We start from the raw sequence: 56,540 nt of genomic DNA, 5'->3' as shown, positions 1-56,540 counted from the left end.
AGCGGTTTTCACCATAATGCGCTGCATATCGACTTCCCGATCTGCCTCTTTTTCCCAGGTATGCTTGGTGTCACACCAACTACAGCCTACCGGGCAACCCTGCAAGCGTACAAAAATCGCCGGAACGCCGGTGAAGTAACCCTCGCCCTGCAAGGTCTGGAACATCTCATTAATCGGGTACAGCATCAGTATCTCTATATCGTGATTAGGCCAATGGGCAATTATTGCAGATTCCCTCGCCTTCACCAAACCGGCAGCCTCCAGACTGCCAGTTTGTTTGTATCAGAGCGTTACTCAATAACACCACAGGCCATGCGAGCACCACCACCACCCAGTGGCATTGGGTGGTCAGTATAGTTATCACCACCGGCATGGATCATCAGCGCATGTTGTTTCAGCTCGGATAACGATTTTAGGCGCGGAGCCAAGAGCTGGTAAGTGGCAGTGCCATCAGCATTGACCACCAGCCCCGGTAAATCCCCCAGGTGCCCTTTATCATTATAAGGACCAAGGTGAGTGTCGGTTTTTTGCGGGTCAAGGTGGCCACCAGCGGCAAGGGCAGGCACGGCTTTACCCTCTTTCTGGCCCGGCGCACAACTTGGCTTTTCATGCAGATGGAACCCATGGATACCTGCTGCCAGCCCAGTCAGATTGGGGGTAAACAATAAACCATAAGCGGTTTCTGTTACTGTAACAGTACCCAGCACCTTGCCATTACCTTCGGGCAGGGATTCATTCATGGTCACGGTAAGCTCCGTGGCCAGTAAGCTGCCAGAGAATAGTAGGGCCGGAAATAGTAAGTATTTCAGTTTCATCAGTTATCTTCCTTTATGCATGATAGTCGAATCATTCGGGTGATTAATAAGGATAACGGTTGATGAATTATCTGCACGATAGCAGTGTTATAGATGTGAGTCAGATGAGGGTTATTTGCCAGATTCAGATGAATCTGGCAAAGGGCAATCAATGACAACAAAAAGTAGAGTGCAGTCATGACTGACTTTTAACGTTTGTCAGAGCGTTGCTCCGTGGCCTAGCACATTAGCTTTGGGTAAAGAAGATATGGCGGTTGTTACCTGGCTTAATTGCTTCTCAGAAGGAAAAGATAATAACTCATCACGAGTTTCCAACATTGCCGCTGTCGCGTCACTAAGAATAGCGCTATCAACTGCATGGCCATTATGATAATAAATATTTTCATTTATTCCATTAGTGAAGGCATCTATTGCCTCCGGTAACTCTTCCTTTCTTTTATTGTAGTCAAACTTGATCTGATCTATTGTTAACTTTCCAATAATAACATCAATAAATTCTTTTTCAGCAATAGGGACATCACCTAAATCGATTAATGATTTACTTATTTTTTCATTATTTCTCACAGACTTAATTGCGGCGACAAATTTATCATTTCCAATATTTTTCCCTTAGCCAAGGTTAACAGTCCGTCAGGTAGTTTATGAGAACCCAATACAATCAATGATGCTAATTCTTGTATTCTCACTTCCCCTTTACTAGAGACTGCATCAATCAGATTGCGATATTGAGGATATTTTTTTATGAGATAAGATTGTTCATCCTTATAAGAAAAATCATTCTTCGGTTCAAGAAGCTTGACCATCCATTTATTTACCGCCTTTTTATACAATAAAATTTCTTTATAAAAATAATAGGTTTCTATATCCTTAACGCCACACTTCACCATTTTAATGAAATCAGACATATCAAATTCATTATTTTCTTTAGCAACATACTCCAGTGAGTGGTCGTCAACTCTGAGCTTCTCAAGTATGCATAATGCTGCCACAGCGCTTTTGCCATAAACATTATGGCGATGCATTAAATTAGCGATCTTATCGCTTACCTTATAAGACTTAGAGATATAATCCGGACTATAGTCAGCTTGGTGTGCTCCAGCAATATAAGTATCTTTACCAATTAATTCAATCTCTTCAGCTACCTCTTGGTCTAAAGAGGTATTATTGTATTCATTTTCAAAATGATAATCCATGTGCACTCCAATTAGTTGTTTTATTAAAATTAGTATAATTACTAATTGATAGTATATAAATTAAATTATACGTCTAATGAAATTATATTTATAATATTTATTTTCTTTATAAAAATTAGGATATAAAACTCTCATTGAGAAAGGAACAATACACCTAAGTTATAGTTAGCAATCGGATGACTATATTAATCGATAATATTAAACTGTAAATCTATGGTTGCCCCCGTTTTTGCAGCACTGATTATAATTTATATTGGGTTTTCCTAAACAGACAGTCTTCAGATAACACATTGAAGTTGACAGTAGATTGGCAGCCAACTCTGCTATTTTTTAGATGATGCAAAAAAATAAAACACCCTGTCAGCTTATCGCTCACAGGGTGGGGGTGATCATCTGATTAATCCACCGAAGTGGATTTTTCAATCAACTTTCAGAAGATAAGGCGCAGTAAAATTACTGACCTTTTACTTCTTTCAGGCCGTTGAATGGTGCGCGGTCGCCCAGCGCCTCTTCAATACGGATCAGTTGGTTGTATTTAGCAACACGGTCAGAACGGCTCATAGAACCGGTTTTGATTTGGCCTGCTGCAGTACCTACTGCCAGATCGGCAATGGTAGCATCTTCGGTTTCGCCTGAACGGTGAGAGATAACCGCGGTGTAACCTGCATCTTTCGCCATCTTGATAGCAGCCAGAGTTTCGGTCAAAGAACCGATCTGGTTGAATTTAATCAGGATAGAGTTAGCAACACCTTTCTCGATACCTTCTTTCAGGATCTTGGTGTTGGTTACAAACAGATCATCACCAACCAGCTGGATTTTGTCACCCAGAACTTCGGTCTGGTATTTGAAGCCAGCCCAGTCAGATTCGTCCAGGCCATCTTCGATGGAGACAATTGGATACTGTTTAGTCAGGTCTTCCAGGAAGTGAGTGAACTCTTCAGAAGTGAACGCTTTGTTGCCTTCGCCGGCCAGAACATATTTGCCGTCTTTGTAGAATTCAGACGCAGCACAGTCCATCGCCAGAGTCACATCTTTGCCTAACTCGTAGCCTGCTTGTTTTACCGCTTCAGCGATAACAGCCAGTGCTTCAGCGTTAGAACCCAGGTTTGGTGCATAACCGCCTTCGTCGCCAACTGCGGTGCTCATGCCTTTGGATTTCAAAACCTTAGCCAAGGTATGGAACACTTCAGAACCGATGCGAACAGCTTCTTTCAGAGTTTTAGCGCCGACTGGCTGAATCATAAACTCTTGAATATCAACGTTGTTATCAGCATGTTCGCCGCCGTTGATGATGTTCATCATAGGCAGTGGCATAGAGAATTTGCCTGGAGTACCGTTCAATTCAGCAATGTGCTCGTACAAAGGCATGCCTTTAGACGCTGCGGCTGCTTTCGCTGCTGCCAGAGAAACAGCCAGGATGGCGTTAGCACCAAACTGGGATTTGTTCTCAGTACCGTCCAAATCGATCATGATTTTATCGATGTTAGCCTGGTCTTTGGCATCTTTACCCAAAACTGCCTGAGCAATTGGACCATTTACTGCAGCAACGGCTTTCAGAACGCCTTTGCCCAGGAAACGGGATTTGTCACCGTCACGCAGTTCCAGTGCTTCACGGGAACCAGTAGAAGCACCTGATGGTGCCGCAGCCAAACCAACAAAACCGCCTTCCAGATGAACTTCGGCTTCTACAGTTGGGTTACCACGGGAGTCGATGATTTCGCGACCGATGACTTTAACGATTTTGGACATTAGATTTTCCTCAGTACAAGTTAAACTAAAACTCCAGACAGAGGGGGCGACATCGCTGCCGCCCCTTCTACCAAATATTTTATTTCACCTGGCGCTTCTGATAATCACCAGCCGCTTTCACAAAGCCGGCGAACAACGGGTGACCATCACGTGGCGTCGAAGTAAATTCTGGATGGAACTGACAAGCCACAAACCATGGATGGTTTGGCAACTCGATAATTTCCACCAGTTTGTTATCCGCAGAACGCCCGGCAACACGCAACCCGGCAGCTTCAATCTGCTTCAACAGCATATTGTTGACTTCATAACGATGACGGTGGCGCTCAACGATGGTAGGTTCGCCATACATCTGACGTACCAGGCTACCCTCAGTCAGGTTGCAAGGTTGCCCACCCACACGCATAGTACCGCCCAAATCGCTCTCTTCCGAACGCACTTCAACGTTGCCGTTTTCATCACGCCATTCGGTGATTAATGCAACCACCGGATACTTACAGTCTGGCACAAATTCTGTGGAGTTCGCGTTTTCCATTCCCACAACATTGCGGGCAAACTCCATCAGTGCAACTTGCATCCCCAGACAGATGCCCAGGTAAGGAATATTGTGTTCACGGGCATAGCGTGCCGCCAGCACCTTGCCTTCCACACCACGGTAGCCGAAACCACCAGGAATAAGGATAGCATCCAGCCCTTTTAGCATCTCTTCGCCACGTGTCTCAACATCCTGCGAATCAATCAGCTTGATGTTCACCGTCAGGCGATTTTTCAACCCACCGTGCTTCAAGGCTTCAATTACAGATTTATAGGCATCCGGCAGTTCTACGTATTTACCAATCATCCCGATGGTCACTTCGCCACCTGGATTTGATTCTTCGTATAATACCTGTTCCCACTCAGCGAGATTTGCTTCAGGACAAGTTAAGCTGAATCGTTTACAAATATAATCGTCAAGGCCCTGTGATTTCAATAGCCCTGGGATTTTATAAATGGAATCAACGTCTTTTAGGGAGATAACCGCTTTTTCTGGCACATTACAGAACAGAGCGATTTTGGCACGTTCATTAGCAGGAACTGCGCGATCAGAACGGCAAATCAGCACATCTGGCTGAATACCAATTGAAAGTAGCTCTTTTACCGAATGTTGCGTTGGCTTGGTTTTCACTTCACCAGCCGCAGCCAGATAAGGAACCAATGTCAGGTGCATGTAAAGCGTGTGCTCGCGGCCAACATCAACCGCCATCTGACGAATAGCTTCCAGGAATGGCAGGGATTCAATATCCCCTACGGTGCCGCCAATCTCAACCAACACCACATCGTGGCCTTCGCCGCCTTCGATGATGCGCTCTTTGATAGCATTGGTGATATGAGGAATAACCTGAATAGTTGCACCCAGATAGTCGCCACGACGCTCTTTACGCAGGACTTCAGAATAGATGCGGCCCGTAGTGAAGTTGTTACGACGGGTCATTTTGGTGCGAATGAAGCGCTCATAGTGCCCTAAGTCCAGATCGGTCTCAGCACCATCTTCGGTGACAAAAACTTCCCCGTGTTGTGTCGGGCTCATGGTGCCCGGATCCACGTTGATATACGGGTCCAGTTTCATGATGGTAACGTTGAGGCCACGGGCTTCAAGTATAGCCGCCAGAGAGGCTGCGGCAATGCCTTTACCCAGAGAGGATACGACCCCGCCGGTCACAAAAATATAATTAGTTGTCATGCTGAACCTGAGAGTTTAGGTTTAAAGACGATGGAAGTACCAGGACGGGAAAGTAGTATACCGGAACCTTGGTTTCGCTACAAATGATCTCCACGACCATGGCGGTTTTCGCTGCCAAAACCGCGCGGAACACCGTCTTACTATCCGTTATAATTCAATATATTAACGTAATTAGAATTCAACAACCATTCGTAAAATGAATTAAAACACCTTACATTTCAGTTTCTTGCTTTTTAACTTGCTGCCAGGCGGCTTCCATCTCAGCGAGTGTGGCACTCTCCATGGTCCGACCTGATGCTGTAACTATTTGTTCTACCTGACGAAAGCGCCGCTCAAATTTACGATTAGCCGCCTGTAGAGCATTTTCCGCTTTATGACCTAAATGGCGGGATAAATTCACCGTGGCAAACAACAAATCGCCGATCTCTTCACCCAGTTTCTCCTCATCGACCACCGCCTGACGCGCCTCGAACATCACCTCATCAATCTCTTCGTAGACTTTATCCAGCACTGGCCCCAGAGTATCCCAATCAAAGCCCACCGACGCACAGCGTTTCTGGATTTTATGGGCTTTCATCAACGCGGGAAGTGCATCAGGGATATCATCCAAAGCCGAATACAGTGCCTTTTCGGCCCGCTCCTCGGCTTTACGGGACTCCCAACCTGCCAGCGCGGCTTCACTGCCAATAGTCGCCTCAGCGGCGTGCTGAGCTTCATTTGGGAACACATGCGGATGGCGGCGTACCAGTTTGTCACAGATGGCGTGACACACATCATCAAACACAAATAGCCCCTGCTCCTGCCCCATTTGGGCATAAAACACCACCTGAAACAGCAGATCACCCAGTTCATCGCGCAGATCGTCGAAATCCTTGCGCTGAATCGCGTCAAGCACCTCGTAAGTCTCTTCCAGCGTATAAGGGGCGATAGTGTCAAACGTCTGCTTACGATCCCACGGACAGCCGTGCTCCGGGTCACGCAAGGTGCGCATAATATCCAACAAACGTTGCAGAGCTAAGGCGGTGGTGTCAGGGGAAGTTACTGGCTGAGTCATTTGAATTTATTCACTTTTTTTGGTTTTTAACATTCGAGAGGCAGCGGCAGCAGGCAGATTGATTGCGGCCAGCGCACAGCCCCCGGAGCGTACACGCAGTACGTGAGGAGGACGAGCACTGCCCAATATCAATATGCCAGAGCGGCTGAGGCCGCTTATACCCTTCGTCCTTGAAGCCGCAGGGTTGTTAGCTGCGCTCACTCACCCGAATCACTTACCTGAGTAAGTTCATCGGGATTTGTTTGCTTGCCGCCTACCTGCAACTCCAATGGCTTTGGGTATAGATAGTTTTAATTGCCGTGGAGGCGACGGGCATCTATCACATCCGGCAACTGATTCAGCTTGGCTAACACCCTACCCAACACCTGCAAGTTATAGATCTCGATATCCATATCGATGGTTGCCATCATCTTTTTGGTATCGCTACGGCTGGCAACCCCCAGTACATTGACTTTTTCATTCGCCAAAATGGTGGTGATATCGCGCAGCAGACCACTGCGATCGTTGGCGGTGACCCGCACCACCAGCGAATAGCCGCTGGAGTAGCTTTCACCCCAGACGGCATCAACAATCCGCTCTGGCGCATGAGACTGCAACTCAGCCAACTGCTCGCAATCGGCACGGTGGATCGATATCCCCCGCCCCTGCGTGATAAAACCAATAATTTCATCACCGGGGATCGGCTGGCAGCAGCGAGCAATGTGGTGCATCAGATTACCGACGCCCTCGACCACGATGCGCCCGCTGTCTTTGCTGGCATTACGCGGTGGTTGCTGCGTTTTATTATTCAGGTGGCGTAATGCTTCTAAATCAGCCTCTTCCGGCGTCGGCTTGTTTAGTTTCCCCTGCAGGAAGTTTACCATCTGATTCAGACGGATATCACCACCACCAATGGCCGCCAACACTTCATCCATAGAATTCATGTTATAGCGTGGAACCAGTAGCTTCTCAGCCTCTTTCAGGCTGATATCCATATGCTCTAGCTCGTCATCCAACATCTGCCGACCAGCAAGAATATTCTTGTCTCTATCTTGTTTTCGGAACCAGTTATGTATCTTGGATCGCCCACGGCTAGTGGTGACGTAACCGAGGTTAGGATTCAGCCAGTCGCGACTTGGATTTGGCTGTTTCTGAGTGATGATTTCAATCTGATCACCCATCTGCAATTGATAGGTAAAGGGCACAATACGCCCACTGATTTTTGCACCGATACAGCGGTGCCCGACATCACTGTGGATATGGTAAGCAAAGTCCAGTGGCGTAGAACCGGCAGGGAGATCAATAACATCACCTTTCGGGGTAAACACATACACCCGATCGTCAAATACCTGACTGCGCACTTCATCCAGCATCTCGCCGGAATCAGCCATCTCTTCCTGCCAGGCAATCAGTTTGCGTAACCAGGCAATGCGCCCTTCATAACCCGAGCGGCCTGCGGCCACCGCCCCCTCTTTGTACTTCCAGTGCGCAGCAACCCCCAGCTCGGCATCTTCATGCATCTGGCGGGTACGGATCTGAATTTCCAGGGTTTTTCCGCGCGGGCCTAGTACCACGGTATGGATCGACTGATAACCATTGGGTTTAGGGTTAGCGACGTAATCATCGAACTCATCAGGTAAATGACGAAAGTGGGTATGCACAATCCCCAGCGCGGCATAGCAATCCTGCAAGCGCTCCACCACCACCCGCACAGCGCGCACATCAAATAGCTCATCGAAAGCGAGCGATTTCTTCTGCATTTTGCGCCAGATACTGTAGATGTGCTTGGGACGGCCATAAATCTCAGCTTTGATACCTTCATCCGCCATCGCTTTGCGCAATGAAGCAACGAAGTCATCAATGAATTGCTCACGATCGATACGTCGTTCGTGGAGTAATTTGGCAATTTGCTTATATTCGTCAGGGTGCAGATAACGGAAGCAGAAGTCTTCCAGCTCCCATTTTATCTGGCCGATCCCAAGGCGGTTAGCCAGCGGCGCATAGATATTGGAGCACTCTTTGGCGGCCAAAACACGGATCTCTTCTGGCGCATCTTTCACTTCGCGCAGATGCGCGATGCGTTCTGCCAGTTTGATCACCACGCAGCGGAAATCTTCCACCATCGCCAGTAGCATACGGCGCACGTTATCCACTTGCTCGGAGCTCATGGAGTCATTGTGGGTGGCTTTCAACTGACGGATGGCGTCCATATCGCGCACACCGTGCACCAGATAGGTGATACCTTTGCCAAATTGCTCGGTCAGTGTGGCTTCATCCACCACATTGGCATCAGCTAGCGGGAACAGCAGCGCCGCGCGCATACTGTCATTATCCATGCTCAGGGTGGAAAGAATTTCAACCATTTCAAGGCCACGCCACAGCAGCAACGAGGCGTCGGGATGGTTTTGCGTCTGCTGCTCACAGTAACGCCAGGTTTCGGCTAATCGCTCACATGACTGCGGATTGGGAAGCCCCAAACTGGCGATCCAATCGTCGAGAGCAAACTCGCCCGCTGGATTCAAATGTGCACTTCGTACCGCAACCATAACTTCTCCCTACTTTGCGACCCCTGACGCCTGCATGAACAGCGCCATAGATTCAAGATGCCCGGTGTGGGGGAACATATCCAACATTCGCACCTGAGCAAGACGGTAACCGGCGGCTAACAACACCTGACTATCCCGTGCCAGCGTAGTGGGATTACACGAAACATACACCACCCGCTTTGGCGCCAGTTTAACTATATGTGACATAACCCCAGCAGCGCCAGCGCGTGCCGGGTCTAATAATACTTTATCGAATCCCTGAGCCGCCCACGGCTGGCAACTGATATCGAATTCCAGATTTTCATGAAAAAATGACACCTTGGGCAATGCATTATTCCGCGCATTATACTGCCCATTCGCCACCAGCGCCGCAACTCCTTGCACCCCGACAACTTCCCGCACACGCTTTGCCAGCGGCAAGGTGAAATTACCCATGCCGCAGAACAGATCCAGCACCCGCTCATGTGGCTGTACATCAAGCCAGCGATAACCTGAGCCACCATTTGCTGGTTGACTGCATCATTGACCTGAATAAAATCTCGCGGCTGAAACGCTAAACGTAGACCATCGATCTGGTAATAGGGTTCCTCACCAATGAGTTTTTCCAGATTCTCACCGTCGCCAGTCAGATAAAACGTCACCTGCTCACGTTTGGAAAAATCGGCTAGCGCGGTGCATTCTGCCTGTTTAAGGGTATCAAGGTGACGTAAAACCAGCAACGGCCCATTGTCGGCCAACACCAGCCCCACATGCCCTAGCCGTTGCGCCACCTGTAAGGCGGATAGACACAGATAAAGCGGTTGCAACAGGCGTGTTGCTGCTGACAGCCTCCACAAATTCCAAAGTGAGGGCAAGGAGGAGCGACCCTTTCACTGAATTGGTTCAGCAAACGTTTAATTTTGCCACGTCCATACTGGCGCTTTTGCTCGATCAGCTCAATTTCAGCTTGCTCTCCCGGCACCGCGCCGAGGATAAAAATAGCTTTACCCTAGTGGCGCGCAACGCCCTGACCAAAAGGGCCGAGAGAGTTTATGGTCACAGTTATCGTTTGTCGGGTCGTCACACGTCGGTTTGCAGAGTAGAATTGCGCCATAATGATTGATCGAGCGTCAGTTTTATAAGCTACCAATTCTCCCACATTGGAATACCATGACCAAATACAGTCTTCGCGCGCGCATGATGATTTTAATCCTGGCCCCCACGCTGCTTCTTGGGCTGTTACTCAGCACTTCCTTTATGGTCAATCGCTACAATGAACTGCAAAACCAAATAGTTAACGCTGGCACTAACATTATTGAGCCGCTGGCGGTTGCCAGTGAGTACGGAATGACCTTCCGTAACCGCGATACAGTCCGACAGTTGATAAATCTCTTTCATCGTCGTCACTCAAATATTGTTCGGTCAATTTCGGTTTTCGACGCAGATAACCATCTTTTTGTCACATCTAACTATAATTACAACTCCTCACAATTAAGGTTACCCAAAGGCGAACCCATCCCCCGTTCGCTGATGCTCTCCTACCGTGGCGACTCTCTGGTCATGCGTATGCCCATTGTCTCCGAATCTAATTTATCCAGTGATCGGGAGTCAGATTCTGATATCACCAGTCGGCCACTGGGCTATATCGCCATCGATCTGGATCTGCAATCCGTGCGTTTGCAGCAATATAAAGAGATCTTTATTTCGACCCTACTGCTGCTGTTCTGCATGTGTGTGGCGATTTTATTTGCTTATCGCCTGATGCGCGATGTCACCGGCCCGATCCGCAACATGGTGAATGCTGTCGACCGGATCCGCCGTGGGCAGTTAGATAGCCGCGTCGAAGGGCATATGCTCGGTGAGCTGAATATTTTGAAAAATGGTATCAATTCGATGGCGATGTCGCTGGCGGCCTATCACGAAGAGATGCAGCAAAATATCGATCAAGCCACATCCGATTTGCGAGAAACACTGGAGCAGATGGAGATACAAAACGTCGAGCTTGGGCTGGCGAATAAGCGCGCTCAGGAAGCGGCTCGGATTAAATCGGAGTTTCTGGCGAACATGTCCCACGAGCTGCGAACCCCGCTAAACGGCGTGATTGGCTTTACCCGGCAAACACTGAAAACATCACTGACACCGACGCAAACCGACTATTTACAAACGATCCAGCGCTCGGCCAATAATTTGTTATGCATCATTAATGACGTGCTGGACTTCTCCAAACTGGAAGCCGAAAAACTGATTTTGGAACATATCCCCTTCTCGCTCCGTAGCACGCTGGATGAAGTGATTATCCTGCTGGCGCACACAGCTCATGAGAAGGGGCTGGAACTGACACTGCATATTAATAATGATGTCCCTGAGCAGGTGGTCGGGGATGCGATGCGTTTGCAGCAAATTGTCACGAACTTGCTCGGTAATGCGATTAAGTTCACCGAACAGGGCAATATCGATATTCTGGTTACCTCGCAGGTACTAACGGCGCAGAGAGTGACGCTAGTGGTTGAGATTCAGGATACAGGCATCGGAATTTCTGAATCGCAGCAGGCCCAACTATTCCAGGCGTTTCGTCAAGCGGATGCCAGTATCTCACGCCGTCATGGCGGCACAGGGCTTGGACTGGTGATTACCGAACGATTGGTCAAAGAGATGGGGGGCGATATCAGCTTCCTCAGCCAGGTAGATCGCGGCTCAACCTTCAGATTCCACCTCACTCTGGATCTCAATGAAACGCTCTCTTATCGCCAACCTGATATGTCATATTTAGAGGGGAAAACGCTGGCCTATATTGAGCGCAACGCCTCCGCAGCAAGGGCCGCACTTGATATTCTCAGCATCACACCGTTGCAGATAACCCATAGCCCGACATTAGCGCAATTACCGGTGCAACATTATGATTTTCTGCTGGTCGGCGTACCCATTCCGTTCCGGAATAATATGGCTGTTCATCAGGATAAACTGGTGGCGGCGATGAAGATCTCCGAGCGGGTTATTCTGGCGCTGCCAAGTCAGTCACAGGTGGAAGCCGAGCAGCTTAAACAGCTAGGTGCAAAAGCATGTCTCATCAAGCCACTATCATCTAATCGTTTGATTCCTTTACTTTTATCTGAAGAGCCGCTTGAGGTGTCACGGGTTGAAGAGCAAGCAGAGAAACCGCTTAAATTACCGTTCAAAGTGATGGCGGTTGACGATAATCCAGCTAATCTGAAATTGATTGGCACCCTGCTGGAAGAGCAAGTTGCAGAAACCGTGCTCTGCGACAGCGGTGCGAAAGCCATTGCCTATGCCCGCGAAAATACCTTGGATATCATTTTAATGGATATTCAAATGCCAGAAATTGACGGCATCCGCGCCAGTGAAATCATTCATCAGATGTCCCATCATCTGGACACGCCGATCATTGCCGTCACCGCTCATGCGGTCAGGGGGCAGCAAGAGCAGTTATTAAAATTGGGCATGGCTGATTATCTGGCAAAACCTATTGATGAAGCCCGATTGATACAAGCGCTCTCCCGTTATCAGCACAATAGTTCGCCACCATTTGAGATGAAGGATGATATCCGGCTAATCGTGCCGCTTGTATATGCAGGGGCAATAGATTGGCCATTGGCTATAAGGCAGGCAGCAAATAAAGAGGCGCTCGCCAAAGATCTACTCACCATGCTGTTGGCGTTTATGCCGCAGGTAACAGAGCGTGTGCAGGCGATTTTGGCAGGAACAGATGATGACGATATCCTGAATCTGATTCACAAATTCCATGGTAGCTGTGCATGTAGCGGGGTGCCACGGCTAAAACAGCTGTGCATGACAATCGAACAGCAATTGCGTCAGCAAACTGATTTGCAGGAGTTGCAACCTGAATGGTTTGAATTGTTAGATGAGATAGAGAATGTCCGCTATGCCGCTAAAAACTACTTAGGGGCGGCGTAACACTCATCCGAACAGCAGAAATAAAAAAGGGCAAACCGAAGTTCGCCCTTAAATCGCGAGAGAGCAAATGAGTGACTTACTCGTCTTCGAGATAAGTATAGCCGTACAGACCGGCTTCAAACTCCTCCATAAACTGAGCTTGTAACTCGGTGTCCAGATCCGTCTCTTTCACTTGATCACGGAAATGAGCCAGCAACTTCTCTGGATTCAATTGAACATACTCCAGCATATCGGCAACGGTATCGCCTTCATCAGTTTGCTCAACTTCAACTGTGCCATCAGGGAAAACATACACATCAACGGCCGCGGTATCACCGAACAGGTTATGCATATTGCCCAGAATTTCCTGATAAGCGCCGACCATAAAGAAGCCCAACAGCGGTGGGTTTTCTGCGTCATATGGCGGCATTGGCATGGTGGTTGCCACGCCATCACCATCAATATAGTGGTCGATAGTGCCATCAGAGTCACAAGTAATGTCCAGCAACACTGCGCGACGCTCCGGTGGCTTATCTAAACCTTCCAATGGCAACACCGGGAACAGTTGATCAATACCCCATGCATCTGGCATTGATTGGAACAGCGAGAAGTTGACATACAGTTTGTCAGCCATACGCTCTTGCAGCTCATCAATAATGGGCCGATGTGCGCGGTTGCTTGGATCCAGCTGCTTTTGGATCTCATTGCAAATGCTCAGATACAGCTCTTCAGCCCAGGCGCGTTGTGCCAATTCCAGCATACCGTGGGCATATTGGGTATGGACATCATGCAAATCCATCTGGCTATCATGTAGCCATTCACGCAGCGAGCGGCGGTTTTCTGGCTCTTGCATCTCCAGCCAGGTGTCCCACAAGCTTTCTAACGCGCGAGGCGCATCAGCTGCTGGTGGCAGTGGCTCGCTGAACTCATTACGCTCTACGCCGATAACATTGGAGACCAGCACCGTGTGATGCGCAGTGACGGCGCGACCAGATTCCGTGATAACAGTGGGATGCGGCAGACCATGTTCATTACAAGCATCACCGATACCCCAGATAACGTTATTGGCATATTCATTCAAGCCATAGTTAACCGAGCAATCAGATTGAGAGCGCGTCCCTTCGTAATCCACACCCAGACCACCACCAACATCAAAGCACTGGATATTGACACCCAATTTGTGCAGCTCCACATAGAAACGCGCGGATTCACGCACGCCAGTGGAGATATCACGGATGTTGGATAGCTGAGAGCCCAAATGGAAATGCAATAATTGCAGGCTCTCCAGACTGTTGGCTTCACGTAACATATCAACCAGTTGCAGCACCTGAGTAGCCGACAAACCAAATTTGGATTTTTCACCACCACTGGCCTGCCACTTACCGGAACCTTGTGATGCCAAACGCGCACGAACACCCAAGCGCGGCACCACATTCAGGCGCTCGGCCTCTTCCAGTACCATTTTGATTTCTGACATCTTTTCGATAACCAGATAAACCTTATGGCCCAGTTTTTCACCAATCAATGCGAGACGAATATATTCACGATCTTTATAGCCATTACAGACGATGACCGAGCGGGTCATACCGGCATGGGCCAGAACCGCCATCATTTCAGCTTTAGAGCCGGCTTCCAGCCCTAACGGCTCGCCAGAACTCACTAAGGATTCAATTACCCGGCGATGCTGGTTGACCTTAATCGGGTAGACCAGGAAGTAATCGCCTTCATAACCAAAGGATTCACGCGCACGTTTAAATGCACCGTTAATTGAACGCAGACGGTGCTGCAAAATTTGTGGGAAACAGAATAACGCAGGCAGACGCTGCCCCTGCTCAAGCTGCATTCCTTTGACCAGTTGTGCCAAATCGACACGAGCTTCACGAACATCGGGATCAGGGCAAACGCTAATATGACCCAACTCATTGACGTCATAATAGTTGCCACCCCAATAGGCGACGTTATAGGTGCTCAGCATCTTGCTGGCATTACGATCATTCATGGCAACCTCCTGCATGGAGCGTAAAGAAACATGTGCGCCCGCAGCTGACGGACGGCCAATCAAGTTATCATCAGACATAATTCGCCTCTATTGCGATACTGACGATAAAGTCAGCCACTATCGCAGCTACAACCAGCAAGGACAACCCGCGTGAATGCCAAATTGGCAGAATAATACGCTGGAAAGCGCCATCCACGAGCGGTTTATCACTCAGCTATTCATTACCCAAAGGGTAAAACAGGTTTAAATGTAAAATACGTTTGACTGTAAATACGTATTGAGATTTTGTGAATCGGATTAGCCGCAAAGTATTCAGGCTAGCCGGATTCAGTGCTTCAGGCGGTGGTTAACCTGCCCGCGAATCCTGAGTCGCACCCATGTGGGTGTAACATCGGGTTGATGGTGTACAAGAAAGGAAGGTTGCAAGGGGGGATTGAACGTCAAAACGACGCAGCTGTTGATGTGCAGCAACCAGTAGACAACGGATCATTAATCCAACCACCTCCACGCATGCCGCTCACAATGAACGGACAAGACTTTATTAATAGACAATTTAGGTCACAGTTTGATGACGCTGCCATTGAAGTGCCCACCTACCATTAAGCGCCCATCAATATTGAGCGCCCTCAGCGAGGGTAAAACACTAAAAATCGAGCAATGAGCTAATGTCATCTTCTGCCATCTTCATCATTGCGTATCAAATAAGCTGCGCGCGCAGTTTATACCGATAACGCAAGTAAAATGCAAAATGAAAATGACCTGTAACTGTATCAAGCGGTAAATAAACCAAGGGGCAACCGAAATAAGAAATATCTTGATGCAAAAAGCGCTGGCATTAAGGGTAAAATTTGGCCTAAAATAGACGTCTAGATGTTAATACATCCATAGTTTTAAATTGCTATAATTCCCGTTACGTTATCAACGCTAACGGTTTTTCAATTGATAGACTGCTAAAGGCTTTGCCTAAAGGGGCGTGGTTCGGAGCAAAATCGCAAAAAGTCAGCGCCAACGCGGCTTTTGCTGTTGGGCTCACACGCTATGCAGTGACATTTCACTTGTATTCAAGGTAAAGAAAATAATGGCTAAACACTTATTTACGTCGGAATCGGTCTCTGAAGGGCATCCGGACAAAATTGCTGATCAGATTTCAGACGCCGTCCTTGACGCAATTCTTGAGCAAGATCCAAAAGCACGTGTTGCCTGCGAGACCTATGTCAAAACGGGTATGGTACTGGTTGGCGGTGAAGTCACCACTAACGCATGGGTAGATATCGAAGAGATCACCCGCCGTACTGTGCGCGAAATCGGTTATGTCAATTCTGAGATGGGTTTTGACGCTAACTCTTGTGCCGTTTTAAGCGCAATCGGTAAGCAATCTCCTGATATCAATCAAGGTGTTGACCGTGCAGATCCACTGGAACAAGGCGCGGGTGACCAGGGCCTGATGTTTGGCTATGCCACTAACGAAACCAGTGTCTTGATGCCAGCCCCCATTACCTATGCTCACCGCTTAGTTGAGCGCCAGGCGGCAGCGCGTAAAAATGGCACCTTGCCATGGCTGCGCCCAGATGCAAAAAGCCAGGTGACCTTCCAGTATGACGATGGCAAAATTGTTGGTATTGATGCGGTAGTGCTGTCGACTCAGCACTCAGAAGATATCAGCCTGAAAGATTTACAAGAAGCGGTGATGGAAGAGATCATCAAGCCGGTTCTGCCAGCCGAATGGCTCACTGCAAACACCAAATATCATATCAACCCGACGGGTCGTTTTGTTATCGGTGGCCCAATGGGTGACTGTGGTTTGACCGGGCGTAAAATCATCGTCGATACCTACGGCGGCATGGCGCGTCATGGTGGCGGTGCATTCTCAGGTAAAGATCCCTCTAAAGTTGACCGCTCAGCAGCTTATGCCGCCCGCTATGTGGCGAAGAATATCGTTGCGGCGGGTCTGGCTGACCGTTGTGAAATTCAGGTCTCCTACGCCATTGGCGTGGCAGAGCCGACCTCCATCATGGTGGAAACGTTCGGCACTGGGAAAGTCTCTGAGGATCAACTGATTACTCTGGTGCGTGAGTTCTTCGAGCTGCGCCCTTATGGCCTGATCCAAATGCTGGATCTGTTACACCCAATCTATCAAGCCACCGCCGCCTATGGTCACTTTGGTCGCGAAGAGTTCCCTTGGGAAAAAACCGACAAAGCCAAAATACTGCGTGATGCTGCGGGTCTGAGATAAATTTTAACCCACCAGAATCGCACTGCAAAAACCCCGTGCTGCGGGGTTTTTTATGTATGCCGCGTTATCGCCGATAATAGCCTTCGAGCAAACTGCAGGGGAAATTAGCCCAATCTAGTGGCTTGCATCTGGTTATCTACCGTTTTATTCTTCCAACATATGAGTGCACTAAGAATCCCCATCGCGTTACAGCAAGCCGTTATGCGCTGTCTACGCGACAAATTGCAGCTGGCGAATCAGCACTTTGGCACCGCTTATCCGGAGCCAAAAATCAACTATTATCAACGTGGTACTAGCGCGGGCAGTGCCTATCTGCAAACCTTCGAAATTCGCCTAAATCCGGTATTATTGCTAGAAAATCAACAGCCATTTATTGATGAAGTGATACCCCATGAACTGGCCCATCTGCTGGTTTATCGTCAATTTGGTCGAGTGGCCCCCCATGGCAAGGAGTGGCGCTGGATGATGGAGCAAGTGCTGCAAGTCCCGGCCAGCCGTACTCACCAGTTTGAAGTGACCTCGGTGCGCAGCAAAACCTTCAATTATCAATGTAAATGTCAGCAGCACGCCTTAACCATTCGCCGCCACAATAAAGTGCGGCGCGGTGAGAGCGAATACCGCTGCCGCCAGTGTGGCGAAAAGCTACAATTTATCACGACAAATAGCTGTTAGAGTTTTACGTTACTTGTTATAAAACAGCGCGTTAACTTGCCATCCATAAATATTATCGATAACCTGCCTGCTTTTCATCACTGGGCTGTTTTGAGATATGTTACGCAACTTTCTGTTCCTGCTGGTTTTATCCTCCCCTTTGCTGCCACTGACGGTCTACAGTCAAAGCATCAATAACTTTACTCAGGCTAAAGCGGTTGCCGCGAAAATTAACCAGGATGCGCCCGGCAGTTTTTACTGTGGCTGCAAAATTGATTGGCAAGGTAAAAAAGGGATCCCTGACCTGAAGAGCTGCGGTTATCAAGCCAGAAAAAATGCCCAGCGAGCAGCGCGAATTGAGTGGGAACATGTGGTTCCGGCCTGGCAATTTGGTCATCAGCGTCAATGCTGGCAGCAAGGCGGCCGTAAAAACTGCGCTAAAGATCCGGTCTATCGCCAGATAGAGACAGATTTACATAATCTGCAACCAGCTATTGGCGAAGTGAATGGTGACCGTAATAACTTCATGTATTCCCAATGGAATGGCGGCAACGGTCAATATGGCCAGTGTGAGATGAAAGTTGATTTTAAGAGTAAGATTGCGGAGCCACCTGCTCGTGCTCGTGGGGCGATCGCGCGGACCTATTTTTATATGAGCGAGCAGTATCAACTGCGCCTCTCCAGCCAGCAAAGCAAACTGTTTGCTGTCTGGGATCGTCAATATCCGGTGACAGATTGGGAGTGCTTGCGCGACGAGCGAGTAGCGAAAGCCCAAGGGAATCATAACCCTTATGTACAACGGGCTTGCCAGCAGCGAAAGGGCTAATCTAGTATATTGGTCAATCAATCCGAATCCCGTATGCGCCTCATAAATAGGATTGCTGTATGGGCGATATTTTCGATTGGCTGATGTTTCCCTGCCTCTGGTATCCTTAGGCACTAATTTATTTCGCGTGGCTCAATCAGCCGCGCGGTATGTTTTCGTTTCAGGACTTAGGGCAACCCATGCGTATACCCCGCATTTATCATCCGCAACCCTTGCAGGCGAGCAGCGAACTGGCGTTGAGTGATGAAGCCGCCAATCACGTAGGCCGCGTGCTCCGGATGGGTGAAGGGCAAAGCCTGCAATTATTTGATGGCAGCAATCAGGTTTTCGACGCAAAAATCATCCGGGTAGATAAAAAAAATCTGGTCGTTCGCCTTGCCGAAGGGCAGTTGGAAGACCGCGAATCACCGCTGAACCTGCATCTAGGTCAGGTGATTTCCCGTGGCGAAAAAATGGAGTTTACTGTTCAGAAATCCATTGAACTGGGGGTCAATGTCATTACTCCGCTGTTTTCTGAGCGCTGCGGCGTAAAGTTGGATGGTGAGCGTCTGGCGAAAAAAATCCAGCAGTGGCAGAAAATTGCTATCGCCGCCTGCGAGCAGTGCGAGCGCAATACTATTCCTGAAATCCGTGCTGCGATGCAGTTAGCCGATTGGTGCGCAGAGCAAGATGACAGCCTGAAGCTGAATCTGCATCCCCGTGCCAGCAACAGCATTAACACCCTCCCCCCGTCGCTCAACAAAGTGCGTTTGTTGATTGGCCCGGAAGGCGGCCTCTCTGCCGATGAAATTGCCATGACCTCACGCCTTGGATTTACTGATATCCTGCTAGGGCCGCGAGTTCTGCGTACCGAAACTACTGCCCTTACCGCAATCACCGCTTTGCAGGTGCGTTTTGGCGATCTGGGATAAAATTCGTTCCCATTAGGAGAGAATAATGATCAAGCTCGGCATCGTAATGGACCCCATCACGTCCATTAACATCAAAAAAGACTCCAGCTTCGCCATGCTATTGGAAGCACAGCACCGCGGTTGGGAATTGCATTACATGGAGATGGGGGATCTCTATATGCGTGGCGGCGATGGTCGCGCCCGCACCCGTTTGCTGAGTGTGAAGCAAGATAAAGACGACTGGTTTAGTTTTGGTGCAGAGCAAGACCTGCCATTGCATGATCTTGATGTCATCCTGATGCGCAAAGACCCCCCCTTTGATACCGAATTCATCTATGCCACCTATATTCTGGAACGTGCAGAAGATAAAGGCACCTTGGTGGTGAATAAGCCGCAGAGCCTGCGCGACTGTAACGAGAAGCTGTTTACCGCCTGGTTCGCTGACTTGACGCCGGACACCCTGGTTAGCCGTAGTAAAGATCATATCCGTAAATTCCATCAGGAACATGGCGATATCATCCTGAAACCACTGGATGGCATGGGCGGCACCTCAATATTCCGCGTGAAACAAGATGATCCTAACCTGTCAGTTATCATTGAGACACTGACCGAGTTGGGTAGCCGATTCTGCATGGCGCAGAACTTCCTGCCGGCCATTAAAGAGGGCGACAAACGTGTCTTGGTGGTCGACGGCGAACCGGTGCCTTATTGCCTGGCACGAATCCCGGCGCAGGGTGAAACCCGTGGTAATCTGGCGGCAGGTGGCCGTGGCGAAGCTCGTCCACTCAGTGAGAGCGATTGGAAGATTGCCCGTGCAGTCGCCCCAGTATTGAAGCAAAAAGGCTTAATTTTTGTCGGCTTGGATATTATCGGCGATCGCCTGACTGAGATTAACGTCACCAGCCCAACCTGCATACGTGAAATTGAAGCCGCCTTCCCGGATGTTTCGATTACCGGTATGTTGATGGATGCAATTGAAGTTCGGTTGGCGAATAAATAAGCCCGATACCCTGCCCATAAACCTGGAGTCGCAGCCAACACCCCTGCGGCTTCAAGGGCGAAGGATACCCCCCAAAGCCATTGGAGTTGCAGGTAGGCGGCAAGAGAGCAAATCCCGATGAGCTTACTCAAGTAAGTGATTCGGGTGAGTGAGCACAGCCAACACCCCTGCGGCTTCAAGGACGAAGGATACCCCCTAAAGCCATTGGAGTTGCAGGTAGGCGGCAAGAGAGCGAATCCCGATGAGCTTACTCAAGTAAGTGATTCGGGTGAGTGAGCGCAGCCAACACCCCTGCGGCTTCAAGGGCGAAGGGGGTCGTGACTTTATCCTCATTTATCCGCATACTGACACCAGTTCACCCTTTAACTCAGCGAATCCTCTATATAACATAATGAATTTACAGCATCATTTTCTTATCGCTATGCCGTCACTTCTGGACCCTCAATTTATGCGCTCGGTTATCTATATCTGTGAGCATAACGAAGAGGGAGCTATGGGTTTGGTGATTAATCGGCCGATGGAGCAGTTCACGGTAGAAACTGTGCTGAAAAAACTGAAAATCAGCCCTTCACCGCGCGACCCCTCCATACGCCTGGATAAACCGGTATTAGCTGGCGGGCCGCTGGCAGAAGATCGTGGATTTATCTTGCATTCGCCACGAGAAGGTTTCGGCTCCAGCATCCCAATTTCACCCGATACCATGATAACCACCTCTAAAGATGTGTTGGAGACCTTTGGCACACCAGAGCAGCCTAAAAATCTACTGGTGGCACTCGGTTATGCGGGCTGGCAGCAGGGGCAACTAGAGCAGGAGTTGCTGGATAACGCGTGGCTGACTATTGAGGCGGATACCGACATCCTATTCAACACCCCGATTGCTGAGCGCTGGCAAGCGGCAGCCAACAAGTTGGGTATCAATATTTTTAATATTGCACCGCAAGCAGGACATGCTTAATGGCTAATCGCACTATTGTCGCCTTTGATTTTGGCACCAAAAGTATCGGCGTAGCTATTGGTCAGGAAGTCACTGGTACCGCCAGAGCACTGACCTCATTTAAAGCTCAGGACGGCACACCGGACTGGCAAAAGGTCGAAAAGCTGCTGAAAGAGTGGCAACCTGATTTAGTGGTGGTCGGGTTACCGCTAAATATGGATGGCACCGAGCAACCACTGACCGCCCGTGCACGTCGGTTCGCCAACCGCCTGCATGGCCGCTTTGGTGTACAGATAGCCTTACAGGATGAACGCCTCAGCACCGTCGAGGCTCGCGCCAATTTGTTTGACAGTGGCGGCTACCGCGCACTGGACAAAGGCAGTGTCGACGCCGCTTCTGCGGTCATTATTCTGGAAAGTTGGTTTGATGAACAGGCTGGCTAAATAAGCTATTTTTTATTTGCCAGAGGCTGTTCTCCACCGAGTGTTCCCATGTTCTGATTGGGTGATCCACGCATATCATGGCACCTGCGCCCACGGAATTGTATACTCTCTTTATGCCAATCAGCGGCTCAAAATATTGCACACCCCACGCGGGTGTTTTTTACATTTATTGAGGTTTTCTCATGACAAAAGTAACTGTTGCTGCGACTCAAATGGCCTGTTCTTGGGACCTGCCTAAGAACATTGAAAATGCCGAGAAACTGGTACGTCAGGCGCACGCCAAGGGCGCGCAGATAATTCTGATTCAGGAGCTGTTTGCCGCGCCTTATTTCTGCATTGATCAAAGCCCGGAACACTATGCACTGGCCCAAGAGCTGGATAATAGTCCATTGATCAAACACTTTTCTAAGCTGGCAGCCGAACTGCAAGTGGTATTGCCACTGAGTTTCTTTGAGAAAGCCAATAATGCCTATTACAACTCGCTGGTCATGATTGATGCTGATGGCGCTGTTCTGGATGTGTACCGTAAAACTCACATTCCAAATGGCCCGGCCTATCAAGAAAAACAGTTCTTTATCCCAGGTGACACCGGTTTTAAAGTCTGGCAAACCCGCTATGCCAAAGTCGGTGTGGGTATCTGCTGGGATCAGTGGTTCCCAGAAACCGCCCGCAGTCTGGCACTGCTCGGCGCAGAAATTATCTTCTACCCAACAGCTATCGGTTCTGAACCGGCTTACCCTGAAATCGACAGTCAGCCACACTGGACCCGTGTCCAGCAAGGCCATGCTGCCGCGAACCTGGTGCCAGTGATTGCTTCTAACCGCATCGGCACTGAGAAGAGCAAGTTTATTGATGGCCTGGAAATGACCTTCTACGGCTCTTCCTTTATCGCAGACCAAACCGGTGCCCTGCTGGCTCAGGCGAACAAAACTGATGAGACCATTTTGGTGCATGAGTTTGATTTGCAGGAGATCGCTGCACAGCGCGCCTCATGGGGCTTGTTCCGCGATCGCCGCCCGGAAATGTATCAGGCATTAGCCACTTCTGACGGCAAGACCCGGAGATAATTTATGTCTGCACAAGACACGATTTTACAAAGCTCGGTTTTACAAAGCTCAGTTTTACAAAGCCCTGCCTCTCAAGCACTATCCGGTACGCCACAACAGGACGGCTTCTTTATGCCTGCCGAATGGGCGAAGCAAGATGCTGTCTGGATGCTGTGGCCCTATCGTCAGGATAACTGGCGCGGTAAAGGTATCCCCGCTCAGCAGACATTTGCCAAAGTGGCCGAAGCCATCAGCCGCACTACATCGGTGTTTATGGGCGTACCTGCTGAGTTTATGCCGCAGGCTAAAGCCACCATGCCGGCCAGTGTCACCTTGGTAGAAATAGCCAGCGATGACGCCTGGATGCGTGATACCGGCCCGACCATGGTCATCAACGGTGCTGGTGAGCGCCGCGCTGTTGACTGGCAGTTCAACGCTTGGGGTGGCCTTAACGGCGGCTTGTATAGCGACTGGCAGCAAGATGAAAAAGTTGCCGTTCAGGTGAGTGACTTCCTGAATAATGCTCATTACAGTGCTCCGTTGGTGCTAGAAGGTGGCTCCATTCATACCGATGGCGAAGGCACTTTACTGACCACCGCTGAATGCTTGCTAAACCCAAACCGCAATCCACATCTGAATCAGGCGCAGATTGAGCAGTTGTTGCGTGAATATCTTGGCGTCACACATTTCATCTGGTTACAGAACGGCGTTTATAACGATGAGACTGATGGTCACATCGACAATATGTGCTGCTTTGTCCGCCCCGGGGAAGTCGCCCTACATTGGATTGACGATCAGCAGGATCCGCAGTACGCTCGTTCAGTTGCTGCTTTTGATGTGCTATCTAATTCCGTCGATGCCAAAGGCCGTAAGCTAAAAATCTGGAAGCTACCCGCTCCTGGCCCGCTGTATAACACCGAAGAAGAGACTTGCGATGTGCTGTCCAGCGATGCCGTGCCACGCGCCGCTGGCGAGCGGCTTGCTGGCTCTTACGTCAACTTCCTGATCAGTAACCAGCAGATTATTTATCCTCTGCTGGATAACCGCACTGACGGGTTGGCACAGGATCTATTGCAGCAAATGTTCCCTGACTACGCGATTGTCGGTGTTCCTGCCCGCGAGATCCTGCTAGGGGGTGGCAATATTCACTGCATTACCCAGCAGATCCCCGCAGCCTAGATTCCCCTTCGTACCCGGAGCCGCTACTGTGTTAGCGGCTCTCTTTACTCACCCATCAGTGACCTGACATTCAGCTCTCAATCGCCAAAGTTCCCTCTTGTTGTCGCTGCGCGATACTCTGCTCAAAGGTCTGCATTCCCCATTGTCCACCGGACTGTATCACTGTCGGTAGCTGATAGGTTTTACCTTCGCGTATCAAATGGCTGCCAGCAGTGGTCTGCGTCAGTATTTCAAACACTGCAATACGCCCACCCCCACTCTTTTGACACAGCTTTTGCGCGATAACAGCCCGCAAGCTAGCCGCTAGCTGCGCCTGGATAACGGTTTTCTCTGCCGCCGGGAAAACATCCACCAGCCGATCTATTGCCTGAGTTGCTGTGCGGGTATGCAGTGTCGCCAATACCAAATGCCCGGTCTCAGCGGCCGTCAGCGCTAACCTGATCGTCTCCTGATCCCGTAACTCCCCCAGCAGGATGATATCGGGATCTTGTCGTAGGGCTGCGCTCAAGGCACCACTAAAAGAGTGGGTATGGCTGCCCAGTTCTCGTTGCTGGATCAAACATGATTGACTGGTATGAATAAACTCGATCGGATCTTCGAGCGTGATGATATGACGAGCCTGCTGCTGATTAATGGCACTCATCATCGCACTCAATGTAGTGGATTTGCCGCTACCTGTGGCACCAGTCACCAGAATCAATCCATTCTCTTGCTCAATAAGTTGGCTAATGATGTCTGGGGCGTCTAATTCAGTCAGTGACGGACAAACCGCAGAGATAATACGAAAAGCAATTGATTGCCCCTGCCGTTGCTGGAAAATATTAGCGCGTAACCTTTGCCCCGCCACTGTGGTGTAGGCGCAATCCACCTGCCCTGAATGTTGTAATCGCCTTTGCTGCGCCTCACTCAATAAGTGCTGACTTAACCCATTGAGCCAGCCAGCATTAACTCGTGGCCAGTGAGTAAAGGTTTTCAATTCACCATCAATGCGTAATACCGGGTGATAACCAGTACAAAGGTGCAGATCTGACGCATTATGATTTACACTAGCCACCACCTTATTTGCGAAATCCTGTTCGTCGAAACCATCATTGGTAGGTTCGGGATTTTCTAAATCAATGCATCTGGCGGCTATACCGTTAGATGCCGGGTTATCCGGCTCTGAGTTTTTATCATCCAGACTGGTGAAATCCATATCAAACTCCTGGGTCCATATGAGCACAATTGAGCAGAATCTACAGGATGTCAGAGTGCGGATCGCAACAGTTTCCCGTAGTTGCGCACGCTCTCCAGAAGAAGTTACCTTGCTTGCAGTGAGTAAAACCAAACCTGTGACCGCTATCGAAGAAGCTATCGCCGCCGGGCAATATGCCTTTGGTGAAAACTATGTGCAGGAAGGGGTGGATAAAATCCACTATTTCGCGAATAAGCCCTATAACCGTCTTCTTGAATGGCACTTTATTGGCCCGCTGCAATCCAATAAAAGCCGCTTAGTGGCAGAAAATTTCGCCTGGTGTCATACCGTTGATCGGCTAAAAATAGCACAGCGTTTGAGTGCCCAGCGCCCGGCAGAGATGCCCGTGCTGAACGTCCTGATTCAGGTCAATATCAGTGATGAGCGGAGTAAATCAGGAATTACTTTAGCGGAATTACCGGCATTGGCAGCCAATATCAGCGAACTGCCTAATTTACATTTACGTGGGCTGATGGCCATTCCAGCCCCCGAAACGGATTATCAGCGGCAACTGGCAGTATTTGAGCAAATGAATCAGGCTTTCTTGACTTTAAAAGCCCAGTATCCTCAGATGGATACGCTTTCTATGGGTATGACAGATGATATGCCCGCAGCTATTGCTGCCGGCAGTACATTAGTACGTATTGGCACCGCCATTTTTGGTGCCCGTTCGTAAACACCCAGAGTACAAGTGAGCGCAGCTACCGCTGCGGCGCCAAGTCCGAAACAGGTTACCCGAAGTTATTGGAGTTGCAGCAAGGCAGCAAACGAATGAGTCCCGATGAGCTTACATCAGTAAGTGATTCGGGTGAGTGAGCGCAGTTAACACCGCTGCGGCTCCAAGTACGAAGGGTATAGGAGAATTCAATGCAACATCGCCACATTACATTCATCGGCGCGGGCAATATGGCTCGCGCGATTATCGCAGGTTTGGTTGCCGGTGGTTATCCCACAAAAAAAATCAGCGTTTGTGCGCCTTCAGGTAAGAATCGTGACGCTCTGGCCGCTGAGTTTGGTGTTATCAGTAGCGATGATAATATCGGCGAGGCACAAAAGGCCGACGTGGTTATCTTGGCGGTTAAGCCCCAATTAATGGCCGATGTATGCCAGCCGTTGCAGGAAAATGTCGACTTCACCGATAAACTGGTACTTTCCATTGCTGCTGGTGTTCTGGTTTCGCGCTTTTATGCATTATTGGGCGATAAACTCAATCTGGTGCGTATTATGCCCAATACCCCATCACTGATTGGGAAAGGGATGAGCGGCTTATATGCTCCAGAACAGGTTTCGCAGGATGATCGCGATTTCACTACCGCACTGATGAGTTCAGTGGGTAAAGTTTGTTGGGTGAATAACGAGAATGGCATCAATAGTGTGATTGCCGCTGCGGGTAGTGCACCCGCCTATATCTTCCTATTTATGGAAGCGATGCAGCAAGAAGCTGAGCGGTTAGGTTTTGACAGTGAAACCGCCCGTCTGCTGGTACAACAAGCCGCTTCTGGCGCCACTGCGCTGGTGGAAGCCAACCCGCAACTACCTATCTCAACACTGCGTCAGCAAGTGACGTCTAAAGGTGGGACCACGGCTGAAGCCATTCGGGTATTTAGTGAGCAACACTTGGCTGAAACCGTCGCCGCTGCTATGCAAGCGGCTATTTCGCGAGCGAAAGAGATGGAAAAGCTGTTCTAACGACGACAATATTTACAAAAACCGACACTGGCTCTGACACTTTCTCGTTAAGATAGGGGCCGGTAATGTACGCGAATATCTAATATTAAGGACGAAAGCAACTCATGCTAACGCTGACTTTTCTGGCCAAAACGGTCATTGACCTGTATGTGATGGTACTGCTGTTGCGCATCTGGATGCAGTGGGTTCACAGCGATTTCTACAATCCGTTTTCGCAATTTGTGGTGAAAATAACACAACCAATAGTGGGGCCGCTGCGCCGGATTATCCCGTCGCTAGGGCCAATCGACAGTGCATCATTGCTATTAGCGTACTTGTTGATGACCATTAAATTCCCACTGCTATTGCTGATTGGTAGCGGCTCGATATCCCTCAGCCCTTATAATTTACTGTTTGGGGTTATTGCCCTGTTTAAAGCCGCTGGTTATCTGATTTTCTGGATCATGATTATTCGCGCACTAATGAGCTGGGTCAGTCAGGGCCGCAGCCCGATGGACTACCTGCTTTATCAGCTAACCGAGCCTTTAATGGCCCCGATTCGTCGCATCTTACCGGCCATGGGCGGTATCGATTTCTCAGCCATGGTGGTTATTCTTATTTTGTATCTGATCAATTTCTTAGGCATGGATATGTTGGGTGAGCTTTGGGTTATGCTGTGAGTGCAGCAACATCCTTGCTGGACGGAGTGGTGCTCAGGCTATATATTCAGCCGAAAGCCAGCCGTGATCAGATAGTCGGTTTACATGGCGATGAATTGAAAGTCGCCATTACTGCCCCTCCCGTTGATGGGCAAGCCAATGCTCACTTAATCAAATTTATCGCTAAACAGTTCCGGGTAGCGAAAAGCCAGGTGATTATCGAAAAGGGCGAGTTGGGGCGGCACAAACAGATTAAAATCGTCAATCCGCAACAGATACCGCCGGAAGTTGCGGCACTGCTTGAGTGATATCTCCCCGTCAGGCCATTAAGTCTCAGCAAGAAGTATCAGCTAAAAATTCAGGATTCATTCATGCAAAAAATAGTATTAGCTACCGGCAACCCCGGAAAAGTGCGTGAGCTGGCAAGTTTGCTTGCTGATTTCGGCTTAGATGTCGTCGCGCAAACCGATCTGGGCGTTGAGTCTGTCGAAGAAACTGGCTTAACTTTTATCGAAAACGCCATATTAAAAGCGCGCCATGCCGCACAGACAACCGGTTTGCCAGCCATCGCCGATGACTCAGGTTTAGCTGTTGATGCTTTGGGTGGTGCGCCGGGAATTTACTCCGCACGTTTTGCCGGTGCTGATGCCAGTGATCAACAGAACCTCGATAAGCTGCTGGTAACACTGAAAGATATTCCCGACGAACAGCGCAGCGCTCAATTTCATTGCGTATTGGTTTATATGCGCCATGGTGATGATCCAACGCCGCTGGTGTTTCACGGCCAATGGCCTGGCGTGATCGCCCGTCAGCCTGCGGGTACTGCCGGATTTGGCTATGACCCTATTTTCTATGTACCAGAGCTGGGCAAAACCGCAGCAGAATTGACCCGCGAAGAGAAGCATGCGGTATCTCATCGTGGTCAAGCCCTGAAAATGATGTTGGATGCGCTGCGCAATGCTTAAATTACCTCCGCTCAGCCTCTACATTCATATTCCCTGGTGTGTGCAGAAGTGCCCTTACTGCGACTTTAACTCCCATGCGCTGAAAGGCGATGTACCCCATCAGGAGTATGTAGAGCACTTATTGGCGGACCTTGATGTAGACGCGCAGCTGGTCAGTGGCCGTGAAATCAGCACCATATTTATTGGCGGTGGCACCCCAAGCTTGCTCAGTGCCGAGGCAATGCAACAGTTACTCGATGGTGTTCGCGCCAGATTGCCCGTAGCATTTGATGCTGAAATTACCATGGAAGCTAACCCCGGCGCAGTCGAAGCTGATCGTTTCAGCGGCTATCAACGCGCCGGTATCAATCGCATCTCTATTGGTGTGCAAAGTTTTAGCGCTGAGAAGTTGACGCGCCTTGGGCGGATCCATGGGCCAGATGAGGCTAAACGTGCCGCAGAGCTGGCAACCTCGTTGGAGTTGCGCAGTTTTAATCTGGATTTGATGCATGGCTTACCCGATCAGACGTTAGAGGAAGCGCTGGACGACTTGCGTCAGGCGATTGCGCTGGAACCACCCCATCTCTCTTGGTATCAGCTGACTATCGAGCCGAATACCGGTTTCAGTTCACGCCCGCCAATTCTGCCAGATGATGATGCACTGTGGGATATTTTCCAACAAGGCCATCAGCTGCTCAGTGCTGCTGGGTATCAGCAATACGAAACCTCGGCCTATGCCAAGCCGGGTTATCAATGCCAACATAACCTTAACTACTGGCGTTTTGGCGATTATTTGGGCATTGGTTGTGGCGCGCACGGTAAAATAACTTTCAGCGATGGGCGAATTTTACGCACGATAAAGACCAAGCATCCCCGTGGTTTTATGCAGGGTAAATACCTGGATAAGAGATATGAAGTGGAAGCCGCCGATCGACCTTTTGAGTTCTTTATGAACCGTTTCCGCCTGCTAGAAGCTGCGCCACGCGCGGATTTCTACCACTTTACCGGTTTGGCTGAAAGTACGATCCGCCCGCAATTGGATGAGGCACTAGCAAAAGAGTATTTAATTGAAACAGAGGAGTACTGGCAAATTACCGAAAAAGGAAAACTATTCCTTAACTCACTGTTAGAGCTATTTTTATAAGTCTGATTATCGCTAATGGGCTAATGGGCTAATGGATAGAAAACAGGTTCAGACGACATCCTCAGTCTGAACCTGCTAAATCTGAAGCAAGGTATTAATTTAATGCTTTGAGTAGATCTTTACGCTGCTGCTCCAGCGCAGTCACTCGCCCACAGACTTCATGACCAAATTGCTGGAAATCCTGCTCCTGACTGTTCCACTCATTCTGAATGGCCTGCTGTAACCCACCCAAATTGCCCATAATGGCCTGCAATGGATTATTACCCGCACCGCTGGTCGCTTGCTTGACCCCCATCTCATTCAGGCTGTCTTGCAACACACCGCCCATACTTTGTTGCACCAATTGCCGGCCATCTTTCTCAACTTGATCAATAGCCTGATGATGGAAGGTTAAACCATCACTGCGCTTTTCAATAATACGACTCATCTGCTGCTTTAGTTGATCATTAAGCGTGGTCAGGCGGTTACGCACATTGCTGTTGCTGCCCAGCTCTTTAACAATCACTTTATCTAACGAGACTCGTGCTTTCTCTAAACGTTGTTGCGCACCTTGATCTATCCAAGGCAAATCTTTACGCAATGCAGTCTGATAGCGAAATGCCTGTTGGCGCTGTGCATCTGTCAGCGTCAATGTTTTGCCATTACGAATAACATCACCGTCGGGTGAAATCTGCAAATTGCCGCTAGCTCCCACTACCTGTACAGATTGCGGGCTGATAATCACATCATCCTGTGGTTTTACGCTGCACTGGTATTCAGCCTGCGCCTGCCAGGTGGTCAGCATTAATATTGCCAAACCTGCGGTTCGTAATGCTTTCATTTTATGTAACATAAGACTCCTGAAAAACGGTTTAAAAAATGGAGCGACCAATCCGCTGTGCCAGTAGCTCTAAGGCAGCGGTTCCGGCGAGAGAGTTCCCTGCGCTATCTAATTCAGGTGACCAAACAGCAATACAGAGTTCATCTGGCACAATGGCGATGATGCCACCACCCACCCCTGATTTTCCTGGCATACCCACGCGAAAGGCAAATTCACCAGCTCCATCATACATACCACTGGTAATCATCAGGGCGTTGATTTGCCGCGCCTGCATCGGCGTAATCAATGGATCATGTCCACCGATGCTGCGCCCCTGATTCGCCAGATAGACAAAGCAGCGGGCCAGCTCGGTACAACTTAAGCGCATGGCGCAGTAGTGAAAATAGGTCTGAAGTACCGTCAGCACATCGTTTTCGAAATTTCCAAAAGATTTCATCAAATAGGCGATGGCTGCGTTACGATCTGAGTGCTCAAACTCCGAGCGAGCGACTCGAGGATCATAGCTGATGCTATCGTCACTCACCAGTTGACGTACCACTTCCAACATCCGCTGTTTCGGTGCACTCAGGCGGCTTTGCAGCATATCGCACACCACCAGCGCCCCCGGATTAATAAAAGGATTGCGCGGTTTACCCTTTTCTAATTCTAGCTGAACCAGTGAGTTGAATGGCTGACCGGATGGCTCTTTGCCAACTCGCTGCCATACCTCCTGTTCACCGTAACGCGATAATGCCAATGTTAGGCTTAATACTTTCGAAATCGATTGAATTGAGAATCGCTCATTGGCATCCCCAGCCTGAAATATCTTGCCATCAAGTGTACAGACAGCAATACCGAGTTTATCAGCTGAGACTTCAGCCAACGCGGGAATATAGTCAGCAACTTTTCCCTGACCAATCAGCGGGTGAACTTGCTGCAATATATCTGCTAGCAGAGCATTATCTAAAACTGTCGCCTTCTCAAAAACCTTTGCCAACACGATGCTCCCAATAAAACCCCGATAACAACTTCTGCTAGTCACAACTGATAAAAACAAAGGCGCCTGCTTAGGCGCATTACAACCCCTAAAGAAACAGGGGTTGTAGCTATAAAACAACCACTTACTGTATCTAGTTAGCCCTAACTAGCGCTAACTAGACCTACTTCATGGACACTTTATGGACACTCCCGCAATAGGATTTAGCGTTACAGCATCTTGTAAAAAGTCCGGTGCAAAATGCGCATAGGTCATAGTTTGCTGTATCGTCGCATGCCCTAAAATGCGTTGAAGCGTAATGATGTTACCGCCATTCATCATGAAATGCGTGGCAAATGTATGCCTTAACACATGCACAGCTTGACCATGTGGTAAATCAGGTTTTATTTCTTTCAGAACATTGCGGACAGTCGTATAGCTTGGCGAGAACAGTGCACCAGATTGCCCATGCGTCACATAGGCTTTCAGTTCGCTAGAAATTGGCACTGTTCGCTGTTTCCCGTTTTTGGTTTTCATGAAACTAACCTTATTGCCTATAATATGCTGGCATTTAATGTTAGCTATTTCACTCCAACGGCCACCGGTTGCCAGGCACATCATAACAACTTTACGGTTATCCCCATTCAGGCGCTCAAGAAGATTGATCATCTCATCATCAGATAAAAAAGCCATATCAGATTCAGCCTCTTGAAATCTTTTAATCCCATCGAATGGATTTGAACAATGATATTCATCAGCCTTAATGAGTTTTGTGAACATGCCTCTTAAGATGTAATGGAGTTTATTCACACTAGACGGTTTCAAGTTAGTGCCTAACAGATATACCCGGTAATCAATAATGGCTTTCTTTGTTAGCTGATCTGCGCGAGTTACACCCAAATCACCTAAGTCACGAATAACCGCATTTAATCGCTCTTTTTGTTTCTTGCCTGTCTCATGGTTCTTGCCGTGGTATATCCACCACAAATCCAGTAACTCAGTGAGCTTTCGCCGGTCGGCTGGCTTCTCTAGCCACTCTTTATTATGAAAATTAACCAAGGTGTGACGTTCAAAAATCTGTGCTTCGCCCTTGGTATTAAACTTACGCCGGATTCGCTTTCCCTCGGAACCCTGCGGCCTTACATCCACTTCATAACGACCATCATCGAGCTTCTTAATCGACATAAGATAGCCCTCCGATGAATACTTCATCTTGGAATATTATTTCAAAAATATAGGTTTTATAAACACTTAACCAATCTCTTTCCCTAAGTGGGTAGAGATTGTTCCGTGCTGCCCATCAGGGGAGAGGGCCGGAGCGATCTGCCCGGCTCCGGGGTTTATCTCATCGAACATAAACCAGTCGCGATATTTTCTAAATCTTGAGTGTTTGAATAATTTCATTCCCGCCTCAAAAGACATTTTAGCCTTGCCGGACTCATAGTTATGATAAGTAACGTAATTAAGCCCTACTAAATCAGCAACTTCCTTTATCTTCATTCGCTCAGATTCCCTCATAAGCTTAAGTTTTTCGCTTTGCGGTATTGACATAAAACTACAGATCTCTTATTTTTATACAACAATGAAACCCTGCATTAGACTTAATTGGTGCTAACTAGTGCCAAGTCGAAACGCAGGAACCACAACGGAGAATAGCAAATGTCAGATATCGATAAAACTCTTGGATCTGAAAGTTTGTTAGAGATGGGAGACACCCCAACAAAAAGAACAGTTAGGCTGTCAGAAAAACCCGCCAATCTTCTTTCTAAAGAGGGATTCGCTCTATATGTAGGCAAAACAGTAGCCGCAGTGGTTTCTATGGCGAAAGCTGGCAAGTTACCTGCGTTCTACATGGCTGACCCGTCTAAACCCGGTGGTAACGCTGAGTTGTGGATTAGCCGGTCGGAGTGGGATAAATACGCTGAACAATTAGTTGAAGATGCTCCGTCAGCGTGGCACGGATGGAAAGACCGTATCAGCGCTAGCAAGCCAGGAAAGGGGCGTAAAGATAAAGTAGGGGCGGCAGCATGATGAATCTTGCTATATCTGCCACCAAACGCCTGTTAGAAGAAGCATTTAACCCGATTTTTGCAGTGGTTAAAGTCAGCGAACATACCAGCGTTTACCGTGGTTTTTCTATTACCCGATTAAAGCGTAACAAGATAACCCCTATCACCCGTTACCACGTCAGCCAGGGCGATCACTCTTACGGCAAGTTTGACGCGCAGGCGCAGGCGACGGCTTACGTTGATCAACTGCATCAGATGAGGAATGCGTCATGACTCAAATCTCACAGTGCCCATCCCTTGCCGCATTATTGGTAAACGGCCAGCAAGTCACGCATTACCATCACCAACGCGGCTGGTTAGAAACCCCAGACGGTCGATATTTCCAACCGAAAGCTAGCGAAGTGCAGTTTATCCCAGGACTAAGAACACCTTATATGGCGAAACCCAGAGCGCCACGTCGCTGGTTTGCCCGCCTTATGGGGATATTCGCTTAACTTATCTTTGCCGGAGGTGTTGCTATGCAAAAGTCTGCAAGAGCAATTGAACTCACAGCGGAGCAAATAAAAACCGGCCTTATTCAGACAGCTAATGTCCGGCTAATGCTTAACAAGGCATTAAGAAGAACGAATAGAGTTGCCGCATTTTTATCAGGAGTGTCATTTCGCCATAGAGGTTTGATCTATTTCACCGCTGGACTGCATCGGGATAAACATAAATTGAAGTTTCACGAATTAGATAAATCAGACCGATTAGGGGTGATTAAGGCCATGAGAGAATTATCCGAGTTGACGGCCTCATTTCCTAAAGAACTGCCCGATGCTGACGCTGTAATCAATCAAGACCCGTAATTAATTATCAGAAAACCACAGGCGTTTTATACCGCGCCGGGATTCCTATTGCCTGAAAACGAGGAACAACAAAATGATGAATCGCAGACTTGCCGCAATATCCGCTTCAACTGAAGCCATGCATCAACATTTAAATAATGCCCGAATAGAAGAACGCAAAGCCTTTGCGCTTAATCTGTCAGAAAAATTGACTGCCCTTTCCAATCATATTTCTCAGCGTGACCTTAATAGCATTGAAGCTATTGAGTTAATCCGCCAGGTTGCTGAAAGCCTCAAGGCGGTATCTGAGGGACAACGCTAATGGCTGACTTAATCGATATCGCCCAAGAACGGCAAGAGATGGTATTAGCCGCTCAGATCGCCAATGCCCGCAGTAAGCCAGCCGCCCCCTCTGCTTTTATCTGTGAGTCCTGCGAGGCGGCAATTCCCGAGCAACGGCGTATCAGTGTGCCGGGGGTAATTTATTGTGTGACTTGCCAGCAAATCCATGAAGAGAAAAAGAAACACTATCGGGGGGCTTTATGAATCGCTCCCCATTGAAATGGGCCGGTTCAAAGGCTCGTATCATGCCAACCTTGCGCCAACACTTACCAACAGGTAAACGGCTGGTAGAGCCGTTCGCGGGTTCTTGTTCAGTGATGTTAAATACTGATTATGATGAATATCTGATAACGGATATCAATGATGATCTGATTAACTTCTATGAAATCGCCAAAAGAGAAACGAGCGACTTAATCAATGTGGCTTCCGTACTGTTTCTTACGGCTAATTCCCACGAACAATATTATATTTTCCGCAAAATATTCAATGCACGAAACCGTGATGATATATCCAGAGCGGCAATCTTCCTTTACCTAAATCGCCACTGTTTTAATGGTATTTGTCGCTATAACCAACAAGGGCAATTTAACGTCCCCTATGGCAAATACAAAGCCCCCTATTTCCCCGAAGCCGAGATCCGTTTCTTTGCTGAAAAAGCCAAGAAAGCAACCTTCTTATGCTGTGATTTTTCCGAAGCACTGGAAATGGCTGTTGCGGGTGATGTGATTTATTGCGATCCGCCATATATCCCAGTATCCAGCACTGCTGATTTTACCCATTATCACACCGATGGTTTCAGCGCTGATCAGCAATTTCGCTTAGCCCGCCTACTGGCAAGGGCCGCTGAAAATGGTTGTCATGTTGTTGCGTCTAATAGCGATACTCCTATCGCCCGTGATCTTTATAGCCGTTTCACTCTTCACTCGATTACGGCTCCGCGCTCTATAAGTTGTAAAGGGGAAGGTAGAAAAAGTACCGGGGAAATAATTGCGATATTTCAGAGACCAATAGAAATAGGAGAAACAATATGATTGTAAAAAATATGCCTAGCGAAGAAGCTAAAATGTTGGCTTTCGCTGCATTAAAATGTGCTCAAAAAACCAACATTGAAAATGCTATCGTGGAGCTGGAACAACTTTGCTATACACCTCAAGAGTTACAAATACAGCGTCGTAACCTCGAAGAGTTTGATCTCCATTTAACACATTCTTCAATTTCAGCGACTGAAGAAACTCACAAGCATGAACATACTCCCCTAAACCAGAGCACGTAATCTCACGATAAAACCTATTTTCGTTACAGATAACAATATTGTACGAAGCTGAATTAATACCATTTGCTTGTTTTTTCAGCCAAATAGTAATTTTTTCATCATATTTCGGTGCTGGCTTTTGGTCAGTATTTTTTAAAAATTTGTGTTCCATTTGCATTCCTTGCGGTTTATAGGTGTATCACAAAAGAATAGCGTGGAGTTATGAAAAATACATCCCTTAAAATGTCGTATTCACTCGGCCGCAGCACCCCAACCCCACCTCAACCCTACCCCGGTAACGCTGAAACCTTTACCGGGGCTTACTCATGGAATGCGCCGCGGCCAGCGATTGCGACCGCTGCCGGTGAGAAGCCAATCAGCGAGGATTTATTCAGGCGCTTTGCTCAAATCAATGAACCCATTCCCCGTGCGCGGCGTGTTATGCGCCGCCTTGAGTCGCTGCCTCACTATCTCCGCCGCTACTACACCCTGCGGGTGGAGAACATTAAACAAAACAGTGGAACCAAACGAGCCAATAGTTACTTAATCAACTCAATCGAAAAGTACCTATTGCCGCGTGTGGACTGCGTAACAGAGCAATATCAGATTGATATTCGATCCCATGTGTTACTCCCTTTCTACGATGATTTTCGCCGTATTCCTTACTACGGCAAGCGCGAGATCAAACGGCTGGCCTATCGTCTGTCAGATTGCATGACTGGCGAGTTTATCCGCGAATATGATCATCAAATGGGATTACCTGATGGGGATATTGAAACCGCAATTGTGTCCGGTTATGGCTATATCGGTTTTCTAACTCGTCAGCTAAATACCAGTGCACCGGGCTGGGGACTGTACGAAAGCCAAACCATGACAGCGGACGAAGCATTGCGCGCCACTGCTCGTATTGAGTCCCCTTCATGGTGGTTACGCCGTCTGAAGCATATCCATGATCAGTGGCGTGAACACCTGATGATTGCGGCGGGTTATGTGCACGCCAAATCAGCGCCCTATTGCAGTGATCCCGCCCTCAAAGAGTGGCAAGCACAGAAGAAATCCAACCGTGAATTCCTTCAGGCGTTTGAACTGGAAGATGAAGACGGCAACCGAATTTCACTGGTTGATAAATACGATGGCAGTATTGCCAATCCCGCGATCCGCCGCTGCGAATTAATGACCAGAATGCGCGGTTTTGAGGACATCGCGGAACAAGAGAATTTAGCCGGTGATTTCTACACCTTAACCGCACCGTCGAAATTCCATTCGATGCACAACAGTGGCAAGCGCAACCATAAATGGCGCGGTGCCAGCCCACGGCAGACGCAGAAGTATTTGTGCCGTATCTGGTCACAGGTTCGTGCCGCGTGGAAACGCGCCGGTATTCGGGTATTTGGTTTCCGTGTAGCGGAGCCTCACCACGACGAAACACCCCACTGGCATATGCTGTTGTTTATGCTGCCCGCTGATATCGAACTGGCCCGCGATATTTTTTGCACCTATGCCCGCTGGGAGGATTCGGAAGAGCTGCAATCACAAGACGCGCTTAAAGCCCGTTTCCATGTCGTACCCATTGATAAAGAACTGGGTAGCGCCACCGGCTACATTGCCAAATATATATCAAAGAATATCGACGGTTATGCGCTTGATGATGAGCTGGACGACGAAAGCGGTAAACCCCTGAAGGAAACAGCCAAGCGCGTCAGTGCCTGGGCGTCTCGTTGGCATATTCGCCAGTTTCAGCAAATAGGTGGTGCGCCGGTCACGGTATACCGTGAATTACGCCGTCTGCGTGATAAGGAGCTGCGTTTATTCCCAGAGATATCACCGGCTCAGGTTGCCGCTGACGAGGGCAACTGGGCGGGTTACACCCTCGCACAAGGCGGCCCGTTAGTTGCCCGCAAAGATTTGCGCGTAAGGCTCAATTACGACATCACCGAGAACGGCAATGATTACGGGGATAACGTCAGCCGGATCACTGGCGTCTTTGCCCCTGAATCTGGTTCTAATTCAATTATCTATACCCGTACCACCACTTACAAAATCGTTCCTAAAATCAAAGCTGACGCGGATTTTTCTGTTGACGTTCAGGGCGGCCCGCCGCCCCTTGGAGTTCTGTCAATAACTGTACGCGGTAGCTGCCCTCAACCGGCAAAATCGGTTGAAAGCACCCCGCCAGGCGCAGAATTTAGTTATCCAAAACTGCCTAAGAACGCCACAGCCAAGCAGATAAAACGCTATCACCAGCAAACCAGCCAGCTTTTTGAGGATATGGGGCGTAAAGAACGGCGAGAACTGGCCGAACGTATCCGCAATGATGGGGATAAAGGAAGAAAAGCGCCTGATAATAGCCAAGTGAAAAAAGCAGGCATAGCGGCTCAGTATCAGCCTATCGGTGAGTTAGCGGATCAGGTACTGAGTTTCCTGCGAAAAATCGACATAGAGCCGGAGCCGTGGGAATTGCGGGCATTGGTTATGGGGGGTAAGGTGGACTTTGGGGATGGAAAATTTTTTGTCATGAGAAATAATGGCCTTCGGTACGATAATCAACAAATTTTATCTTAAAAGCCAAGTCCTCATTATGAGTAACCTGGCCTTATGCTGATTAACTGAAAAGTTTCATTATTTGAGCCGCTTGTTTCGGATTTGCTGTAACAGTATTTGAGTCCACCCGGATATAGGTATTATCACCAATAAAACTCATTTCTTTTTGTTTAGGCACTAAGACTCTAACGACGGAATGTCCTTTATAATCAATTGTGTCAATATTATTCAAAACAGATTGTTTTAGGTGACTAGATAATTCACTATTCCTAATGGAATTTACAATTTTAGCAACATAATCAGAAATGCCAATATTTAATTGCTTTGCTTCACGATCAACCCCAAAAATATCCTTATCACCAATCTGGACAGACTCTAAATCATACATCTTCCTGATTCTTTCAGAATCACTCTGGTTATCTGAAACACCAATAAATATATAACCTTCTCCAACATCAGGCCCAATATTTGCCATACTACATATTATTTCATTTATTTTTTCTAATAATTTTTTATTTACGCTCTTCTTTGCATCAAGATTCAAAATACCTTGTTTAAACTCATATCTTACCGTTTCTATCTTAGAGCGTCTTAGCGAATTTTCAAAATCTATATAGAGGCCAGGCCCATGAGTAAGTAAAGAGGGTGTGCTAGGAACAAAGAAATTCTGTATTAATCCCTTTGTCATTGAAATGTTACTTATCCTGTCTTCAGAGGTTACATGTTTCTTATCTGTTTTTAATTTATCATTTAGGCTAGTTAAAGCTGTTATGATTTTATCGTATTCTACAGGGGCTTTAGATTCCTTTATTACTAAGTCATAGTATGCCATAAATACTGTGTAGAATGAAGACCTAGCAGAATTGCTTGCTTTCCCACCGTAGATTACATTTTTGAATGGATGATTGTCAATTTTAGTGACTTTATTAAAAGTTGTTATTATTGTTGAAATTGTCGTAGTAACTTCCGCAAGTAACTTATCCTCAGGGTAAGATATTATTTTTGCGCAAACATTACCTGACAATTCAGATGTTGAATCATATAATTCATCAAATTTTTCTTTACTAGATGCGAAAGGTTTACCTTCAATTATCGAAACAACAATATCTGAAATAATTTGTTCATCAACAGAATCCCTTAACTCTTTTGTATTCAACACCCCTTGCTTGACCCAAAACGTGTCAGAAGCATTAACACCATAACCCTGCCTATCCATATATCCATCAATACTAATAGATGGCATTTCTGATAGTTTTAAAACATCAGAAGATGAATCACCTCTTAATTCAGAAGATAGTTTCCTAACAGAAGATGATAGCGGGGTAATAACACCAGCTTGCCGTTTCTCTTGAAAACTTAACTGTTTTCCTCCTGAGTTAATACGACCAAAGACATCTGTTACATCAGATTCATTCTCTATTGGGAAGATCGTTACAGCTAATTGATACTCTATTATATCAGCACACTGTTGCCGGGTTAGAAAATCATGCGAATCTACCACATCAAAATAACCATCTAACATAGTTTGTTTCGCTGTAGGGAACTCCTCCACATTAAAATATGAATCACTTGTTAATGAATATTTATTCTCAATAAAATCAAATATAGCATTTAATCTTTGCATACCATCAATTATTTCATACTCACCATTTTTTGTTAAAGCAAGTAAAATTAATGGAATCGGATACCCAAGTAAAAGACTATCTATTAGTTTTTGTTTTTCTTTAGTTGTCCAAACTAATTTTCTTTGGTAACTACGATTAACAAGAAACTTTCCGTTACGGTAGTCTCGATAGGCTTCCGTAATGTTCATTCCTCTTGGTGTAATTGAAGACATTTTTGCGCATCCTTATGAAAAGTATTTTTAAATGTGAGCAAACCTTAACCGACTGATTTCACCCTGTTAGATAAATAATATTTATGTATATTTCCGTTTTATCATACATCCATTAAATTTGTATATAGTTATACAAATCTTTAGTCCGAATAAGGCATTTAAGTGACTACTTTGTGAAGTAAGGCCGCCGTTATATTAGTCAAAGACATATGCAGTATCTCTTCACTCCCAATAGTTGATGCCTAAAGAATCTAATCAAAAACCATTACCTATCTCCTGCTCAGTGATTCAATCCCGCACAAGTTTGCACAATATTTTTGATGCTATTTCACCCCTTTCAGCCCAGAACTGGCGCGGCCTGCCGCCACTTGCACAAATGCACAAAAAGCGACCCTTTTTGCGTGCAGGCGTGGAGGGGAGACAATCGCGCGCTGAAGGGTGTGGGGGAGGTCGGGCACCTCCGGCTGATGTTCCGCCTGTGGGTCATGGTGATGTGCATTCGGGTGGTGGGTGTCGTGATCGGATGCGTGAGGCGTGCGCCTCGCTGCGGGGCGCACAGCGCGTTATAGCGCGAACGGATAATTGCACGGGTTGCAAGCTGCGCCCGTGCAGATGTGGATGAAAATTATTGAATGAATCGGCGGGTTAGAGTCACACGGCGGCCAGTGCATAGGGGTTGAACCGGAATACCTCCACGCCCAGCCAGTCATTCAGGGCTTTCAGATCTTCCATGATGGGATACAGCTCATTGATGGCGAACACCTTCGCCGCCTTTTCGACATCCCCAAAACCGCTGGTATTGGTTGGCATGATCCCCATCAGCTGCGGCGGTACTCGGTGCGCGGCCAGCAAATCATCGCGGGTCACGTTCTTGATACCGTTAAACTCATCTTTGGCGGTTATCTCACTGAAGGGCATGATTTGTAGGCCGTCTTTCTTCCCGCCCGCTGCGTAGACAAATACGTTCTTGAATGCCCCCTTCCCTCTGGCATCGGTCAGGGTGCGCTTTAGCGCCTGCACATCGGTATCGTTCTGCATCGCATCAGACAGATAAACAATCACCCCGGCATGACTGCCGTTAATGTAATACTTGCGCCGGAACAGCGTGGCGTCCTCATTAAGCAACGCCGACGGGATAGCCGCCAGATACCCCGGCAAGCCGTAAATTTCCTGATGAATATCCGGCTCGGCCAGATGAAACACTGAGCCAGCCGCAAAGGCGTAATCCTCTTTCTCGTAAGTCACAAACCAATACTGATCCAGATTGCTTCCGCGCCGCATATACTTGGCCGGAACATGCTTCAGTGCCAGCGGGCCGCCCAGTCGATTCTTGCGCAGTTCAAGATAGGCATTGCCGAACACCAGAAAATCCTGCACGAATGCCCCGGCATCGGCGCGGGAAAGCAATGGGTGCGGCCGGTAACAACTCATCAGTACCCGGCGTTTAAAATTCAGCGGTGATTGGTGATGAATAGCCGAGTGAAAAATACGCGCCAGCCCATAAAAACTGATCGGTGTCTCGTACCAGTCACCATTGCGGGCGCACTCCATGCAATCCAATAGGTCGCGCTGATCTAATACCGGTGTCGGGTCGCCAAAGGTAAAAGACTCCATCGTCGAGATGGGCTGCGGGGCTGGCGGTGCATCAGCGGGTGTTGCGGGTAAAACAGTCTTCATTTCCACGGTTAAAACTCCTGTACAAAGCCGCCGCCGGTGCTGCCGGTTTCTGCGCCAATCGGTTCATTTTGCAATGCGTGCATAATGGCCCACGCCACGTCGCCGTGGCTGGCCCCTTTGGAACGGTCAGAGACATAGGTGGTCATTCCGCCCGGTGTCACTGATTTACGGATAGTCATAAACGATTGAGCAATCACGCTTAGCCCGGCGTCATACTCAAAACGGCCCCGACGCATCACCATTTGCGCCTTGAGTACCAGAGCAGACTTCACGCTGATGCTGTAGACAAACTTCATCGCGGTCGGAAAGAATTTCAGTACCAGCGAATGCACCGCTCCGCCAATGCCGGTGCCGTCAATACCGATAAACTGCACGTTATAGCGCTGGGTCATTTTCCTGATCTCCTCCGCCTGAAGTTCAAACGGCATTCCGCGTAACTGAATAGCTTCCAGCACGCGGAACTTACCCCCTTCCACCTGTGGCGGGGCGATTGCCACCAGTCCGGCGCTATCGCCCCCCTCGCCTTCGCCGTTGGGGTCATAGCCAATCCACACCGGCGTATTACCCAATGGCCTTGGTGAATAGGGCCGCCAGTCATCCCACACACCCGCATTCCAGCCATCCACGCCGCAGTTAATCAACTCACTGTAAGAGAATGGCCGTTCGCCGTTAGTGATGGGCTGGCACATGTAGAGGTTGTTGAATTCATCCGGGGATTTCTTGGCGATCAGGTCGTCAATATCGATACGGTCAAAACCCAACCCCGCCGCATCTTTGACGGTCACGATCTGCTTCCACTGCATATCCGCGCAAATCTTGCCGTTTTTAAGATTCTTGTGAGTGATATCAATGTTAACGCGGTCAGCTTTTTTGCGGCCCTCGTTGAACAGCTCGCCCGACCAGAAGCGATAGGCTTCGTGTTCTTCACTGGAGATGGTAGAGAAATAGGTTTCGATCAGCCCGCTCTGTGTCGCCATCCCGGCGGCCACACTGCGCAGGTTAATAAAATTACTGGTCCAGAAATATTCGTCGAAATAGAGATTCCCGGTATACGACTGCGCCGACGCTGCCGAGGTGCCGAGGAAATGCAGCTCGGCCCCGTTGGACAGCATGATCGGATCGCCCTTCAGCTCGACCCCTACCTCGGCGGCAAACTTGATAATAAAGCGTTTGAACTGATGCGCCTGAGCGCGAGAGGCGGATAGGAATATCTGATTACGGCCGGTTTCCAGTGCATCGATCAGCGCTTCGCGGGAAAAATACCAGGTCGCCCCAATCTGGCGCGACTTGAGGATATTCCTGATGGTGATCGCCAGACTTTTGGCTTTATACCAACGCTTTTGGTGCTCATAAAGCCCCTCGTAAAACTTGGCTCTCAACTGTTCGATTTGCTCATCACTGAAATGGTTCTTCGGCTGTTTTTTGCGCCCTTCACCGCCCTCGTTATTTAGCTGGCGGTCAAAGCGCACCAGCTGGCGCGCCAGCAAATCTATCTCTTTAAAATCCCGCCCGCTTTTCTCCGTTTTATCAATCAGCTGGTTATAACGGGCCTCGGTGGTAAAGCGCACCCGGTCGAGGGGCACGGTTTTGTCCCAGTTCTCGCGCTTGCGCCGGGAGTACAGCGTATGCACGTTGAAACCGGTCAACTTGGCGATATGGGATATCTGGTATCCCTGCCAGTAAAGACTACGGGCATCGCGGACAGAATCGGGGGTTAATTTGCTCATGGGGCTTAGGCTATCGCGCCCGCGTGACTGTCGGCGAGGCGATAAAGTTGTAGCAGACCCCTTACAATAACAAGGCTTTGCGCGGGTTTAGCCGCTGGGGTGATGATGGTGTCCGCTGCTTATTGCACACCGATTGCTGATACCCGGAGCATTGTTATATGCCTAAATTATCCAAGTTTTTCCGCGTTGCCGTTGAAGGGGCCGCCGCTGATGGCCGCACGATTAACCGTCAGGATTTAGAAGATATTGCGCTGACCTATGACCCCACGGTTTTTGGTGCCCGCGTCGATCTGGAGCACTACAAAAGCCTGATGCCTGATAGCTTATTCCGCTGCTATGGCGACGTGACGGCCGTCAAGACTGAAAAAATCATTAACGGCCCATTGAGTGGCAAGCTGGCTTTGCTGGCACAAATCAACCCTACAGATGAAATGCTGACGCTGAATAAGAGCCGTCAGAAGGTCTACACCTCGATCCAGTTTTCCCCCAACTTTGCCGACAGTGGCCGCGCTTATCTAAAGGGGCTGGCGCTGACCGATAACCCAGGCAGTCTGGGTACGGAAATGATCCAGTTCTGCGCGCAACAGGTTGCAGCCGGTAAGCCGCACCCGCTAGCCGGTCGCAAACAATCCGACGATTGTCTGTTCACCGCGCTGGAAGAAACCCTGATTGAATTCGATGAAACCATGCCGGTAGACGATACCAGCAAGAAATTCACCGAACAGATTAAAGACCTGCTATTTGGTGCCAAACGCAAAACCGATGGCAATCTGGACGATATTCGCCACGCCGTGCAGGTGATTGCCGAAAGCCAGAAAACCGTACTGGAAACCCAGCAACAATTTACCGCCAGCCGACAGGAAGTGACTGAGCTAAAAGGCCAGCTATCCCAGTTGTCCACCTCGTTTGCCGCGCTGACGACCAAGCTACAAGGCGAAGATAGTCAGCACACCAGTCGCCCACCGGCTAAAGGTGGCCCGGAAGGCAGTGCCGACGACACTATCAACTGCTAAATCGCCCTATTTAATCCACAGGAATGAAGAACATGAGAAATGAAACACGTGATAAATGGGACGAATATCTGTCCGCACAGGCCCGACTTAACAGCCTGCCTGTAGATCGAGTCACTAAACAATTTACGGTGGCTCCGTCCGTTGCTCAAACACTGGAAGATAAGATCCAGCACTCCAGTGATTTTCTAAAACGCATCAATGTAAACCTTGTCCCGGAACAGGAAGGCCAGCGCATCGGCATTGGTGTTAGTGGCCCGATTGCCAGCCGCAATACCTCAACAACGGTACGCCGTGAGCCTAACTCACCGGAAGCCATTGAAGATGATGGCAAATACCGCTGCGAACAGACCAACTCTGATACCTATATCAGCTATGCCCGTCTGGATGCATGGGCCGGTAAGCGTGACTTTAAAACGCGAGTGACCAATCAGATTATTACGCGCCGCGCACTGGATCGCATCATGATTGGCTTTAATGGCACGTCAGTGGCGGCTAAATCAGATATTACCGCTAACCCGTTATTACAAGACGTGAATATCGGCTGGCTGAAAAAATACCGTCTGTTTGCCCCACAGCGTGTGATGTCTGACGTGATGGTTTCCACCCGTGATGAGGACAATAAACTCATCACCAAGGGGCAGTATGGCAACCTTGATTCACTGGCCTTTGATGCGGTCAACAGCCTGATCGATCCGTGGTATCAGGACGACACCGGCCTGATTGTTATCTGCGGCCGCAAACTGCTGGCGGATAAATACTTCCCGGTGCTGAACACCGTCAGCGGCAGCAATCCCCACACTGAAGCGCTGGCCGGTCAGATGTTGGTATCGCAGAAGCAAATCGGTGGTATGCAGACCTACCGCGCGCCATTCTTCCCAGCTGACGCCATGTTTATCACTACGTTCGACAATCTGGCTATCTATGTGCAGGAAGGGACACACCGCCGCACCATCAAAGAGGAACCGGAGTTTAACCGCGTCACCACCTATGAGTCGGATAACGAGGCTTATTGCGTGGAGGATTACGGTTTCGGTTGCCTGATTGAAGGTATCAAAGCCGGTGAGCCGGTTTAACGGTCGCTAGTCACTTACGGGCGGCCCGCCGCCCCATTACGCCTAGGGGGCATGATGTTAACTCCAGCACAACGCCATTACGACAAAGTGATGGCAGAACGGCGCGGCACCACGGAAGACGTGGTGCAAGGCTCCGCCTACGAACAACAGCTTTACCGGCTGCGCATTGATCAACGCCGCCTGTCGCAATTCCAATCACATCTCACCCGCGCCACCATGAAACGGGAAATGCTGCCCGCCTATGACGGCTGGCTCGATGGCGTACTGGCGGCCAATAGCGGCCAAAGTGACGAGGTGGTCACTACCTGCATGGTGTGGTCAGTGGATGCCGGTTTATACCGTGACGCACTGCGCCTGGCGGAATATGTGATCGGCCATAACCTGCCAATGGCTGACAAATACCAGCGCACGGCCGCCTGCTTCGTTGTCGATCAACTCTCTGAAGCCGCGTTGCTGAATTTCAAACTTGCGTCCGCCAATAGTCCGGCGATTGAAATTGATATTTTGCTGCGCCTGCAAGAGCTGACGGCGGATAAAGATATGCCGGATGAAGCCCGCGCCAAACTGCTTAAAGCGATTGGTTATACCCAACGTGAAAGCACTAATCTGGCCGATCAGGCATCTGCGCTTATCTGGTTGCAGCGGGCTTTAGCCGCGCATAAAGATGCGGGGGTGAAAAAAGATATTGAAGTGCTGGAGCGCAACCTGAAAAAAGCCGCGCTGGCTGCGGCCAGTGCGGAAGTTGGTGGTGTAGGCGCTACTGAGCAGACCACGGCTACCGACGTTATCACGACCGCAAGCGCTGACGTGGTCGCCACCTTGCCCGATACGCCAGCGGTTAGCGCAGAAACCCCTGCCAGCCCAGCGGCGAAAACAATCAGCAAAACGACATCCGCTGCCGCTGCCAAAAAACTGGCGGCCAAAGCCAAAACAAACACGGTGCGCGCCAAACGCACCTCCTGAATCGTGCCCCGCACGTCGGGCGGCACGCGGCAATGAGGTTTATCCCTGATAACCGCGTCCACCGCCCATTTTATTAACGGTGATGATATGAGCCTGTTAGCCACTGAACCAGTACACCCGGCAAGCCCACCCGAAGGGCCGGACGTGACAATCGCCAGCGCGCCGTTTTGGCCGGTGATCTCACTGGGTGATTTACGCAAAGTGATGCGCCTGGACGGCAATGTCACCGCCGAACGCCTGAAAGAAGCGGTGATCGAGGCCATCAGTAACACCAACGGCCAGTTACGGGCATGGCGCATCGAGCAAGAGGCCGCTGGCGTGTTGAAGCTGGAAGCGGTGGAATCCGAACAAGTCGCGGGCGAATCCATCCGGGTACAGCGCTACCGGCGGGCGGTCTACTGCCATGCTAAGGCCAATTTGACCGAACGCTATCGCGATATGGACACCACTGGCGATGGCAATAAGCGGGCGGACGCCCTTGATCCGCAAATCACCGACCTGTGGCGTGATGCCCGCTGGGCCATCAGTGATGTGCAAGGCCGTGAGCGCGGCATTGCCGAGTTGGTGTAAATGCGGGTTCAGGCTCAGCAATATGACACCGTTGACGCTTTGTGCTGGCGTCACTACGGCCGCACCGAGGGGGTGACTGAGGCGGTTTATCAGGCTAACCCGGGGCTGGCTGAACTGGGGCCGCTACTGCCCGCCGGTCACTGGCTGGAACTGCCCAACACCACCGAAGCGGCACAACAAAATATTATTCAGCTGTGGGACTAATCGCCACAGCCACGGCTCCCCAAAGGGGGTAACGGACATGAAAATGCCAGAAAAAGATCCAAGTTGGATAGGTGCATTACTGGCCTTTTATTCTGCTCATTCCACGGTCATCAACGGCTTTCTGGTCGGCTTTATTGTGGCCTTTCGCCGCGTGGTCTGGGGCGGTGGAAAATTGCGCGAAGGCATTGGCGAGGGGGTGGTCTGCGGGCTGGTCGGCGTCAATATCGGTCCGGTAATCTCCCCGATGCTGATCCGCGCCATTGATGCCATCCCGTGGCTAAACGGCGCGCTAACTGAAGTCGCTGCCGGAAAAGTGGAAATTTTTATCAGCTGCTTGATCGGGCTAATCGGCTTGCAGGCTATCCGAGAGTTGGTGTTTAAAATCGTCAATAAAAAGGTGGGAACCCCTGATGCCAAACCCTAAATTTATTTTCGGCAAAGCCAGCGAAAACAACCTGACCGGCGTACATCCTGATTTGGTCAAGGTGGTGCGCCGCGCGCTGGAGCTAACCCCGATGGATTTTAAAGTGATTGAGGGCCGCCGCACACTGGAACGCCAGCGCGAACTGGTTAAAGCCGGTGCCAGCCAAACCCTGAACAGCCGCCATTTAACCGGCCATGCGATCGATATTGTGCCGCTGCCGGACGGCAAGGTGAGTTGGGAATGGAAGTATTTCTATCCGATGGCCGATGCGATGAAGCAAGCCGCCGCCGAGCTGGGGATCGCCGTGGAATGGGGTGGTAACTGGACCACCTTTAAAGACGGCCCGCATTTTCAATTGCCCGCCCGTCAATATCCGGGCTGACATTATGCCAATCTTCAACACGGCCCCGCTCGCATGGGCGATTGCCGCCGCCTTACTGGTTACCAGTGGCGTACAGACTTACCGTTTGGCGGAGTCTCGCCAAGTGATGATTGACCAGCAAGCGGCTGAGGCAACGATTAAAAGCGGCCAGCTTATCGCGCTGGCACTGACCGCCAATGCCAACAATCAGGCGCAATCACAATTACGTCAACAGGTTGCCAGCGCCGATCAGTTGCTGGCACAACGTAACAGCCAAATCAAGAGGTTATACCGTGAAAATGAAACCTTACGCCGCTGGGCTGATACTCCCCTGCCTGATGATATTATCCGGCTGCGTCAGCGCCCCGCCTTCACCGGGGCCACAGATTACCGTCAATGGTTGTCCAAAGGTCACTCCCTGCCTGTTTCCGGCGGCCAGCCCGCAAACTAACGGCGATTTGAGCGACGATATCGACCAGCTAGAAGCGGCTTTGCACGCTTGCGCGGCACAGGTTGATACCGTGCTAACCTGCCAGCAAGGAACGGCCAATGCTAAAACCTAATCTGCTGCGAACGGCGCTGAGTCAGGCGGTGCCCTACCTGCGGGAGAATCCCGACAAACTGGCGATCTGGCTGGATAAAGGAACTGTGGTCGCCACCGGGCAACAGTCGCTGTCATTCGAATACCGCTACACCGCGCACGTTATGGTGATGGATTACCCCTACAGCATGGATACCGTCACCTTGCCCGCCATGCTGTGGATCCACCGCCATCAACCGGACTTAATTTTTAATCCCGATCGGCGCAAAACCGGCTTCACCTTTGAGGCGGATATTCTCAATAGCACCACCGCCGATATTATGTTGCACCTTGAGCTAACCGAGGCGGTCAGAGTGGCGGACGTGAATGACCGATTGGAATTAACCCACCTTGACGAACCCGCCGACCCGCGCGGCGATATGCTGGCAGCTTGGGAACAGGCCGCCGCCAACACCCCTTGGGCGGGCTGACATCGCGCACAGCCAAAAATGACTGTGTTGGCCATAGAGAGAAAGAGGCACCATGGATAACGAATTTCAGGAACTTGAACACTATTTACAACGCCTGATTAATCGCGGGAAATCCGGCGCACGACACAAGTTGAGTCGCGATATCGCCATCACCTTGCGCCGTGGTCAGCAACAACGTATTCGCCAACAATTAAACGCGGACGGCTCGCCGTATACCAAGCGCAAAGAGAGCATCAAAACCGTGCAAAAACGCCTGCGGTTTATCTATCAGGGCACGGTGCGCGACCTGAAAAACTGGTCGGGCAATAAGCGCCAGATAACCGGCTGGGATAACGATCGTAATGCTATCCGCACCTTTAACCGTGTCGATATTGACCGTTTTTTATCGGTCGAAACCGAAGCCACCACCCAGCGTACCAACAAAAAACAGCCGATGTTTCGCCGCTTGCGTAATGCCACCTTCCTGCGCCTTCAGGCGTTACCTGATTCCGCCGGTGCCGGTTATGTCGGTGTTGCGGCCAAAATTGCCCAGATACACCAGTACGGCGGCACCGATCAGGTTAACCCCTATGTGAAAGCGGATTACCCCGCCCGTCAATTGCTCGGTATCACGTCAAAAGACAGCGATAACGTACTCAATCAGGTGTTTGATTTTATCGCCCGTGGCTAACATTACGCTGGGATGAAAAACTCCGCTGGATCGCGTATATTTGTTTTATCTGCATTTCTATATGTATTACCGGGGATCGTAATGGCTAATGTAATGACGAGTCTGGCTGAGAAAAAACAATACTTCGACCGTGTGAAGTTAGAAAATTATCGTCAAAGTATGCGTTTGGAAGGCTTGAACAGTACTAATCAAACGTTGCCAACCTCAAAGAACGAAAGGGCTAAACTGAAGCAAAGCCTGATAAATAAATACGCCACCAAAAGCCAGCCGAGTTCGCGGTGAACAGCGATAAATACGGTGACGGCCCAGATCCTTATACCTATCCGAACAGTCAGGTGTTAATCAATAAATTCGGCATTACTGATGACGACCAATTTATTGAGATGGAAAAAGATTTTTCCGAGCTGGCTATTATGGACATCGAATTTAGCCCGCCACCCTATGATTTGCGCTACTGGTGCGCACTGCATCAAGCCTTGTTTGGCGATATTTATCATTGGGCCGGAGAGCTGCGAACCATTGATATATCCAAAGGCACTACCCGATTTTGCAATATCAATCGTATTACACCTGAAGCCAACCGACTGTTTAACCAACTGGCGCAAGAAAACTATCTGGTTGGTCTCCCCTATGACTCGCTGATTGTAAAACTGGCTGAGAACTACTCTGACCTTAATGTTATCCACCCTTTCCGTGAAGGTAATGGCCGGGCGCAGCGGTTGCTGTTCGAACACATTATTATCAATTGTGGCTTTCAAATCTCCTTCGCTGGCATCAACCCCGATGAATGGATTCAGGCCAATATTGATGGTTACCATTGCCGTTATCAACGCATGACTGCGTTATTCGCCCGCTGTATTAGCTAAACCACCCCGAAATTTCCCGCTAAAAGTTGTCACAGTCCCCCTACAACTGCCGCGCGTTGCGCCCCTGCCCGCGCGCGTAAACAATACCGTTACGCTGAATAACGAGTATTGACCGCCATGACCAACGCCGAAATCTATCGCCTGATAATGAATCTGATCCGTTTCGGTATCGTGGAACAGGTGAATTTAACCCTCGATCCGCCCAAAGCCCGCGTACGCTGCGGTGAATTACTGACCGACTGGTTGCCGTGGTCGGTGCGCCGCGCCGGAACCGCTAAAACGTGGTGGCCGCCAACCGAAGGGGAACAGGTGATTATTCTGGCCGCTGGCGGTGAGCTGTCCGCCGGGGTGATCATTGCCTCCCTGTATCAGAAAAGTGCCCCCACGCCGCTGAATACCGCCAACACTCAACACGCCACCTACCCCGACGGCGCAGTGATTGAGTACAACGCTGATACCGGCGCACTGAAAGCCAGCGGCATTAAAACCGCCACCCTTGATGCGGGTGAATCTATCCATGCCACCGCACCAGAAATCACCTGTACCGCCTCGGTCAAAATCACCCTGGATACGCCCACCGTGGAGTGCACCCACAATCTGAGTACGGTCACGTTGAATGTGACCGGTGGCGGCAAAATGTCCGGCAACATTCAGCACTCCGGCGGCACCTTCTCATCCAATGGGGTGGTGATTGATAGCCATGCCCACGGCGGCGTGCAGCGCGGCGGTAGCAATACTGACGGGCCAAACAAATGATCTATTTAGGCATGAACGCCCAGACCGGGCGACGCATTACCGACATGGATCACATCACCCAGTCGATCACCGATATCGTCACCACCCCAACCACCACGCGCTGTATGCGCCGGGGCTATGGTTCATTGCTGTCTGACCTGATTGACGACCCGCAGAACCCGCTGTTACGGCTAAAAGCTATGTCGGCGGCCTACAGCGCCATCATGCGCTGGGAGCCGCGTGTGGTACTGACCCGCGTGTTATTGGCACAGCCGCAGGCGGGCAAAATGACGCTGGAGCTTCAGGGCCAGCGCACCGATCTGGCTGATATCTTTAATCTGGCGATCCCCGTTGGAGGCGGTTCATGAGCACTATCGACCTGTCACAACTGCCCGCCCCGCTGGCAGTGGAAGCGCTGGATTACGAAACCCTACTCGCTGAACGCAAGGCGGAACTGATCGCCCTGTATCCGGTTGACGAGCAGGCGGCCATCACCCGCACCCTATCGCTGGAATCTGAGCCGCTGGTCAAGTTATTGCAGGAAAACGCCTACCGTGAACTGGTATTGCGCCAGCGGGTTAACGAGGCGGCGCAGGCGGTGATGGTGGCCTATGCCAACGGCAGCGACTTAGACCAGTTGGGGGCGAACAATAACGTTGAACGCCTGATTATCACGCCCGCCGATCCGGATGCCATTCCGCCCGTTGCCGCCGTGATGGAGTCTGATACGGATTTTCGCCTGCGTATTCCGCAAGCCTTTGAAGCGCTGAGTGTCGCCGGGCCGACCGGAGCCTATGAAGCTCACGCCCGTAGCGCTGATGGGCGGGTAGCTGATGCCTCGGCGCTGAGTCCATCACCGGCCTGTGTCACTGTCACCGTGCTGGCGCGGGCCGGAACCGGCGAAGCCTCGCCGCAACTGCTCGACATTGTCCGCCTTGCCCTGAATGACGAGGACGTGCGGCCGGTGGCTGACCGCGTCACCGTGCAATCCGCTGTCATTGTCGATTACCAGATTGACGCCGTGCTCTATATCTATCCGGGGCCGGAAGCTGAACCGGTCCGCGCCGCTGCTCAGACCAAGCTCAATGCCTATATCAGCACTCAGCGCCGACTCGGACGGGATATTCGGACTTCCGCCATTTATGCCGCGCTGCATGTTGAAGGGGTGCAACGCGTCGAACTGAATGCGCCGCTGGCTGATGTGGTACTCGACAGCACACAGGCGGCTTACTGCACCCATGCGGTATTGACGGTCGGGGGAACTGATGAATAACCGCTTGCTACCGGCGGGATCATCCCCGCTGGAGATCGCCGCCGCGCAAGCCTGCGCCCGGTTGGGTGAGGTGCCGGTGCCGTTGCGCCAGTTATGGAATGCAGACCTGTGCCCGCTGCCATTACTGCCCTATCTGGCGTGGGCGTGGTCAGTGGATCGCTGGGATGAGAACTGGCCGGAAGCGACCAAGCGCGCGGTAGTGAAATCTTCGGCTTACGTACACAAACGCAAGGGCACTATTGGCGCACTGCGGCGCGTGGTGGAGCCGCTCGGCTACCTTATTCGGGTGATCGAGTGGTGGAAAACCAATGAAGCGCCCGGCACCTTTCGCCTTGATGTCGGCGTACTGGAAACCGGCATTACTGACGAAATGTATTTTGAACTGGAGCGGCTGATTGATGGGGCCAAACCCTGTAGCCGCCATCTGGTGGGCCTGTCTATCAATCTGGATGTCTCCGGTGCGATCCCTGTCAGTGTTGCCAGTTACGACGGTGACGAGCTGACCGTTTACCCCTATTTACCTGAAACTATTACCGTGAGCGGCCAGCACTACACCGGCGGCACACTTCATCTTATTGACAGCGTGAGCGTAAACCCATGACCACAAAATTCTTTGCCATACTGACCAATTTGGGGGCGGCCAAACTGGCGAACGCCACGGCCCTCGGCACCCAACTACAGATCACTCATATGGCCGTGGGCGACGGTGGTGGCGTATTACCGCTGCCGAACGCCGCACAAACGCAGCTGATTGGTGAGAAACGCCGCGCCGCACTGAACTCATTAAGTGTCGATGCGGCCAACAGTAGCCAGATTATCGCCGAACAGGTTATTCCGGAAACGGATGGCGGGTGGTGGATACGTGAGATCGGCCTGTTTGATAAAGATGGCGTATTAATTGCCATTGCCAACTGCCCGGAGACCTATAAACCCCAGTTGCAAGAAGGTAGCGGCCGCACGCAAACCGTGCGTATGGTGTTGATTGTCAGTAGTACCGAAGCGGTCACGTTAAAAATTGATCCCTCGGTGGTGCTGGCAACGCGCCAATACGTTGATAAAAAAGTGGATGATAAGGCGATTGAGGTTAAAGCCTATGCCGATGGATTGATGGCTGCGCATTTGGCAGCGGCTGATCCCCATTCACAATACGCACCGCTTGCCAGCCCCGCCTTGACTGGCAAGCCGACCGGCCCTACAGCGGCAAAAACCGATAACAGCACACAGCTGGCAACCACGGCACATATTAAATTGGCGCTTGCAGACTATGCGCCGCTTGCCAGTCCAGCATTGATCGGCACACCGACAACCCCCACAGCCGCAGCGGGAAACAGTACCCAACAGTTAGCTAATACTGCTTTTGTGCAGGCCGCACTGGCGGCATTAGTTGCATCCTCACCGGCCGCACTCGACACCTTGAAAGAGCTGGCCGACGCGCTGGGTAATGATCCCAACTTTGCCACCACCATGACCAATGCCTTGGCTGGAAAAATGGATAAGGCCAAAAATGGCAGTGATATCGCGAATGTAGCAGCCTTTCTCGCAAACCTTGGTTTGGGCGACGCGGCTAAATTGGGGGTGGCAACTAACTCGCAAATGGCAACAGGCACCAGCACATCCTTGCTTCCTTCTGTTGCTGCCGTAATGAGTTTGTTTGGCAAGCGGTCATTTGCAACTAATGACTATATCCGAATTCCTGACGTTCCCGGCGGACTGATTATACAGTGGGTAAGGGGTTCTACTGCCGCATCTGTTGAAGGGCAATTCCCAGCAATAACATTTCCAATACCATTCCCAACCGCGTGCGTGTTTGTCACTGTGGGTACTCAGGGTAATAACTCAAACGGTTCTGACTTCATGGCACAAGTAACATCGTGGACTCAAACCTCGACGCTTATTTTTTCCCAGCAATTTACAACATCTGCATCCACCGGCTCAATCAACCCTCTTGTACTCGCGATAGGATATTAATATGGGCAATAAATTTATACCGTTAGCGCTATTTAGCCCGTCAGTTCTTACTTTTTACCCCCAAAACATGATAGATGACGGTAGTTTTGGCGATAATTTGCCGAAAGATTTAATTGAAATAACTGAAAATGAACAAACTAAATATTGGAAACAGCCCCCACCTTCCGGGGCCGTTCTTGGTGAGTCAGACGGTCGCCCCTTGTGGGTAGATGCCCCGCCACCAACTGCTGAACAACTTGCCGAGACTAAGGCTATCAATGTTGCCCAAGCCAAAGCTGATAAATCAAAATTGATTAGCGACGCTAGCGACAAAATTGAAATACTGAAAGACCGGATCGAAGCAGGGCAGGATAAAGCCGCTGAGTTGAAGTTGTGGAAAGCCTATCGTATTGCGCTTGATGATGTTGATGTGAGTGCAGCGCCGGATATCGAGTGGCCGACAGCACCGGAATAGTCGGTATTGGCCGGGCTTAGTACCCGGCATCTTTTTTAATTATTAAGGCACGGTAGGCCAAGTAATATCCGGTGTAGCGTATCGTGTGAATTGCGAAAATGTACCACATGATTTGGTAATAACTGAATGTGAGTGATTTTATCAAATTGCACTAACAGGGGATTGAGGGTCAATGGTGTAAAAATCACGATAACGATATAACCATCTGTTATTTATACTTAAAATATCACTCACAAAGGAAAGGGAGCTGTGATAATGGTCGATTAGTGACTGGTTTTTTGGTATACCCTATACAGATCATTACATGTCTTTAAGGATAAAAAAATTATGAACGTTAACGAAGAAAAGCTTTTAAAATCAGGATTTACAAATGCTGAACTACAAAAAATTAAAAATAACGTAGATAGATTTGGGGGGACTCTTAGCGAAGCCATTCAAGATCTCGCTAACCGCTTCCGGGCTCTGACCTGGGTAACCACGGGATGTGTATTGGTTTTTATTTTTTTGGTTATATTCAGCTCAACAATAAAAATCGTGGCTGGGGGCCTATCTTTTCTTTTAGGCATATCCATTATGATGTTTGCTCAACCACCAGTACTTACTTATAAGTCCTGGCGGTTCTGGAGAGCCAACCGAAATTAACGTGACGGATCATTTGTGGAAAGCAGATCGAAAATCACTTTAGCCTTTACACCATAGCCCACTATTTTCATCGTCAGTTTGGGGCGACTTATCGTTTCAACCTTACGATAGTAGTCCCGAGGTATCCACCGGAATAATCGCCAAGCCCCCGGTTTAATCGCAAGCCCGAAAATGCTATATACGCTAGCACCTAGCGTTGTTGCGTTATAAAAAGCCAGTCCGGATTCCGGCCTGAACCCCATAAACTGAGCAATCTCCATAGCCCCATCAGCAAAAATACCTTGAGATGGCGAGTTTTCTCCATAAGATGAATGGTTGATAATTTCTTTTGAGATTCCATTGAAACCATCAACAATGAGCGTGGCCCCTGCTAAAACCCCTACTGGATTCATCGTCGAAACCATTATAAATCCGCCGAATAGAGCAGCACCGGAAACAACAATATGTACAGCTGAAATAACATACCCGACAATTTTATTATTTTCCCGGACGAACTCCACTTTGGCGTAAAGTTTCGCGGTTTCCATCCGCA

General features: G+C 49.5%; 63 protein-coding genes and 2 pseudogenes (1 of these 65 running past the window's edge). 45 read left to right on the top strand and 20 right to left on the bottom strand.

Features of this window, described 5'->3' with window-relative positions:
• The 9 genes and pseudogenes from queE to rlmD all read right to left on the bottom strand — a co-directional run.
• Window positions 1-186: the 5' end (the start) of a 7-carboxy-7-deazaguanine synthase QueE gene (queE, locus tag AACW11_RS20285; RefSeq protein WP_212585334.1), read on the bottom strand. It extends 486 nt beyond the left edge of the window; the window shows 186 of its 672 coding nt (coding positions 1-186); it begins with the start codon at window positions 184-186; the stop codon falls past the left edge of the window.
• A gap of 104 nt (window positions 187-290) precedes the next feature.
• Window positions 291-815 carry a superoxide dismutase family protein gene (gene sodC / locus AACW11_RS20280; protein ID WP_212585333.1) on the bottom strand — a complete coding sequence of 175 codons (525 nt, stop codon included), beginning with the start codon at window positions 813-815 and terminating at the stop codon, window positions 291-293.
• A gap of 198 nt (window positions 816-1,013) precedes the next feature.
• A complete protein-coding gene (locus tag AACW11_RS20275) occupies window positions 1,014-1,379 on the bottom strand; it encodes a hypothetical protein (RefSeq protein WP_212585332.1) in 366 nt (121 codons plus the stop codon).
• On the bottom strand, window positions 1,376-2,008 hold the full coding sequence (locus tag AACW11_RS20270; RefSeq protein WP_212585331.1) for a hypothetical protein: 633 nt from the start codon (window positions 2,006-2,008) through the stop codon (window positions 1,376-1,378). The genes AACW11_RS20275 and AACW11_RS20270 overlap by 4 nt, the downstream gene beginning before the upstream one ends.
• Window positions 2,009-2,461: 453 nt before the next feature.
• Window positions 2,462-3,757, bottom strand: a complete 1,296-nt coding sequence (gene eno, locus AACW11_RS20265) for a phosphopyruvate hydratase (protein WP_004875041.1) — start codon at window positions 3,755-3,757, stop codon at window positions 2,462-2,464.
• Window positions 3,758-3,836: 79 nt separating this feature from the next.
• Window positions 3,837-5,474 carry a glutamine hydrolyzing CTP synthase gene (pyrG, locus tag AACW11_RS20260; RefSeq protein WP_032899044.1) on the bottom strand — a complete coding sequence of 546 codons (1,638 nt, stop codon included), beginning with the start codon at window positions 5,472-5,474 and terminating at the stop codon, window positions 3,837-3,839.
• Between the two features lie 211 nt (window positions 5,475-5,685).
• Window positions 5,686-6,528, bottom strand: coding sequence for a nucleoside triphosphate pyrophosphohydrolase (gene mazG / locus AACW11_RS20255; protein WP_212585330.1), 843 nt, complete (start codon window positions 6,526-6,528; stop codon window positions 5,686-5,688).
• Between the two features lie 290 nt (window positions 6,529-6,818).
• The gene (relA, locus tag AACW11_RS20250; RefSeq protein WP_212585329.1) at window positions 6,819-9,053 is read right to left on the bottom strand and encodes a GTP diphosphokinase; all 2,235 of its coding nucleotides are present in this window, start codon (window positions 9,051-9,053) and stop codon (window positions 6,819-6,821) included.
• A gap of 9 nt (window positions 9,054-9,062) precedes the next feature.
• Window positions 9,063-10,032: pseudogene (rlmD, locus tag AACW11_RS20245) on the bottom strand (23S rRNA (uracil(1939)-C(5))-methyltransferase RlmD).
• 170 nt (window positions 10,033-10,202) lie between these two features.
• On the opposite strand from rlmD, the gene barA reads away from it, so the two are divergent.
• The gene (gene barA, locus AACW11_RS20240) at window positions 10,203-12,965 is read left to right on the top strand and encodes a two-component sensor histidine kinase BarA (RefSeq protein ID WP_212585328.1); all 2,763 of its coding nucleotides are present in this window, start codon (window positions 10,203-10,205) and stop codon (window positions 12,963-12,965) included.
• A 76-nt stretch (window positions 12,966-13,041) separates the two neighbouring features.
• Here the strand turns inward: barA and speA are convergent, their stop codons facing one another.
• Together speA and AACW11_RS20890 are read right to left on the bottom strand one after the other, a co-directional pair.
• Entirely contained in the window at window positions 13,042-15,021 is a 1,980-nt protein-coding gene (gene speA / locus AACW11_RS20235; RefSeq protein ID WP_212585327.1) for a biosynthetic arginine decarboxylase, read from the bottom strand.
• Window positions 15,022-15,289: 268 nt separating this feature from the next.
• Window positions 15,290-15,433, bottom strand: a complete 144-nt coding sequence (locus AACW11_RS20890) for a hypothetical protein (RefSeq protein WP_445285835.1) — start codon at window positions 15,431-15,433, stop codon at window positions 15,290-15,292.
• Between the two features lie 588 nt (window positions 15,434-16,021).
• Between AACW11_RS20890 and metK the strand changes: the two genes are divergently transcribed.
• From metK to aguA, 9 genes are all read left to right on the top strand, one after another.
• Entirely contained in the window at window positions 16,022-17,176 is a 1,155-nt protein-coding gene (metK, locus tag AACW11_RS20230; RefSeq protein WP_212585326.1) for a methionine adenosyltransferase, read from the top strand.
• 159 nt (window positions 17,177-17,335) lie between these two features.
• Complete coding sequence (locus AACW11_RS20225; protein ID WP_212585325.1) at window positions 17,336-17,848, top strand: SprT family zinc-dependent metalloprotease; 513 nt, start codon at window positions 17,336-17,338, stop codon at window positions 17,846-17,848.
• A 97-nt stretch (window positions 17,849-17,945) separates the two neighbouring features.
• The gene (gene endA / locus AACW11_RS20220) at window positions 17,946-18,653 is read left to right on the top strand and encodes a deoxyribonuclease I (protein ID WP_212585324.1); all 708 of its coding nucleotides are present in this window, start codon (window positions 17,946-17,948) and stop codon (window positions 18,651-18,653) included.
• A gap of 179 nt (window positions 18,654-18,832) precedes the next feature.
• On the top strand, window positions 18,833-19,564 hold the full coding sequence (rsmE, locus tag AACW11_RS20215; RefSeq protein ID WP_212585323.1) for a 16S rRNA (uracil(1498)-N(3))-methyltransferase: 732 nt from the start codon (window positions 18,833-18,835) through the stop codon (window positions 19,562-19,564).
• Between the two features lie 25 nt (window positions 19,565-19,589).
• Window positions 19,590-20,543: a glutathione synthase gene (gene gshB / locus AACW11_RS20210; protein ID WP_212585322.1), complete on the top strand. Its 954-nt coding sequence runs from the start codon at window positions 19,590-19,592 to the stop codon at window positions 20,541-20,543.
• A gap of 391 nt (window positions 20,544-20,934) precedes the next feature.
• Complete coding sequence (locus AACW11_RS20205) at window positions 20,935-21,498, top strand: YqgE/AlgH family protein (RefSeq protein ID WP_212585321.1); 564 nt, start codon at window positions 20,935-20,937, stop codon at window positions 21,496-21,498.
• The gene (gene ruvX, locus AACW11_RS20200; RefSeq protein WP_005157116.1) at window positions 21,498-21,920 is read left to right on the top strand and encodes a Holliday junction resolvase RuvX; all 423 of its coding nucleotides are present in this window, start codon (window positions 21,498-21,500) and stop codon (window positions 21,918-21,920) included. Before AACW11_RS20205 ends, ruvX begins: the two co-directional genes overlap by 1 nt.
• Window positions 21,921-22,102: 182 nt before the next feature.
• Window positions 22,103-22,987, top strand: a complete 885-nt coding sequence (aguB, locus tag AACW11_RS20195) for an N-carbamoylputrescine amidase (RefSeq protein WP_212585320.1) — start codon at window positions 22,103-22,105, stop codon at window positions 22,985-22,987.
• 3 nt (window positions 22,988-22,990) lie between these two features.
• On the top strand, window positions 22,991-24,145 hold the full coding sequence (gene aguA, locus AACW11_RS20190; protein WP_283049523.1) for an agmatine deiminase: 1,155 nt from the start codon (window positions 22,991-22,993) through the stop codon (window positions 24,143-24,145).
• Between the two features lie 70 nt (window positions 24,146-24,215).
• On the opposite strand, the gene AACW11_RS20185 is transcribed toward aguA, so the two are convergent.
• Complete coding sequence (locus tag AACW11_RS20185) at window positions 24,216-25,340, bottom strand: type IV pilus twitching motility protein PilT (protein WP_212585319.1); 1,125 nt, start codon at window positions 25,338-25,340, stop codon at window positions 24,216-24,218.
• Window positions 25,341-25,359: 19 nt separating this feature from the next.
• Between AACW11_RS20185 and AACW11_RS20180 the strand changes: the two genes are divergently transcribed.
• The 6 genes from AACW11_RS20180 to hemW all read left to right on the top strand — a co-directional run bounded on the left by AACW11_RS20180 (window position 25,360) and on the right by hemW (window position 29,794).
• Window positions 25,360-26,055: a YggS family pyridoxal phosphate-dependent enzyme gene (locus tag AACW11_RS20180; protein WP_212585318.1), complete on the top strand. Its 696-nt coding sequence runs from the start codon at window positions 25,360-25,362 to the stop codon at window positions 26,053-26,055.
• A gap of 191 nt (window positions 26,056-26,246) precedes the next feature.
• Window positions 26,247-27,068, top strand: coding sequence for a pyrroline-5-carboxylate reductase (proC, locus tag AACW11_RS20175; RefSeq protein WP_212585317.1), 822 nt, complete (start codon window positions 26,247-26,249; stop codon window positions 27,066-27,068).
• A 104-nt stretch (window positions 27,069-27,172) separates the two neighbouring features.
• Complete coding sequence (locus AACW11_RS20170; protein ID WP_005279463.1) at window positions 27,173-27,727, top strand: YggT family protein; 555 nt, start codon at window positions 27,173-27,175, stop codon at window positions 27,725-27,727.
• A complete protein-coding gene (yggU, locus tag AACW11_RS20165) occupies window positions 27,724-28,014 on the top strand; it encodes a DUF167 family protein YggU (RefSeq protein ID WP_212585316.1) in 291 nt (96 codons plus the stop codon). The genes AACW11_RS20170 and yggU overlap by 4 nt, the downstream gene beginning before the upstream one ends.
• Window positions 28,015-28,077: 63 nt before the next feature.
• Window positions 28,078-28,671: an XTP/dITP diphosphatase gene (locus AACW11_RS20160; RefSeq protein WP_212585315.1), complete on the top strand. Its 594-nt coding sequence runs from the start codon at window positions 28,078-28,080 to the stop codon at window positions 28,669-28,671.
• On the top strand, window positions 28,664-29,794 hold the full coding sequence (gene hemW, locus AACW11_RS20155) for a radical SAM family heme chaperone HemW (RefSeq protein WP_212585314.1): 1,131 nt from the start codon (window positions 28,664-28,666) through the stop codon (window positions 29,792-29,794). The genes AACW11_RS20160 and hemW overlap by 8 nt, the downstream gene beginning before the upstream one ends.
• Before the next feature lie 94 nt (window positions 29,795-29,888).
• Here hemW and AACW11_RS20150 read toward each other — a convergent pair whose 3' ends face one another.
• From AACW11_RS20150 to AACW11_RS20135, 4 genes are all read right to left on the bottom strand, one after another.
• Window positions 29,889-30,626 carry a YggN family protein gene (locus tag AACW11_RS20150; protein ID WP_212585313.1) on the bottom strand — a complete coding sequence of 246 codons (738 nt, stop codon included), beginning with the start codon at window positions 30,624-30,626 and terminating at the stop codon, window positions 29,889-29,891.
• 19 nt (window positions 30,627-30,645) lie between these two features.
• On the bottom strand, window positions 30,646-31,605 hold the full coding sequence (gene glsB, locus AACW11_RS20145; RefSeq protein WP_212585409.1) for a glutaminase B: 960 nt from the start codon (window positions 31,603-31,605) through the stop codon (window positions 30,646-30,648).
• A gap of 153 nt (window positions 31,606-31,758) precedes the next feature.
• Window positions 31,759-32,754 (bottom strand): phage integrase, encoded by a 996-nt coding sequence (locus tag AACW11_RS20140; RefSeq protein WP_049602997.1) that lies wholly within the window; start codon window positions 32,752-32,754, stop codon window positions 31,759-31,761.
• A gap of 66 nt (window positions 32,755-32,820) precedes the next feature.
• Window positions 32,821-33,120, bottom strand: coding sequence for a helix-turn-helix transcriptional regulator (locus tag AACW11_RS20135; RefSeq protein ID WP_145522723.1), 300 nt, complete (start codon window positions 33,118-33,120; stop codon window positions 32,821-32,823).
• Window positions 33,121-33,228: 108 nt separating this feature from the next.
• Here AACW11_RS20135 and AACW11_RS20130 point away from each other — a divergent pair, with 108 nt between their 5' ends.
• The 9 genes from AACW11_RS20130 to AACW11_RS20090 all read left to right on the top strand — a co-directional run bounded on the left by AACW11_RS20130 (window position 33,229) and on the right by AACW11_RS20090 (window position 38,561).
• Window positions 33,229-33,600: a Cox family DNA-binding protein gene (locus AACW11_RS20130; RefSeq protein ID WP_145522725.1), complete on the top strand. Its 372-nt coding sequence runs from the start codon at window positions 33,229-33,231 to the stop codon at window positions 33,598-33,600.
• The gene (locus AACW11_RS20125) at window positions 33,597-33,851 is read left to right on the top strand and encodes a hypothetical protein (RefSeq protein ID WP_339379075.1); all 255 of its coding nucleotides are present in this window, start codon (window positions 33,597-33,599) and stop codon (window positions 33,849-33,851) included. Before AACW11_RS20130 ends, AACW11_RS20125 begins: the two co-directional genes overlap by 4 nt.
• Window positions 33,848-34,072 (top strand): phage filamentation protein Fil family protein, encoded by a 225-nt coding sequence (locus AACW11_RS20120; RefSeq protein WP_049603000.1) that lies wholly within the window; start codon window positions 33,848-33,850, stop codon window positions 34,070-34,072. The genes AACW11_RS20125 and AACW11_RS20120 overlap by 4 nt, the downstream gene beginning before the upstream one ends.
• 24 nt (window positions 34,073-34,096) lie before the next feature.
• Window positions 34,097-34,426, top strand: a complete 330-nt coding sequence (locus AACW11_RS20115; RefSeq protein WP_049603001.1) for a DUF5347 family protein — start codon at window positions 34,097-34,099, stop codon at window positions 34,424-34,426.
• Window positions 34,427-34,499: 73 nt separating this feature from the next.
• Window positions 34,500-34,727, top strand: coding sequence for a DUF2732 family protein (locus tag AACW11_RS20110; protein ID WP_145561648.1), 228 nt, complete (start codon window positions 34,500-34,502; stop codon window positions 34,725-34,727).
• Window positions 34,727-34,951, top strand: coding sequence for a TraR/DksA family transcriptional regulator (locus AACW11_RS20105; RefSeq protein ID WP_087795137.1), 225 nt, complete (start codon window positions 34,727-34,729; stop codon window positions 34,949-34,951). The genes AACW11_RS20110 and AACW11_RS20105 overlap by 1 nt, the downstream gene beginning before the upstream one ends.
• Window positions 34,948-35,778 (top strand): Dam family site-specific DNA-(adenine-N6)-methyltransferase, encoded by an 831-nt coding sequence (locus AACW11_RS20100; RefSeq protein ID WP_212585312.1) that lies wholly within the window; start codon window positions 34,948-34,950, stop codon window positions 35,776-35,778. The genes AACW11_RS20105 and AACW11_RS20100 overlap by 4 nt, the downstream gene beginning before the upstream one ends.
• Window positions 35,775-36,020, top strand: coding sequence for a hypothetical protein (locus tag AACW11_RS20095; RefSeq protein ID WP_049603005.1), 246 nt, complete (start codon window positions 35,775-35,777; stop codon window positions 36,018-36,020). Before AACW11_RS20100 ends, AACW11_RS20095 begins: the two co-directional genes overlap by 4 nt.
• A 201-nt stretch (window positions 36,021-36,221) precedes the next feature.
• Window positions 36,222-38,561 (top strand): replication endonuclease, encoded by a 2,340-nt coding sequence (locus tag AACW11_RS20090; RefSeq protein ID WP_212585311.1) that lies wholly within the window; start codon window positions 36,222-36,224, stop codon window positions 38,559-38,561.
• Between the two features lie 40 nt (window positions 38,562-38,601).
• On the opposite strand, the gene AACW11_RS20085 is transcribed toward AACW11_RS20090, so the two are convergent.
• The 3 genes from AACW11_RS20085 to AACW11_RS20075 all read right to left on the bottom strand — a co-directional run bounded on the left by AACW11_RS20085 (window position 38,602) and on the right by AACW11_RS20075 (window position 43,781).
• Window positions 38,602-40,377, bottom strand: a complete 1,776-nt coding sequence (locus tag AACW11_RS20085) for a GmrSD restriction endonuclease domain-containing protein (protein ID WP_212585310.1) — start codon at window positions 40,375-40,377, stop codon at window positions 38,602-38,604.
• 651 nt (window positions 40,378-41,028) lie between these two features.
• Complete coding sequence (locus AACW11_RS20080) at window positions 41,029-42,054, bottom strand: phage portal protein (RefSeq protein ID WP_212585407.1); 1,026 nt, start codon at window positions 42,052-42,054, stop codon at window positions 41,029-41,031.
• An 8-nt stretch (window positions 42,055-42,062) separates the two neighbouring features.
• On the bottom strand, window positions 42,063-43,781 hold the full coding sequence (locus tag AACW11_RS20075; protein WP_212585309.1) for a terminase large subunit domain-containing protein: 1,719 nt from the start codon (window positions 43,779-43,781) through the stop codon (window positions 42,063-42,065).
• Window positions 43,782-43,939: 158 nt separating this feature from the next.
• On the opposite strand from AACW11_RS20075, the gene AACW11_RS20070 reads away from it, so the two are divergent.
• From AACW11_RS20070 to AACW11_RS19975, 20 genes and pseudogenes are all read left to right on the top strand, one after another.
• The gene (locus tag AACW11_RS20070; protein WP_138774827.1) at window positions 43,940-44,794 is read left to right on the top strand and encodes a GPO family capsid scaffolding protein; all 855 of its coding nucleotides are present in this window, start codon (window positions 43,940-43,942) and stop codon (window positions 44,792-44,794) included.
• A gap of 32 nt (window positions 44,795-44,826) precedes the next feature.
• A complete protein-coding gene (locus AACW11_RS20065; protein ID WP_138774826.1) occupies window positions 44,827-45,867 on the top strand; it encodes a phage major capsid protein, P2 family in 1,041 nt (346 codons plus the stop codon).
• Window positions 45,868-45,918: 51 nt separating this feature from the next.
• Entirely contained in the window at window positions 45,919-46,830 is a 912-nt protein-coding gene (gene gpM, locus AACW11_RS20060) for a phage terminase small subunit (protein ID WP_249192808.1), read from the top strand.
• 87 nt (window positions 46,831-46,917) lie between these two features.
• The gene (locus AACW11_RS20055; RefSeq protein ID WP_138774825.1) at window positions 46,918-47,400 is read left to right on the top strand and encodes a head completion/stabilization protein; all 483 of its coding nucleotides are present in this window, start codon (window positions 46,918-46,920) and stop codon (window positions 47,398-47,400) included.
• Window positions 47,401-47,604 (top strand): tail protein X, encoded by a 204-nt coding sequence (locus AACW11_RS20050; RefSeq protein ID WP_138774824.1) that lies wholly within the window; start codon window positions 47,401-47,403, stop codon window positions 47,602-47,604.
• 37 nt (window positions 47,605-47,641) lie between these two features.
• Complete coding sequence (locus tag AACW11_RS20045) at window positions 47,642-48,028, top strand: phage holin family protein (RefSeq protein ID WP_138774823.1); 387 nt, start codon at window positions 47,642-47,644, stop codon at window positions 48,026-48,028.
• A complete protein-coding gene (locus AACW11_RS20040; protein ID WP_138774822.1) occupies window positions 48,015-48,410 on the top strand; it encodes a M15 family metallopeptidase in 396 nt (131 codons plus the stop codon). Before AACW11_RS20045 ends, AACW11_RS20040 begins: the two co-directional genes overlap by 14 nt.
• A gap of 4 nt (window positions 48,411-48,414) precedes the next feature.
• Entirely contained in the window at window positions 48,415-48,840 is a 426-nt protein-coding gene (gene lysB / locus AACW11_RS20035) for an Rz-like lysis system protein LysB (protein WP_138774821.1), read from the top strand.
• Window positions 48,752-48,952: pseudogene (lysC, locus tag AACW11_RS20030) on the top strand (Rz1-like lysis system protein LysC); the annotation flags it as partial. The gene lysB and the pseudogene lysC, both read left to right, overlap by 89 nt.
• Window positions 48,939-49,400 (top strand): phage tail protein, encoded by a 462-nt coding sequence (locus tag AACW11_RS20025; protein ID WP_138774819.1) that lies wholly within the window; start codon window positions 48,939-48,941, stop codon window positions 49,398-49,400. The pseudogene lysC and the gene AACW11_RS20025, both read left to right, overlap by 14 nt.
• 52 nt (window positions 49,401-49,452) lie before the next feature.
• The gene (locus AACW11_RS20020) at window positions 49,453-50,070 is read left to right on the top strand and encodes a phage virion morphogenesis protein (protein WP_138774818.1); all 618 of its coding nucleotides are present in this window, start codon (window positions 49,453-49,455) and stop codon (window positions 50,068-50,070) included.
• Window positions 50,071-50,151: 81 nt separating this feature from the next.
• Window positions 50,152-50,352 carry a YhfG family protein gene (locus tag AACW11_RS20015; RefSeq protein ID WP_249192806.1) on the top strand — a complete coding sequence of 67 codons (201 nt, stop codon included), beginning with the start codon at window positions 50,152-50,154 and terminating at the stop codon, window positions 50,350-50,352.
• Entirely contained in the window at window positions 50,349-50,936 is a 588-nt protein-coding gene (locus AACW11_RS20010) for a Fic/DOC family protein (protein WP_212585308.1), read from the top strand. The genes AACW11_RS20015 and AACW11_RS20010 overlap by 4 nt, the downstream gene beginning before the upstream one ends.
• A gap of 117 nt (window positions 50,937-51,053) precedes the next feature.
• Window positions 51,054-51,692, top strand: coding sequence for a phage baseplate assembly protein V (locus AACW11_RS20005; protein ID WP_145571023.1), 639 nt, complete (start codon window positions 51,054-51,056; stop codon window positions 51,690-51,692).
• Entirely contained in the window at window positions 51,689-52,039 is a 351-nt protein-coding gene (locus tag AACW11_RS20000) for a GPW/gp25 family protein (RefSeq protein WP_049601714.1), read from the top strand. Before AACW11_RS20005 ends, AACW11_RS20000 begins: the two co-directional genes overlap by 4 nt.
• Window positions 52,036-52,944, top strand: coding sequence for a baseplate assembly protein (locus AACW11_RS19995; protein ID WP_212585307.1), 909 nt, complete (start codon window positions 52,036-52,038; stop codon window positions 52,942-52,944). Before AACW11_RS20000 ends, AACW11_RS19995 begins: the two co-directional genes overlap by 4 nt.
• Window positions 52,937-53,545 carry a phage tail protein I gene (locus AACW11_RS19990; RefSeq protein WP_212585306.1) on the top strand — a complete coding sequence of 203 codons (609 nt, stop codon included), beginning with the start codon at window positions 52,937-52,939 and terminating at the stop codon, window positions 53,543-53,545. The genes AACW11_RS19995 and AACW11_RS19990 overlap by 8 nt, the downstream gene beginning before the upstream one ends.
• Window positions 53,542-54,912 (top strand): phage tail protein, encoded by a 1,371-nt coding sequence (locus tag AACW11_RS19985; protein WP_212585305.1) that lies wholly within the window; start codon window positions 53,542-53,544, stop codon window positions 54,910-54,912. The genes AACW11_RS19990 and AACW11_RS19985 overlap by 4 nt, the downstream gene beginning before the upstream one ends.
• Window position 54,913: 1 nt before the next feature.
• Window positions 54,914-55,366 (top strand): tail fiber assembly protein, encoded by a 453-nt coding sequence (locus AACW11_RS19980; protein ID WP_212585304.1) that lies wholly within the window; start codon window positions 54,914-54,916, stop codon window positions 55,364-55,366.
• Window positions 55,367-55,693: 327 nt separating this feature from the next.
• Window positions 55,694-56,008 carry a hypothetical protein gene (locus AACW11_RS19975; protein ID WP_145522471.1) on the top strand — a complete coding sequence of 105 codons (315 nt, stop codon included), beginning with the start codon at window positions 55,694-55,696 and terminating at the stop codon, window positions 56,006-56,008.
• Here the strand turns inward: AACW11_RS19975 and AACW11_RS19970 are convergent.
• On the bottom strand, window positions 56,005-56,540 hold a 536-nt coding region (locus tag AACW11_RS19970), incomplete at its 5' end, for a DUF4225 domain-containing protein (protein ID WP_249192805.1). The genes AACW11_RS19975 and AACW11_RS19970 overlap by 4 nt on opposite strands.

Origin of the sequence: Yersinia sp. Marseille-Q3913, assembly GCF_963892745.1 — a bacterium.
Lineage (GTDB): Bacteria > Pseudomonadota > Gammaproteobacteria > Enterobacterales > Enterobacteriaceae > Yersinia > Yersinia bercovieri.
The sequence above is the reverse complement of the archived record's forward strand: the minus strand, read 5'-3'. Positions and strand labels throughout refer to the sequence as shown.

Bases quoted from the DNA above. Each gene is read 5' to 3' on its own strand.
- mazG (WP_212585330.1), bottom strand. From the start codon at position 6,528: ATGACTCAGCCAGTAACTTCCCCTGACACCACCGCCTTAGCTCTGCAA.
- AACW11_RS20170 (WP_005279463.1), top strand. From the start codon at position 27,173: ATGCTAACGCTGACTTTTCTGGCCAAAACGGTCATTGACCTGTATGTG.
- AACW11_RS20160 (WP_212585315.1), top strand. From the start codon at position 28,078: ATGCAAAAAATAGTATTAGCTACCGGCAACCCCGGAAAAGTGCGTGAG.
- AACW11_RS20095 (WP_049603005.1), top strand. From the start codon at position 35,775: ATGATTGTAAAAAATATGCCTAGCGAAGAAGCTAAAATGTTGGCTTTC.
- AACW11_RS20890 (WP_445285835.1), bottom strand. From the start codon at position 15,433: ATGATCCGTTGTCTACTGGTTGCTGCACATCAACAGCTGCGTCGTTTT.
- lysB (WP_138774821.1), top strand. From the start codon at position 48,415: ATGCCAATCTTCAACACGGCCCCGCTCGCATGGGCGATTGCCGCCGCC.
- AACW11_RS19985 (WP_212585305.1), top strand. From the start codon at position 53,542: ATGACCACAAAATTCTTTGCCATACTGACCAATTTGGGGGCGGCCAAA.
- AACW11_RS20020 (WP_138774818.1), top strand. From the start codon at position 49,453: ATGGATAACGAATTTCAGGAACTTGAACACTATTTACAACGCCTGATT.
- AACW11_RS20005 (WP_145571023.1), top strand. From the start codon at position 51,054: ATGACCAACGCCGAAATCTATCGCCTGATAATGAATCTGATCCGTTTC.
- speA (WP_212585327.1), bottom strand. From the start codon at position 15,021: ATGTCTGATGATAACTTGATTGGCCGTCCGTCAGCTGCGGGCGCACAT.
- AACW11_RS20110 (WP_145561648.1), top strand. From the start codon at position 34,500: ATGATGAATCGCAGACTTGCCGCAATATCCGCTTCAACTGAAGCCATG.
- proC (WP_212585317.1), top strand. From the start codon at position 26,247: ATGCAACATCGCCACATTACATTCATCGGCGCGGGCAATATGGCTCGC.
- AACW11_RS20225 (WP_212585325.1), top strand. From the start codon at position 17,336: ATGAGTGCACTAAGAATCCCCATCGCGTTACAGCAAGCCGTTATGCGC.
- AACW11_RS20090 (WP_212585311.1), top strand. From the start codon at position 36,222: ATGAAAAATACATCCCTTAAAATGTCGTATTCACTCGGCCGCAGCACC.
- AACW11_RS19990 (WP_212585306.1), top strand. From the start codon at position 52,937: ATGAATAACCGCTTGCTACCGGCGGGATCATCCCCGCTGGAGATCGCC.
- AACW11_RS20050 (WP_138774824.1), top strand. From the start codon at position 47,401: ATGCGGGTTCAGGCTCAGCAATATGACACCGTTGACGCTTTGTGCTGG.
- AACW11_RS20180 (WP_212585318.1), top strand. From the start codon at position 25,360: ATGAGCACAATTGAGCAGAATCTACAGGATGTCAGAGTGCGGATCGCA.
- AACW11_RS20185 (WP_212585319.1), bottom strand. From the start codon at position 25,340: ATGGATTTCACCAGTCTGGATGATAAAAACTCAGAGCCGGATAACCCG.
- AACW11_RS19995 (WP_212585307.1), top strand. From the start codon at position 52,036: ATGAGCACTATCGACCTGTCACAACTGCCCGCCCCGCTGGCAGTGGAA.
- AACW11_RS20150 (WP_212585313.1), bottom strand. From the start codon at position 30,626: ATGTTACATAAAATGAAAGCATTACGAACCGCAGGTTTGGCAATATTA.
- AACW11_RS20205 (WP_212585321.1), top strand. From the start codon at position 20,935: ATGAATTTACAGCATCATTTTCTTATCGCTATGCCGTCACTTCTGGAC.
- AACW11_RS20080 (WP_212585407.1), bottom strand. From the start codon at position 42,054: ATGAAGACTGTTTTACCCGCAACACCCGCTGATGCACCGCCAGCCCCG.
- AACW11_RS20130 (WP_145522725.1), top strand. From the start codon at position 33,229: ATGTCAGATATCGATAAAACTCTTGGATCTGAAAGTTTGTTAGAGATG.
- AACW11_RS20140 (WP_049602997.1), bottom strand. From the start codon at position 32,754: ATGTCGATTAAGAAGCTCGATGATGGTCGTTATGAAGTGGATGTAAGG.
- relA (WP_212585329.1), bottom strand. From the start codon at position 9,053: ATGGTTGCGGTACGAAGTGCACATTTGAATCCAGCGGGCGAGTTTGCT.
- AACW11_RS20065 (WP_138774826.1), top strand. From the start codon at position 44,827: ATGAGAAATGAAACACGTGATAAATGGGACGAATATCTGTCCGCACAG.
- ruvX (WP_005157116.1), top strand. From the start codon at position 21,498: ATGGCTAATCGCACTATTGTCGCCTTTGATTTTGGCACCAAAAGTATC.
- AACW11_RS20045 (WP_138774823.1), top strand. From the start codon at position 47,642: ATGAAAATGCCAGAAAAAGATCCAAGTTGGATAGGTGCATTACTGGCC.
- pyrG (WP_032899044.1), bottom strand. From the start codon at position 5,474: ATGACAACTAATTATATTTTTGTGACCGGCGGGGTCGTATCCTCTCTG.
- AACW11_RS20100 (WP_212585312.1), top strand. From the start codon at position 34,948: ATGAATCGCTCCCCATTGAAATGGGCCGGTTCAAAGGCTCGTATCATG.
- AACW11_RS20135 (WP_145522723.1), bottom strand. From the start codon at position 33,120: ATGTCAATACCGCAAAGCGAAAAACTTAAGCTTATGAGGGAATCTGAG.
- AACW11_RS20025 (WP_138774819.1), top strand. From the start codon at position 48,939: ATGCTAAAACCTAATCTGCTGCGAACGGCGCTGAGTCAGGCGGTGCCC.
- AACW11_RS20075 (WP_212585309.1), bottom strand. From the start codon at position 43,781: ATGAGCAAATTAACCCCCGATTCTGTCCGCGATGCCCGTAGTCTTTAC.
- AACW11_RS20000 (WP_049601714.1), top strand. From the start codon at position 51,689: ATGATCTATTTAGGCATGAACGCCCAGACCGGGCGACGCATTACCGAC.
- AACW11_RS20270 (WP_212585331.1), bottom strand. From the start codon at position 2,008: ATGGATTATCATTTTGAAAATGAATACAATAATACCTCTTTAGACCAA.
- AACW11_RS19980 (WP_212585304.1), top strand. From the start codon at position 54,914: ATGGGCAATAAATTTATACCGTTAGCGCTATTTAGCCCGTCAGTTCTT.
- gshB (WP_212585322.1), top strand. From the start codon at position 19,590: ATGATCAAGCTCGGCATCGTAATGGACCCCATCACGTCCATTAACATC.
- gpM (WP_249192808.1), top strand. From the start codon at position 45,919: ATGATGTTAACTCCAGCACAACGCCATTACGACAAAGTGATGGCAGAA.
- endA (WP_212585324.1), top strand. From the start codon at position 17,946: ATGTTACGCAACTTTCTGTTCCTGCTGGTTTTATCCTCCCCTTTGCTG.
- AACW11_RS20115 (WP_049603001.1), top strand. From the start codon at position 34,097: ATGCAAAAGTCTGCAAGAGCAATTGAACTCACAGCGGAGCAAATAAAA.
- rsmE (WP_212585323.1), top strand. From the start codon at position 18,833: ATGCGTATACCCCGCATTTATCATCCGCAACCCTTGCAGGCGAGCAGC.
- eno (WP_004875041.1), bottom strand. From the start codon at position 3,757: ATGTCCAAAATCGTTAAAGTCATCGGTCGCGAAATCATCGACTCCCGT.
- AACW11_RS20055 (WP_138774825.1), top strand. From the start codon at position 46,918: ATGAGCCTGTTAGCCACTGAACCAGTACACCCGGCAAGCCCACCCGAA.
- aguA (WP_283049523.1), top strand. From the start codon at position 22,991: ATGTCTGCACAAGACACGATTTTACAAAGCTCGGTTTTACAAAGCTCA.
- hemW (WP_212585314.1), top strand. From the start codon at position 28,664: ATGCTTAAATTACCTCCGCTCAGCCTCTACATTCATATTCCCTGGTGT.
- AACW11_RS20040 (WP_138774822.1), top strand. From the start codon at position 48,015: ATGCCAAACCCTAAATTTATTTTCGGCAAAGCCAGCGAAAACAACCTG.
- sodC (WP_212585333.1), bottom strand. From the start codon at position 815: ATGAAACTGAAATACTTACTATTTCCGGCCCTACTATTCTCTGGCAGC.
- AACW11_RS20120 (WP_049603000.1), top strand. From the start codon at position 33,848: ATGACTCAAATCTCACAGTGCCCATCCCTTGCCGCATTATTGGTAAAC.
- aguB (WP_212585320.1), top strand. From the start codon at position 22,103: ATGACAAAAGTAACTGTTGCTGCGACTCAAATGGCCTGTTCTTGGGAC.
- metK (WP_212585326.1), top strand. From the start codon at position 16,022: ATGGCTAAACACTTATTTACGTCGGAATCGGTCTCTGAAGGGCATCCG.
- AACW11_RS19975 (WP_145522471.1), top strand. From the start codon at position 55,694: ATGAACGTTAACGAAGAAAAGCTTTTAAAATCAGGATTTACAAATGCT.
- AACW11_RS20015 (WP_249192806.1), top strand. From the start codon at position 50,152: ATGGCTAATGTAATGACGAGTCTGGCTGAGAAAAAACAATACTTCGAC.
- AACW11_RS20125 (WP_339379075.1), top strand. From the start codon at position 33,597: ATGATGAATCTTGCTATATCTGCCACCAAACGCCTGTTAGAAGAAGCA.
- barA (WP_212585328.1), top strand. From the start codon at position 10,203: ATGACCAAATACAGTCTTCGCGCGCGCATGATGATTTTAATCCTGGCC.
- AACW11_RS20085 (WP_212585310.1), bottom strand. From the start codon at position 40,377: ATGTCTTCAATTACACCAAGAGGAATGAACATTACGGAAGCCTATCGA.
- AACW11_RS20070 (WP_138774827.1), top strand. From the start codon at position 43,940: ATGCCTAAATTATCCAAGTTTTTCCGCGTTGCCGTTGAAGGGGCCGCC.
- AACW11_RS20105 (WP_087795137.1), top strand. From the start codon at position 34,727: ATGGCTGACTTAATCGATATCGCCCAAGAACGGCAAGAGATGGTATTA.